This window comes from uncultured Bradyrhizobium sp. (assembly GCF_936943645.1).
Classification (GTDB): domain Bacteria; phylum Pseudomonadota; class Alphaproteobacteria; order Rhizobiales; family Xanthobacteraceae; genus Bradyrhizobium.
In genome coordinates this window covers 1-57671 of sequence record NZ_CAKZJO010000085.1, presented here as the reverse complement: position 1 = coordinate 57671, position 57671 = coordinate 1, and the positions used below count along the sequence as shown (strand labels likewise).

Here is a 57671-nt window from a genome sequence, read left to right as displayed (position 1 = left end):
CACCAGATCGCTGGTGCCGGCAATGACAATGGTGTCGCCGTCGCCGCTGATCGCCGCCGAGCTGCTGGTGCCCGTCACAGTGACCGATGCCGCGCTAGTCGTGCTGACGGAGGCATTGCTGCCGCTGATCACGAGCACATCGTCGGCACCACTGATGCTGACGACTTCGTTGTCGCCGGTTATCGTCACCTGATCGCTGGTGCCGGTGACGGCAACAGTATCGCCGTTGCCGCTGATGGCCGCCGAACTGCCGGTTCCCGCCACGGTGATTGCCGCTGCCGCGACCGTGCTGACCGAAGCACTGCCGCCGCCGATCACGAGCGTATCGCCGGTGCCGGTGATGCTGACGATCTCGTTGTCACCGGAGATCGTCACCTGATCGCTGTCGCCGGTGATGGCAACGGTGTCGCTGTCACCGCTGATCGTCGCCGAGCTGCCCGTGCCCGCCACGGTCACCGATGCCGCGCTGGTCGTGCTCAGCGTGGCGCCGATCCCCGTGATCGTCACGGTGTCGCCGATGCCGGTCAAGGTCACGGCATCGCTGGTCCCGTTGATCGTCACGGCATGACCATCGCCGCCGATCGTTGCCGAGCTTGCCGCGCCGGTAACGGTCACGGCAAGCGCGTTCGACGCATTCACCACGGCGCTACTGCCGCTCACGGTGACGCTGTCGCCTGCTCCGATCAGCGTTACGCTGTCGCCTGCTCCAACGATACCGACGGCGTTGCCGTCGCCGGTGACGACCGCCGAGCTCGCCGTGCCGGAAATCGTGATTTCCGTCGCGCTGCTCGTGATCACCGTGTCGTTGCTGCCGGCCAGCACCAGGCTATCGTTGCTGCCGGTGACCGTGACTATTGCGCCGTTACCGACGACGGTCACCTGCTCGCCGGCACCGGTCATTGCGACCAGATTGCCGTCCCCGCTGATCGTGGCCGAGCTGCCCGTGCCGGCGATGGTGATGGCTGCCGCGCTGGTGGTTGCGACCGACGCACTGCCGCTCAGCGCGAGCGTCGCGCTCGCGCCGGTAATACTGACGCTGCCACCGGTACCGCTCAGCGTCACCACGTCGCTGCTTCCGGCAATCGCCACACTGTTGCCGTTGCCGGTGACGGTTGCCGAGCTGCCGGTACCACTGATCGTGATCGCCGCCGCATGGGCCGTCGTGACGGACTCGTTGCCGCCGCTCACTGCCAGGGTGGCGCCGGTGCCCGTGATGCTCACCGACACATTGTTGCCGGAGAGTGTTGCCTGATCGCTGGTGCCTGCAATCGTCACCAGGTTGTCATCGCCGGTGATTGCAGCCGAACTCGCCGTACCGTTCACCGTGATCGTCGCCGCATGGGTCGCATTCACGGAGGCGTTGCTGCCGCTGATCGTGAGGGTGTCGCCGGTTCCGGAGATTCCCACAATCGCGTTGCTTCCAGTTACCGTCAACACGTCGTTGCTGCCGCCAATCGACACCGTATTGCCGTTACCGGCGACCGTCGCCGAGACGCCGTTCCCGCTGACGGCGATCGACGCCGCGCTGGTCGTCGTGACGGAGGCGCTGCCGCTGGTAATCGCCAGCGAGGCACCCGCCCCGCTGACGGTGACGCTGTCGCCAGTACCGCTCAACGTAACCTGGTCACTCGTTCCCGTGATCAACACCTTGTTGGCGTTACCGCTCACCGTCGCCGAGCTTCCAGTTCCGCTCACCGTGATTGTCGCGGCATTGGTCGTGGTCACGGACGCATTGCTGCCGCTGACCACGAGCGTGTCGCTCAGACCGCTGATGGTCACGACCGCATTGCTGCCCGACAGCGTTGCGCGTTCGCCGGTGCCGGTGATGGCGACCGTATTGGCGTTGCCATTGATCGTGGCGGAGCTACCTGTCCCGGTCAACGTCACGCTCGTGGCGCTGCTGGTGGTCACGGTCGCCGCCGCTCCACTGACCGTCACGCTGTCGCTCGTCCCCGTCAGAGTGACGACATCGCTGCTGCCGGTCATGGTCACCGTGTGACCACTGCCGCCGATGGTGGCCGAGCTCCTGGTGCCCGTCATCGTGACGGCCAGCGCAGCGGACGCACCGATCGAAGCGGCGCTGCCGCTGACCGTCACGCTGTCTCCGGTGCCGTTAAGGGTTACCGTGTCGCTGGTGCCTGCAACGGTGATCGCGTTGCCGTTACCGGTCACGGTTGCCGAGCTGCCTGTGCCGGAAATCGTCACCGCGGCAACGCTGCTCGTCGTGATCGTCTCGTTGCTGCCGCTGATGACGAGGCTGTTGCCGCTCCCGCCGATGTTGACGGTTTCGCCGTTGCCGGTGACCGTTGCCCGATCGCTCGTGCCCGTGATCGAGATGGTATTTCCGCCGCCATTGACGATCGCCGTGCTGCCGCTGCCGGTCAGCATGATCGCCGCTGCGCTCGTTGTGGTGATCGTCTCGTTACTGCCGCTGACAACAAGGCTATCGCTGACCCCGCTGATCGTGACCACGGCGCCATTGCCGGTGAGAGTCACCTGGTCGCTGGCGCCCGTGATGGACAGGGCATCGCTGTCGCCGGTCACCGTCGCGGAGCTTGCGGTGCCCGTGATCGTGATCGTGGACGCGCTGCTGGTCGTCACGGAGGCATTGCTGCCACTGACGGCGAGCGACGCGCCGGCGCCGGTGATCGTCACGACCGCATTGTTGCCGGTCAGCGTGACCTGATCGCTGCTCCCCGTCATCGACACAGCGTTGCCGTCACCGAGGATCGCTGCCGAGCTGGCCGCCCCCGCCACCGTGATCGACGCCGCATTGGCGGTACTGACGCTGGCGTTGCTGCCGCTGATGGTGAGGTTGTCGCTGGTGCCGCCGACTGTCACACTCGCGTTGTTGCCGGTCAGCGTGATCTGCTCGCCGCTGCCCGTGATCGACACGCTATTGCCGTTGCCGGTGATGCCGGCCGAACTGCCGTTCGCGGTTACTGCGATCGATGCGCCACCGGCGTTCAGGACAGCCGCAGCACCGCTGATCGTGACGCTCGCCCCCGTTCCGGACAGCGTGACGGCGTCGCTCGTCCCCGTAATCGCCACGATGTCGCCATTGCCGCCGATTGTGGCCGAACTTCCCGTCCCGGTCACGGTAGCCGTCACGGCGTTCGTGGTGTTGATGATGGCGTTGCTACCGCTGACCGTAACACTGTCGGACGTCCCGACCAGCGTCGCGGTGTCGTTCGTTCCCGTGACCGAGACGGCGTTGCCGCTGCCGCTGATGGTCACCGCGCTGCCGGTGCCCGTGACCGTCACAGCCGTCGCATTGGCAGTCACGGTATCATTGCTGCCATTGACGATCACGGTGTCGCTGGTACCCGTCACGACGATCGGATCGTTGTTGCCGTTGACAGTTACGGTCGCGTTGTTGGCCGGCATCTGGATCAGCACGTTGCTCGCGTTGATCGTGCTGACGCTGCCGTCGATGTTAACGTCGTAGCCCGCATGGGCGCCGAGATAACCCATGTTCCAGGCGGTGCCGTCGGCAAACAGCACCTGCCGCAGACCGTTGGCACTGTTGCCGAAGCCGCCGCTCACGGTGATCTCGTCACCGGTTGACGGAATCTGGATGATCAGATCACCGAACCCGACGCCGCCTCGGAAGATCCGCACGTCGCTGGTCAGCACAGTGGCGTCGAAGAACGACAGCGTTCCCAAGGAGTTGTTGTTGCTGGCGGAGTAGTTGTTGATGGTGAGCTGGCCATAGCCCTTGTGGAAGACATAGGCATCGTCGCCGCCGTTACCCTGCACACTGTCGATACCACCCTTGGCGTCGAGGATGTCATTGCCCGACGTCCCCGTCATGGTGTCGTTGCCGGTGGTGCCCGCGAGAGCAGCGGTCACCGAGGCGACGCCGACCAAGGTGATGGTTCCGGTCCCGTTGGCGATCGTCACCGTGTTGGTGTTATTGCCGAAGACGATGGTCTCGATGTCGTTGACGTTGACCGATCCCGTCGTCGCCGAGATCCGCAGCGTGGTCCCGGAGTTTGCCTGCACGATCCCGCTCGCGCCGCCGAGAGTGATCGACGAGGTGCCCGCTCCGCTGCCGCTGTTGACAGTGATGTCGTCGTAGGCGCCGGACGCTGTAATGGTGGCGGCCTTGCTGGAGATGATGTTCTCGTAGCTGCCGGTCAGGGTGACCGTGTCGGCGCTACCGCTTATGACAACGGTGTCGCTGTTGCCGTTCGCGGTCACCACTTCCTGGTCGCCAGTCATCGACACGAAGTGGTTGTTCCCCGCGTCGCTGATGATGGCAGAGCTGCCTGTCCCGCTGACCGTGAAGCTCGCCGCGCTTCGCGTCGTGATCGTGTTGCCGACCGAGTTCACCAGAACGACGTCGCCCGTTCCGTTCAGCCCGAGCGTCCCGTAGGCTCCGTTCAGCGTCACCAGATGGTTGTTGCCGGTCAATGACAACCGATCGCCCGTCCCGCTGAGCGTGGCGGTGTCGTTGTTGCCGGTCCCCGTGATGGTCGCATTGTCGCCGCTGATCGAGATCGTCTCGTTGTTGCCGTTCACGACACCGTAGCTCGGGAAGCCTATGGTCATCGACACCGTGTTGCCGTCGCCGACGACTATTCCGTTCCTTAACGCTACGCTCGCCCCGCTCACGTTGACCGTGCTTCCCGAACCATTCACGCTCACGGTCGCGCCGGTTCCTGTCAGGGTCGCAACGTCGCTCACACCGCCCACGTTCAAGGTGAGCCCGTTGCCGCCGAGCGTCACCGTGTTCCCGGTGCCGTTCAGTGTCATGTAGCCGACAGCCGACGTGCTCAGCGTCATGTAGCTGCCGTTCACGATCATCGCGTCGCTGGTGCCCGCCAGCGTGACCTGATCGCTCGTGCCGTTGACGTAGATCAGGTTACTATCGCCGACCACCGTCGCGACGCTTCCTGTTCCGGTCAGAACCACTGTCGTCCCGGACTGCCCTGACACGGTGCTACCCGTCCCGTTCAGCGTCACCTTGGTATTGGTCGTCCCGGCCGCGACCGTGACACTCTCATTGTTGCCGTTCAGCGTGACGGTGTCGCCCACTGCACTCAGCGTAACGACCGCCCCGCTACCGTTCACCACGGCCGAACTACCCACACTCGCAATCGACAGCGTGTCGTTCGTCCCGTTGACTGTGATGTTGCCGCCGGGCGCATTCAGCTGCACCCATCCCGAATTCACCAGCACCGTATCGTTGGTGCCGGTGACGATCAGACTGCTGCCGTCCGTGAGTGAAATCGTGGTGTTGCTGACGTTTGTCGAATTGGGCATTCTCGCCTCCCCGGAACCGGCATTGGATCGTCTAGATCACGCTGGACGCAACAGACACCACGATATGGAGGTCAGGGGGCGTTCGCTCTGTGGATATCGGTCCCTCGCATCGCGCGATGTGGTCATCCCCGACCGGCACTACGGACCATCGCCCAACAGATTTCTGAACGCATGCATCCCTCACCGTCGGCAAAGACCGTCCGGCCGGATTTCCCGCGATGCGCTTCTGTCGTTTGAGTGGATGTGCCGCTGCGCGAACTATGGCGAGTAATTGCTACTCAGCCTCGTTCGTGACGGGCGCGAGATGATAGAGGAACGTCATTCACATTCGCCAGCCAACATTCCCCTATTCCCCATGCACTACCCCTATGTGCATAGACAGAATGTCGCAACCTATGCAAAAGAGCAAGACACGATCGGAAATATTTTCGGGACAACGACGGTCTCGCGGATTCGACAAGCGAAAGCGACCGGGCATCGATGCGCGCCGACACGACGATCGACTGATTGATGGCGCTGCGTCTCCTTCACGGTACCTTCCATGCAGAGGCCGTAGGAGAAGACGTGGAAACCGGTGTCGCGCACCGCAAGGCCTGGTCGCGAACGCCAGCATCCGCGACCAGGCCGACGCGGCCCTTGGCGACTCAAGCCGTCGCCGGCGTCCGCCCCGAAGCCACCCTGCTCGGGATGATCGCCCCGAGCGAGGCAAGCAATGCGCCGATCGCGCGCGCCTGCGCAAATTTATGCCCATTTGACCCTCGTGGAGTCCTTGGATAGGTTTGGCGTCAACCTCCGATGTCACCCCAAGAGAGCCACGACCAAGGTGAGCGCATTTGTCTCTGCGAGCAGCAAGGCCGCCGATCCCGCATCACCAATCGGTTCCAGCTTTCGACGCTTCACCTTTGGATTCATTGCATTCTTAGCTGTCCCTCCGCTCGCCCTCTGTGCGCTCATCGTTTTGGTTGATCCCTATTATTTGTTCGGAACTCCGGACATTGCGGGGATCAATGTCGTGCGGCCGCGCTACGAAAATCACGACCCCGTCGTGAAGCCGTATCAGGTGCGCCGCATCAAGCCCGACGCAGTCGTCTTGGGCAGTTCCCGCGCTGAGGTCGCGCTCGATCCGCAGCATCCCGGATGGAACGGCGAGAATGTCTTCAACTTCGGCCTGCCTTCGGCCACCAGCTATGAGGTCATGCTGGCGTTTCTCCACGCACAATCAGTTGCACCGCTTAAGCAAGCGGTGGTCGGCCTCGATTTCTTTGGATTCAATATCTTCTTTCCGCGCGACCAGGCCTACCTGGAGGGTCGATTCTCCGGCGACGGGGTGCGGGCCTTCGCCGATTTTCTGACAGCCGAGCTTGCAAAGCGCCGGTCCGACGGCGCCACCGAACCGCCCGCCTCCGTCGCGACGCCTGGCCCCGGGGACGTGGCCCGCGCGGAAGCGGCCGCGGGTCCTGCCGGGATGTTGGAGGGCAGTCCGCCTGCCGACTGGAACGAAGCGCTCTATCTTCGACTCTATCCGGATGTCGCTGCCGAGGTCCGGCGAGGCACCTTCGTCAGCGGATATCATCACTATCTTGCTGCCGGACGCGCCGAGGGACGGCAGACCGGAGTGCCGCCGCCCGGCTGGAATGAGGCGCAGTATCTTCGAATCTACCCCGATGTCGCCGCCGAAGTTCGGCGGGGCACTTTTGTCAGCGGCTATCACCACTATCTCGTCGCCGGGCGCGCCGAAGGCCGACAGGATGGCACCCCGCCCCCCGACTGGAACGAAGAACTCTATCTGCGCGTCAACCCCGACGTGAGAGCGGAGGTCGCTCGCGGTACCTTCGTCAGCGGTTATCACCACTATCTCGCCGCCGGCAAAGTGGAGCGTCGCGAGGGCGGCTTCATACCGAAAGCGTGGAACGACAGGCGATATCTGCAGGTCAACCGCGATGTCGAGTATCAGATCTCGCAAGGTTCTTTTCTGAACGGCTATCACCACTATCTGGCGGCCGGGCGTGCGGAAAAGCGGATGGGCGGTTTCCTGCCCGACGGCTGGAACGAAGCCGGCTATCTGTCCAAAAATCCCGATGCACGCGTCCGATTGGCGCTTGGCGAATACGGCGACGGCTATTCGCACTACGCGGCCGTCGGTCAAAAGCAGGGACTGACGGGTGGACTTCCGGCGGCCGATTATTCGGACGCACTTCTGTCACGTTGGCAAGCACTCGGAAAAGCGGCGTTTCAGATCGGAGAGCTGCTTCGCCTGGTCTTTTCGACAACGGCTGTACACGACGCGATCGCAACGCTTCGCGGGCAATCGGAGCCCGTGTCGTTCAACAGCCGCGGCATGCGCGTTTGGGATTGGCAGGACGGCAACATTCGCAAGAACGGTGGAAACGGCCGGGTCTTCCGCAACAACCTCTTGAGCTGGCGGTGGTACATTTGGCTCATGCCGCCGCGATACATGTATTGCTTCAGCAATCCCGACACCGGAATGAGCAGTTTCAACGCATTCCGTTTCCTGGTTCGGCGGGCCCATGAACGCGATACCGACCTGCGTCTCTTCATGACGCCGCTACATAGCTCGGTCCGGCAACTCTTCGTCGCACTCGGCCTCTCCGACCGGTACGACTTCTGGCAGAGCGAACTGGTCCGCATCAATGAAGAAGAAGCGGCGCGCGCCGGACGCAAGCCGTTCCCCCTGTGGGACTTCAGCGACGCCAATTCGGTGACCGGCGAGATCGTCCCGGAGCGCACAGATCTGACGCCGATGCGATGGTTCTGGGAATTTTCGCATTACCGCCATGCGGCCGGCAATCTCGTACTCGATCGCATCCTGGACCATGGCCGTCCGGACTCCGTACCGCCGGATTTCGGCGTTCGCCTCACGGCTGAGAACATCAATGCGCATCTCGCTCATAGCCGGGCGAGCATTGCGGGCTGGGCGGCAGCCAATCCTGAACTAGCAACGCAGATCTCCGCTGCAACCCAAGCCCCAAGGGTTCAGAATCGTCAAAACAAAGCGAATTGTTGGTAATCCTTGCTGTTCAACTCGCCCATCTTCCTGTTCGTCTTCCTGCCGATCGCCCTCGGCGGCTTCTACCTGCTCGGCTGGCTACGGCGGCCGAATGCGGCGCTGTTGTTCCTGCTGGCGGCCTGCCTCGCATTCTATGCCTATTCGAGCCTGTTCAACTTCGCCCTCTTCCTCGTGTCAGTGGCGGTGAATTTCCTGTTCGGCTACGCGGTCGCGCATTTCCGTCGGAGCTCGCGGACATGGTTGATCGGCGGCATCGCGCTCAATCTCGCGCTGATCGGCTATTTCAAATACACCGGCCTGATCATCTCCAGCATCGATCAGCTGTTTTCGGCGTCGTTCGTCATCCCGACCATTGCGCTGCCGGTCGGGATCTCCTTCTACACCTTCGAGCAGATCAGCTATCTGATCGAGACCCGGCAACGGAAGCAGGCTGAACCGTCGCTGGCACGCTACTCGCTGTTCGTCAGCTTCTTCCCCCATCTGATCGCCGGGCCCATCATCCGCCCTCATCAGCTGTTGCCGCAGTTTTCAGCCCCGACTTTCGCGCTCTTTTCCTGGGAGAACTTCGCGCTCGGCATCAGCTTCCTGCTGTTCGGCCTGTTCAAGAAGACCATCATCGCGGACAGCATGGCCGCATACGCGACGCCGGTGTTCGCTTCGGCTGCGAGCGGCGGAACACCCGGCTTCTTCAACGCCTGGGGAGCCGCCCTCGCCTACACCTTCCAGATCTATTTCGACTTCTCCGGCTATTCGGACATGGCCATCGGGCTTGGCCTGATGTTCGGCGTCGTGCTCCCCTTCAATTTCAACTCGCCCTACAAGGCGACGAGTATCATCGACTTCTGGCGGCGCTGGCACATCACGCTGTCGCTGTTTTTGCGTGACTACGTTTACATCCCGCTGGGCGGCAATCGGTCCGGCCCGGCCCGACGCTATGTCAACGTCATGCTCACCATGCTGATCGGCGGTCTCTGGCATGGCGCAAATTGGACGTTTGTCGCCTGGGGCGGGCTGCACGGCCTGCTCCTGCTCGTCAATCACGCCTGGCGGAACCTTCGTGGCGAGCGCGAGATCAATGTCGTCGGGCAATGGACGGCGCGAATTGCCACGTTTCTCCTGGTCGTGATCGCATGGGTCTTCTTTCGGGCCGAGAGTTTCGATGCAGCAAGCCGCGTTCTCAATGGAATGAGGGGCATGCATGGCTGGCTCCACGGTCCCCTGCTCGACCCTGCGCCGGGGCTCTCGGAGATGCTGAAGGCGATCGGGGTCAGCGCGGAAGGCGATTGGCTCGCCGGCGGATTGCTGCTCGGCGGGTTCGTCGTAGCATTGACGATCGTGTGGGGGCTGCCGAACACCCAGCAATTCCTGCTTGGCGAAGGACGACCGAAGGAAGCCCGGCTGGCGTGGCGTCCGACGCTCGGCTGGGCGGCGGCGCTCGGCCTGCTGTTCGGCGTCGCCTTCACCTATAATGTGGTGGCGGTCAATCGCGTGAGCGAATTCATCTACTTCACGTTCTGAAGCTGGATGACATCGAACCGCCCCTCACGGCTCAACTCATCTGCTCATAGTAGGCGAAGCCTTCGTCGACGCCGCCAAAGAAGACGCTCTCGCCCTTGGACAGGACCAGCGCCTTTGTGCACATCAAACGGCACAGCTCCTTCGAATGTGACGCCAGCATCAGGATCCGCGCACGGCTGACGAACTGATTGACGCGCTCGCGCGCCTTCTCCTGGAAGTGCGCATCGCCCGCGCCGATGCCCTCGTCGATCAACAGGATGTCTGGGTTCTGGGCAGTCGCAAGCGCGAACGCGAGCCGCGCCTGCATTCCTGCAGAATAGATGCGTGTGGGCAGCGACAGATAGACACCGAGCTCGGTGAACTCCTCGATGTCGTGCACGAGGTCCTGATATTTGTCGCCGGGCCAGTTGTACAGGTTTGCAATCAGCCTGATGTTCTCGTAGCCGGTCGCATCGGAGTTCAACGCAATGCTGCCGCTGAGCAGCGTGAACGCGCTCCCCTTCACGTCCACCGAACCGGTCGACGTCGGGTAGATTCCCGCCACCAGCCGCAACAGGGTGGTCTTGCCCGCGCCGTTGTGGCCGATCAGGCAGACCCGGTCGCCCTCTTCCAGTTCGAGCGAGAGATTCTTCAGGGCATGAATGACGATGACGCCGTTGGACCGGCTTGCCGAGTCGGAACCGACCCGGACATTGCTGAATGACGGCAGGCGGATCAGGCGGAGCGCATGGCTATCGTAGATCGGTATGCTGACGTTGACGTTCTTCAGACGCACGTGAGTCATGGGTCAGCCGTTTCTCATGATCTTTTGCTGCTCGAGCATGATCTCATCGGCCTGCTGGACATGCTCTAGACGCAAAACGCGAGTTGACCGCGCATCCGTCGGTAAACGAAAAAAGCGAGCGCGTAGCCGGCCACTGTGAACCCGAGAACCGTCAGATAGTGCCCGAGCGGCGGCACCTGGCCGAGCAGCGGATCGCGGATGATCTCGATGAAGTAGAACAGAACGTTGTATTCGACGAGAAACTGCCGGTTGCTGGCGATTTGCCGGTAGTTCCAGAACACCGGCGTCACGAAGAAAGCAAGTTGCATCAGGTTTCGCACGATCAGCTCGACGTCCCGGTATCGCGCGCAAATGAAGCCGAGCACCATCACGACCCAGAAGCCGTTGACGAACAGCAGGACGATCCCGGGGATTGCGAGCAGGCTGGTCCACACGAGCGGCACGAGCGCAAACACGACCCCCATCAGATAGATGATCGCGTGATGCCCGAAGGTGATCATGATCTTGAAAACGGTTCGTCCGACATACAGACCGAGACCGAGGGTCGAATTGCTGAGATATCCGGCATTTCTGACGAAGACGCCGCCCCCTTCGATGACCAGCGCTGATATGGCCGACCAGACGATGATTCCGACGCCGACATAGGCGATAATGTCGGAGATACTACTGCCAAAGATCGCTGAGGAGACGACGCTCAGGCCCAGCAACATCACGAGAACGTTGAGCGTCTCCCACAGCGGGCCGATCCTCGAGCGCCGATATTGGCAGACCGTGTCGAGCCACGCCCAGCTCAGGGCGTTGGACAACATGTTCAAATTCCGGTGGATCGCTGATGCCACCGGATGCGGTTCAGATAAAGGCTTTACAACGGTTGAGGCCAAGACAACTCCCAACTTCGTGTACCACTCCGCGTCAGGCGTCGCGTTCTGGAATATCGCACCCGACAGGCAGACCGGACCAGAAGTCCGTGTGAAAGAAACTTGCGATGCCTCGCAAGATTGCGCCAGACGTCAGGCTCGCAACCGGGCTTCGTAACGGCGGTAAGCGCCTTCGATGCTCAGCATGACATCTCGCCCAAGCGGCCCCTGTTCGCAAGCCGCGACGCTGGCCAGAACTTCGTTACGCGTTAGCATGCCTGGAATCACCGTGGCAACTCCGTCCACTGAAAGGCAAAATCGCAGCGCCAACGCAGCCCGATTCCCGGGGGTATCGGCCAGATCGACGCTGTCGACAACCCCTTGGGCGGCTTCTATCCAGGTGACAATCCGATCGCGCGGCCATCTGCTGCGGTGGTCGTTGGCGGGAAATACGGTGTCCACGCCGACGCCTCCGGCCAGGAATCCCGAGGCGAGCGGGGTACGAACGATCATCCCTATGCCTCGCGATGCTGCCTGACCGGGCAATCCGGCATCGATCGCGCGCCAGTCCAGTATGTTGCAGTTGACCTGAAAACACCCGACGCCGGCCACGTCGATCAGCGCAAGCGCATCCTCCGGCGAGAGCGTCGAGATGCCCCAGCACCTGACCTTTCCCTCCGTCACAAGCCGCTGCATCAGCTCCACGATCTCAGAGCCGCCGGTGACGATGGCCGGAGTGCCGTTGTGAAGCTGGAGCACATCGACATAATCCGTCCGCAACCGGCGCAGGCTGCCTTCGAGCGACGCCCGCAACGCCGCCGGGCTGAAATCGTAGCCGCGATAGGATGCTGTGATGCCGGCCTTGGTCGCGATGACGACGTCGCTTCGGCGGCCCTCGAAGCACGCTCCAATCAGCTCTTCGCTGTGGCCGTCTCCATAGACGTTCGAGGTGTCGTAGAAGGTGATTCCGCAATCGAACGCGGCGCTCAGGGCGCGAAGCGATTCCTGATCGTCAGTCTCGCCATAGGACGTTGCGCCCGGCGTGCAGCCCCCGATCCCCCAGGCCCCGAAGCCGATGGCCGAAACCATAATTCCGGTGGAGCCGAGCGGCCGGTACTGCAAGGGCTTGGCTCGCTACGCGGTCAGTAATGGCCTGCGAGCTGCGGCTCGGCCATGATGCTGCGGTTGATATAGAGATAGGCGCCCTTCTTGTTGCCCCACCACACGACCTCACGGCACCAATCGAGGATGTTGGAATAGCTGGACTTGCTGCGCTCGATCAACACTTCCGATGGCATCTCGCGCAGTGCCGCAGGTGCGCCCTTGCGGACATTGTCGCAGAATTCGAGGATGTTGTAGCGCGTGGACATCCGGAGATCGTCCAGCACGAAGGGTTGCGAAATCAGGGCCGCGTTCAGCTTGATCGCCTCCTTCACCGCGGCTTCGAGCAGCGGCCAGGATTGATCGACCATGGACCTTGCGAGCAGACCGGGCAGCAGCCTCTCCGCCTCCGCGTAGAACGTCTGCAGCTGCCCCTCCGCGGTCAGCTTGATGAACATGTATTCGTCGGCCGGCCAATAGATCCCGAGCCACTCCTTCGAATAGACGTATTCGGGCCCGCCATGCTGCATCGACAGAGCTTCCCTGTCGAAGAGCTCGCGCACGCTGCTGATGACGGGATACTCTTCCTTCGAGGCCGTCAGGAATGCATCGATGATATCGCGATAGGCGAGCCCCCCGAGCTCGCAGGCCACCATCATCGGCAGCTGCAGCAGCTTGTCGAAATGCAGGAACGCCGCCATCCAGCCGAATACGCGCGTCTTGCGCCATTCCTCCGGCGGCAACGAATAGGTCGCGATCACGAGGTCCTGAACCTCGGGAACGTCGTCGGGCATCTCTTCGCGGGTGCCGTGGATGTTGATGATCTCGGACTGGACCGTCACCATCCCGAACTTCTTGAGATAGTCCGGGTTGCCCATTTCCGCGTTGGGCAGAATGGTCAGATTGTTGAACTGCACGCGGTTGTGCTGGCCGAGGCGAATCAGCTTGTCGACGCCGTTCCGGAACGTGTCATAAGTCTCGCCGGGCAGACCGAGGATGATATCGCTGTAGGTCTCGACCTTGTCGGCCGTGAATCGCCGCGCCAGCTCGAAATATGTTTCCAGCGAGATGTTGTCGCGCTTGATGTTCTTGAGCGTGGTCGCATCAAGACTCTGCATCGACAGCGCAACGCCCTTGTTCAGTTTTGCGTCCGACAGGATCTTCTGGGTCTGGTAGGCGCGCTCGGTGGCATTCTTGGTGTTCTGCACCGAGAAGCCGTGTGGAAATCCGGTGCGTTCACGGATCTCCGCCACCGCCTCCGCGATTTCGACGTCGCGCTTCTGAATGCCGAAATTGGCGTCGCAGACGAAGATATACTTGACCTCGCGCTTGGCGAACCAATCAAGCTCGCCGCGCAGGCGATCGAACTCGAACTTGGTCACCTTGCCCGCAGTCGCCGAGCCCCAATCGCAGAACGTGCACTGGAACGGGCAGCCGCGATTGGTTTCCCACAGACCGATCCACTGCTCTTCCGGGTTGCTGGCGATCAGATCGTCGAAGATGCCGTTCAGAAACGGCGACGGCAGCTCTTCCAGGTCGCGCATCCGCTCGACGGGCGCGCCGCGCACGAAATTGCCGGCGGCGTCGATGTAACTGATACCGCGGATTCCGCTCCAGTCGCGCTCCGGAAGCCTGTTCAGCAGCTCGACGAAAGTCTTCTCGCCCTCGTTGTGGACGACGAGATCGATGAACGGGTTGTCGCGCAGGAAGCTTTCGGCATGGTCGGGCACATGCGGTCCGCCAAAGATCACCAGCCGGTCAGGATGGAGCCGTTTGATGCGCCGCGCCGCCTCGAGCGATATCCTGGCGTTCCAGACATAGGTGCTGAAGCCGACGACGTCGGCGTCTTCCAGCCGATCGACGATCTCGGACACCGGAATCCGCTTGTAGATCATCGGGAGGAAGCGGAACCTGCCGGACGGAAGCCGCTGCTCGGCGTAGGACTGCAGGCAGGCAATCGAGTACGGCAGATAGTTCTGGCCGGAAAAGCTATTGTTGATTTGGACGAGCCCGATCCGAACCATTTTCAGTTCCCAGGTCCTCACCCGCCGAAGTAGCCAGCGCCGATTGGATACACGCCAGATCGGCGGTCAGTAAGTCAATACCAAATAACCTCTCGGCTATATAGAGCCCGCTCAGCGCCGCAGTCTGGTCGAAATGGTGCGATTTCACCAGATCCAGCAGCTCGGACCGTGGCAGGGACCGCACGGTTCCATGCTCCGTCCGCTGGTATCCTTCCGCCTCGTGGGCCCCCAGGCCTATGAAGAAATAGTCGATCGCATCTTCCCGCTGAAGGGCGAACCGGCAGGGTGTTATCGCGTGCCAGCTGTCGCAGACAAGCCCCGTCTCCTCCAAAACCTCTCGAACGACGGCGACCTCGGGGGTCTCGCCCTCATCCACCGAACCTGCGGGCATCTCAAGGGTCGCCCGCCCGAGCGGCGGGCGGTATTGCTCGACCAGGACGACCGCGCCTGCGCGATCGAGCACGAAGGCAAGGACCCCGTTGGGGCGAATCACACAGTAGTAGGGTTCCGTGGTTCCACTCGGCTCTCGACCGGGGTCAACGGTTCTGATTTCAAACCAAGGAGTCCGAAAGACCGTCCCGAACTCAGAGGTCATGAGGCAAAATCACGTTGTTCGTTTGGCGGACGGTGTGCACGCCTTCGCGTTCCCGGCGCCAGGAAAGCGCCGCCGACAGGCGTCCTTGGCGGCCATCGACGCGCCGCGCCGGGCTCGTCACGACGACGCACCGGATCGTCGCTGCCGTCGCCGAAGATGGTTCCCGGAATGGGCGGCCTACCGCCATCGACATCTCAGCTGATGCTCTCGAGCCGTATCGCCTCGCGCTGGTAGTCGAGGAGATCGCTCAGAGTCTGCCGCGCCGAAATCTGCGGCGTCCAGTTCGTCGCCTTGCGGAACTTTCCGGTATCGGGAATCTGCAACGTGACGTCCGACGGCCGCAACCGCTTCGGATCGACCTTGTGCTCGATCGGCACGCGCGCCAACGATTTCAGGGTCTCCAGGATATCCCCTACCGTCATCGTTTCGTTGCCGCCGATATTGTAGACTTCTCCGCTCGGACAATGGTCGAGCAGCAGCTTGTAAGCCCGCACCGCATCGCGCACATCCGCCAGCGTGCGCACACTGTCGAGATTTCCGACGAGCACCGGACCGTTCTTCTTGTTCGCCTCGATCTCCGCAATCTGGCGCGCAAACGAGCTTTCCGCAAAGACGTCGCCGCGACGCGGGCCGGTGTGGGTGAACATGCGGGTTCGCACCAGGTCGAGCTGATACGACAGCCCGTATTGAAAGGCGATGAGGTCCTCGCCGACCTTGGAGACCGCATAGGGGCTTGCGGGGCGAAGCGGCGCCTGTTCCGTGATCGGGACTTCCTCGGGCCTGACCTGCCCATAGACCTCGGACGACGAGCAGATATGGACCCGCGGATTGATTCCAGCGATCCGGATCGCATCCAGCAGATTGCACGTGCCGACGATGTTGCTGTTCAGGGTGTCCGCTGGCGCGACGAAGCTCATGTCGACGTAGGACTGCGCCGCCAGGTGATGGATGCGATCAGGCTTCACATTGCGCATCAGCACGACCAGGGAGTTCAGGTCACGCAAATCGCCCTGATGCAGCCTAATCTGCGACAAAATGCCCTTGATGTTGCGCAGCGGGCTCCGCCACCTCACCAGCCCGTGGACCTCGATCTCGGGAAACGTCGACAGGAAAAATTCGGCCAGATGGCTCCCCACCATCCCCGTAATGCCCGTGATCAATACCTTCATGATTTCATGCGGACGTTCCGCCGTCTCTTTGCGAAATAATGGGATTTGGGATGGGCCACCAGATCTTCAGCTCGGGATCGTTCCACAACAACGTGAATTGCGAGGATCGATCATAAGTTGTGGTCTGCTTGTAGTGGAACATCGCGGATTCAGTCAACACGACGTGCCCATTGCCGAAGCCCGGCGGAACCAGAACCTGCTCGCGGTTTCGGTCCGAAAGTGTAATGGCGGTCCACTGTCGATATTGTGGGGAGTCCGGAATGTTGTTGATAACCACCAGATAGAACGCGCCGTGGAGACACGACACCAGTTTCGCCGTCTTCCGGTCGCCGTGAATGCCCCTCAGGACATGCTGCCGCGAAACCGAAATATCATCCTGGATGAAATCATAGGAAATGCCGGCGGCCTTGTAGGCCGGCTCGTTGTAGAGCTCGACATATTGACCGCGAAAGTCCTCGAATACGGTGAGCGGCTCCACGACAAGCACGCCGTCCAGCGGAGTTTTTCGCGTCATCGGCGGCAGGTCGGCCGTCATAGCAAACACCATTATTGCGCGTGCGCGTGATTATAGCTACGTTTCGCAGCTGCGCAAACTCGAAGTTGCTTTGCAACCAAAGGTGAAATCAAAATTCGTGAAGCGCTCATCATCGCCGGCGATCTCGATTGCCGGCTCCGCACATTCATCGGCGACCAACCGAAGCCCCAGGCTGAAGTCGCCGGCCGGCCATTCATCACATTGCCGATCGAGCAACTGTTGCCCTTGGGCTTCCGGCACGTCGCTCAAGTCGGACAATCCGGACCAGATCCCTCCCCCGGCGGCTGGTGAAAGACAATATGACCGACGTCGTCGCTGCAAATCTCTCCGCAAGCGCCACCCGGCCGGCGCGCAACGTGCTGATCACCGGCGCGCGCAGCGGCCTCGGACACTCCGCGCACTGCGCGCTTGGTGGAATCGCCTTTGTGCGCGGGATGTCGATCGACGACCCCTCGATCCGCGCCGCGGCGCCGTTCGACGCCATCATCCATTGCGCCGTCAACGCCGCAAAGGATATCTCGATGAAGACGGCCTATGGATATATGGCCGACAATTTCCTGCTGACGCAGCAATTGGTCAACATCCCGCATCGCAAGTTCATTTTCGTGTCGACGCTGGCGGTCTATCCACCGACCGGCCGCGCCATCCGCGAGGATGAAGACATCGACCTGATTCCGCTCTCGGGCCCGTACGCCTTTACGAAACTTTTCTCCGATCTCTATGTGCAGGAACACGCAACCGCCCCCCTGATCCTGCGCACGACGACCCTGCTCGGCCCTTCAATCCGGCCCAGCACGGTTCATCGGGCATTGACCCAAAGGGACTGCCAGCTGTTCCTGGCACCAACCGCGCGCTACAATTTCGTGATGCACGACGACATCATCGCATTCATGGTCCAGGCCATGGATTGCGGCCATACCGGTGCGTTCAACCTGGGATCGGAAGGACTGGTCCACCTGTCAAGCATCGTCGATCAACTTGGTCTCTCCGTGCGCTATGGCGAATATCCGTACGACATCGGCCCTGTCGACAGCCGCAAGGCGGGAGCGCTGCATCCCGCCTTCGCCCGGCCCTCCTGGCAAACGCTGAACAGGTATATCGACTGGCTCGGTCCGGCCTATGTCGGCACCGGCCGGCTGCGGGGTCCATGATGCTCGCAGACATGCCGTGACGCGAGATACCGCATGCACCTCAGGCAACTTCCCGTAGATGTCCGCGGTCTGCGGCACTCACTAGACGCGCCCCTGATCCGCAGTGTAGATAAAACCAGCTGCGAGATCCGGCTGACCTTTCATCCGCGACACCCCAGGTGAGCATGATGGCGGACATCAAGACACAGAAGCACGACGCGATCGTGCTTTCGAGCCAAAGCGAGAAGGACCTGCAACTCAAATTCGTTGAGATGCTCAAGCAGGCGCCGCTGCCGGAAGACGAGCTCCTCGCAAATCTCGGTCTGTTTCTATCCTCGAAATCGCTTTCGCGGATTCTGTTCTTCTACGAGATCTACCGCAAGATCATCAATACCCATGGCGTGGTGATGGAGTTCGGCGTCCGCTGGGGCCAGACGCTCTCCTTGCTGTCGGCGCTGCGCGGGATTTTCGAGCCGTTCAACCGGCACCGCAAGATCATCGGTTTCGACACCTTCGCCGGCTTCAAGGGCATGAGCGACAAGGACGGCAAGCTGTGCAAGACGACGGACGGGTCGTTCTCGGTCAGTGAAAACTATCAGCAATATCTCGGCGAAATACTGGCGCTGCAGGAAGCGCTCAATCCGATCTCGCATCTGAAGAAATTCGAGCTGGTGCAAGGCGACGCGACGGAAACGATCCCGGCGTATCTGAAGCGGCAGCCGGAAACGCTGGTGTCGCTCGCGATCTTCGATTTCGACATCTACCAGCCGACCAAGGTGGCGCTTGAAGCCATCAAGCCGCATTTGTTCAAGGGCAGCGTGCTGGTCTTCGACGAGCTCGCTGACGATATCTTCCCGGGCGAGACGATTGCGCTCCGCGAGGTGTTCGACGTCACCAACCTCAGGGTGGAACGAATGCCGATGACGGCGCGTGTTTCCTACGTGGTGCTTTGATGGACGATATCTGCAGGAAGATCCGGTCGGAAATTCTCAACATCTCGAACAAGAGTGGGCACGGCCACATACCGACGTCGTTCTCGATCGTGGAGATGCTGACCGCCGTCTACCAGACCATGCGGCACGATCCCAGCCGGCCCGACATGCCGGAGCGCGATCTGTTCGTCCTGAGCAAGGGGCATGCCTCGCTCGGTTTCTATTGCACCCTTGCCGCACACGGCTACTTCAGCTTCGAGGACGTCTATGCGTTCGGCGCGTTCGACTCCCGTTTCGGCTGCCACCCCGACCGCACCAAGGTTCCCGGTGTCGAAGCCTCGACCGGTTCGCTCGGCCATGGCATCGGCATAGCGGTCGGCATGGCCCTCGCCGCAAAGATCGCCGGCACGAAGCGCAAGGTCTACACCCTGATCGGTGACGGCGAGTCCAACGAGGGCAGCGTCTGGGAAGCGGTCATGGTCGCGGTCAACACCAAGCTCGATAATCTGACGGTGCTGTACGACAACAACCAATCGCAGGGCCGTTGCCTGCCGATCGGCAATCCGGCCGAGCGCTTTGCCGCCTTCGGCTGCGACGTATCGGAGCTGCACGGCCACGATCTGCCGGCCATCAAGCAGGCACTTGCAAAGCCGACCGACCGGGTTCGCGTCCTCGTCTGCAACACCGTGAAGGGGTATGGCTGCGAAACCCTCTCCGAAAACGTCTACGAATGGCATCGCCGTGCGCCGAAGCCGGACGAGCTGAACAAGCTTCAAGAGGAGCTCCATGCGGGCGCAATTTAAGAACACCGTCTCGGAGCTGGCCGCGCAGGACGACAGCATCGTCATCGTGCTCGGCGACATCAGCGTCTACATGTTCAAGGACTTTTGGGAGAAGCACCCGAACCGGTTCTACAACATGGGCATCTGCGAGAACACGCTGGTCAGCGTCACCGCGGGCCTGAGCTCGCAAGGTTTCAACCCGTTCGTGCACACGATCTGCCCGTTTCTGACCGATCGCAGCCTCGAGCAGATCAAGCTCGACATGTGCTACAACAATTTCGCCGGCAACATCGTGACCTGCGGCGCCACCTTCGATTACGCCTGGGACGGCGCGACCCATCATGCCTATACCGATCTTGCCTCGTTGCGCATGCTGCCGAACATGGAAGTGCTCCACCTCGGCTCCAAGCGGGAGGTCGATGCGCTGATCCGGTCGCAATACAGGAGCCCGCGGCCGACCTATTACCGGCTATCGGATCATCCGCATACGATCGAGACCAATACCGAGTTCGGCAAAGGCACGGTACTGAAGAACGAAGGCGCGCCGCTGACCGTGATGACCGCTGGCCCGATCCTCACCAGCGTGATGGAGGCGTGCCGCGACCTGCCGGTCAACCTCGTCTATTTCCATACCCTCAAGCCGATCGACAAGGCGCTGATCGAACAGTTCCGGGATACCGAGATCCTCGTTGTCCATGACGCCTATGGGCTCTATGAGGCGATTTCCGAGGTCCCTGCCCTGCGCATGCGCTATCACGGCCTGCCGGACGCGTTCTGCGGCTGGTACGGGACCGTGCACGACATCCGCAAGCGCATCGGCCTGGATCCGGCCTCGATACGGAGTGCCGTTCAGACATTGCTCGCGGACCGCTCCCAGGCAGCGCGGCCGCGCTGAACGCCGACGGAGCTCTCCTCGCGCCGGGTTGCGCTGACACGTTTTCTGGGCCGCTGATGTTCTTTCAACGCCGCCTTTCTCTGGTGACCGGGGGAGCCGGTTTTATCGGCACCCATCTCGGCCAGGCGCTCCTGAACGCAGGCGGCCGCGTGCGTCTTGCCATTCACGAGCGCGCGCCGATCATTGCCGATTCCCGCGTGGAGACGGTCCATGGCGACCTCACCGACCCGCAGGATTGCCTGAGGGCAATGGAGGGCGTGCAACTCGTCTTCCACGCGGCAGGCGCGGTGTCCGGCGCGGGCGGATCTCCGGAAGACGCCATGGCCGGGATCGTCAAGAACCTGAATTTGACGGCGCAGGTCCTGCACGCCGCCTGGGCGGCCAAGGTCGAGCGCATCCTGATCTTCAGCAGCAGCACGGTCTATCCCGCAACCGATCACCCAATCCGGGAAGACGAGCTGCACGAGGAGCCGCCGCACCCGTCCTATCTCGGCTATGGCCGGATGCGTCGCTATTTCGAACATCTTGCCGAATTCGTCGCCAGCCGATCGACCGTCAAGGTCGCGCTGGTGCGGCCGACGGCGGTCTACGGCCCTCATGATGATTTCGACCCGAGCCGCAGCCATGTCATTCCCGCGCTGGTGCGCCGGGCCGTCGAAAAGGCTGACCCTTTCGAGGTGTGGGGAAGCGGCAATGAAATGCGCGATTTCCTCCACGTCGAGGATTTCGCGCGCGGCTGCCTGCTCGCGATCGAAAAGCATGCCGTCTGCGATCCCGTCAACATCGGCTATGGATCTGCTGTTTCGATTCGTCAGGTGGTCGAGACCATCCTGAAAGCGGCAGGACACGACGTACGCCCGCACTTCGACGCATCAAGGCCGACGACGATCCCGGTTCGAACGGTCGACACATCGAAGGCCCGGCGCGTCCTCGGATTTGAGCCGCAAATCCCGATCGAGGCCGGATTGAGCGACCTCGTTCGCTGGTACGCCGCGCAGGCCGCAAGCTAGCCCGGCGCAACGACCGCTCAGACCGGTCGCCAGATCGTCTGCGAGTAGCCTTCGTGCAACAGGCTGCCGAATTCCACGCGGTGTTCCTTGAGGATTTCGATGCGCCCTTCCTCTTGCAAGGCATGGAGCGCGCGCGGCATTCCATGCAGGAAGTTGCGGATCGCGTGACCGCGCATGGCCAGATGATCTATGAAATTGGCGGGGTCATACCACTCGTAGATCGGCTCGACGAAGACACACAGTCTGGGGCGCTTCGCGAGCAGGAAGTCGACAAAGGCGCCGAACGAATCCGACACCTGTTCGAGCGCGGCAAACGTGTAGACGACGCTGTTACGCGGAATGTCAATATCGTAGTCGGGCTTGTAGAAGTCGAACAATCGCCCCTCGGTGTTCCAGCCGCGCAGTTTCCTCATATTATTGATGATCTCGCAGGACGGCTCAGCCCAGTCGAGCCCCGTGATCTTCTTGTCCGGAAACATCTGCGCGAGCACGCTGACGTGGCCGCCGGAGCCGCATCCAAATTCAAAGATCTGCTCGCTGTCCGCCATGTAGGTACGGAACAGCCATTCCTGGTACACCTTGCGCCAGTTCTGCTCGAAGTTCGGTTCGACCGGCTGGGCATACCGCCGGTACAACCGGACCGGCATGTTCGGCCGAACGTATTTCGGCGCCAGCGCGTCGACATCGCCCTTGCTGGTGACGAAGTCCGCAAGGTTTTCGCCCCATCCCTTGACCCAGCGCGACTTGTCGCCGGGGACGACGATCGAGAACTCCTTGCGGCGGATGCGCTCGAGCAAGCCGGTCACGACCTCGTCGAGTTGCTCGCCCTCGATCCAGTCATATCGCCAGTCGCATCGCGCGATCTCGGCGAGGCAGCCTGGCGGCAGCTGATCCTCGGGATGTCCCAGAAGCCGCGCGAAGTCTTTCATCTCAAGCGAACGGCTCGTCATGGGCCTGATACTGTCCATCTAGAAAAGCGCATAAATGAAGGGCGCGACCGCAGAGCCCTTCGACAAGACCAGCAGCGAGCCGAATAGCAGCATCATGATGAAGATCGGCAATAGCCAGAACTTCTTCCGTACCCGCAGGAACATCCAGAATTCGCTCAGAAACGAGAGCATGTCCAACCCCAGAAGCGATGATGCATCGAGTCCGGGCAGGACGCCGACAGCCTTCGCGGTGATCAACTGTGAAACTATTGCATGTCTCAGGTCGATCCGGAACAGATTTCAGCGGCCGCCATTTGCCACCTCCGATAGTCCGGAGGGCATGCAGGCCCAGGCGCTAGTGGAAGGATGGAAGCCCCAGCGAAATATTCCGCTTCTCGGCCGCGCCGGCCGCCAGGTAATGCTCGATTCCGGACCGGAACATCTTGCTCACGATTGCGTTTCGCACGTCGCCATAGGGGATGTTGTAGCCTTCCTCGTCCCAGCCGGAGAAACCGCCTCGCCGGTTCTCGAGCGCACCGACCTTCATATAGTGCTCCTCGCCGCTGCGATACTTGCCGGCCTTCACAGCCGCGGCGACGTCGGGGTTCGCCGCCAGATAGGTTTCCTCGATCCATCGCATGGGCAATCCCTTGCGGCGCCCTTCCGCCCGCCCCTGCTTGATGTAGTGCTCATATCCGCTGGCGAAGGCCCCCGAGCGGATCAAGGCGACGACATCCGGATTGTCTTCAAGATACGCTTTCTCGTTCCAGCTGGGAAACCCGCTGTGCCGGAACTGGAGAAAGCCCGCGGCCCGATAATGCTCGAACCCGTTCTTGAACTTGCCCTCCGAGATCAAGGCCGCCACGTCCGGATTGGCCGACAAATAGGCCGCCTCCTTCCAATCGTGCGGCGTTCCCGGGATATGGCTTTGTCGCCAGTCCGGCAGCACCTTTCCGGTATAGAGAACGCGCACGATCTCGTCCGCCATCCGGCCGGCCATCATCTCGCCACCGGTGCTCAGCTCGAGGGACTCATACTTCATGTGCGCGAGATCCTCGAAAACCTGCTCGCGGGTAAACATCAAGCTCAAATCGACGTAGTGGTATGACGGGTTGTGCTCGGCCGCGGCCTGCAGTTTCGAGCGCACGACCGGATAGACATCGTCCATCCATTTCAGCAACGCCGGCTCCGTCTTCTTGATGACCTCCTTGTCCACCTCACCCACGACTTTGTGCTTGAGCGAGAAATAAGGCTGGAGGAACCCCACGAACCTGGCGCCCCCTCCCTCCGCCAGATAGGACATTGCCAGCTGGTTGCTGACGTAGTGGTCGAGACGTTCGGGATTCGCAGTAGAATATCCCTCGCTCGTGGGCCGGCCAGTCTCACCCTGGAATGGATGTACAGCCTGAGGCGGGCCTAGTAGTGGCGAGGCCAGCCGAACCAGCGCAGACCTGGTTGCGAGCTGCTGCAGGACACCTTGCTGCTGGATCTTTCCGGTTCGCGGATCGAAGGCCTTGGCCATATCGACCTGCGTCCTGTAATAGAGCGAATGCTTGAAAAGACCCTCGCCTAACCGCAAGACGGTTCGATCGTCCAGTACGAGCATATCGTTGATGCCGTTCAGCGAGGTCACGACGTCGGGCCGGAATTGCATGGCGTCGTGCGCCAGAGTGCCGAGAGACACGCTCGAGAAGCCGGCACCCACCGACGTGTTGATGACCTCCCACTCCTCGTCCGTCCGAAGCTCGAGCGCCCGCTTGAGCTCGCCTCCAAGAGAAGCCTCCTCGCGACATCCCCAGCAGGAAAACCCCACGCTGTCGCCCAGCAGAATCGCGCGTCTGACCGATTTGCTACGTTCGATCTTCGGCTCCGGACCGCGCCAGCCCCAGCTGTTGATGACGACCGGCACCCAATTGCCCAGCTCGTAGCGGAATCCGGGAGTGTTGCGAAATCCGGCCCACGGATGGTAGGCGCCGTATTGATTTTGGACCGTGATCTTCGTTGCCTCGGGAACCGGGGGCACGACTGAACGCGCCCACCATTCACCGATCACCAGACATACGACAGATAGCAGAAGGGTATTCCCGACGATCAACGACGTCGTTCGCAAAAAGCTTCCCAGCGTGGCCAAATACCGCACTGCCAAAACCACCTTCCGCCAGAAAAACCGATAGGGATGGAATAAGGCTTGCAGCTGTTGCGCATGTCAATCCCCGGCTGCCGGCAGGCGGTGGACGTCGCCCCCGCGAGACGATACAGGTTGCATCATTGCTGTGACAACCGGGATAGTCGTTATGACGATCGAGCCGACGTCGGGCCAGAGCCGCGTCAGGATCTTCGTATCCGGCGCGTTGACCGTCATCCTGACACTTCTGATATGCACCGCCGCGGCCGAAGGCGTGCTCCGGCTGAAGAACGCCTCGATGCGCAACTATGATGTCGAGATGTGGCGTTATAGTCGCGAGCTCAAATTTGCCAGCGAGCTTGCCGTCCTCGGCCACGAGCACCAGCCCAACGCAAAGGCGACGCTGCAATCGGTCGAAATACGCACCAATGCCTGGGGCCTTCGTGGCGGCGCCGTGAGCGAGGCCCCTGCCCCGGGCCGTCGACGCGTCCTGATGCTCGGCAGCTCGATCGCCTTGGGCTGGGGCGTACCGGAAGAAAGCGTCGTATCCAGCCTGCTGCAGGCAAAATTCGCGGTCGCCGGACAAGATGTCGAGATCCTCAACGCCGGCATCGGCAACTACAATGCCGAGCGCTACGTCGAACGGTTTCTCCACCGGCTGACGCCGCTCAAGCCGACCGACCTGCTGGTCCTGGCCTTCGTCAGGGATGGCGAGCCGCTCGAGCAAGGCGGTGGAAATTTTCTGCTGCGCAACAGCCAGCTCGCTTTGACCGTCTGGACTGTCGTCAATCGCGTATTTGGCGAGAGCGGCGAGAACAGTCTCGTCGCGCATTATCAGCGGATCTATGCGCCGGGTTCACCTGCGGTGACCAGAATGAATGCGGAATTCGCCAAACTCGCCGCCTACGCGCGCGAGCACCGTATTCGCGTCACGCTCGCGATGGTTCCGGACATCCATAATCTGGACCGCTATCCGCTTCAGTTCGTTCATGACATTTTCGGCAAGACGGCCCGCGACAATGGCTTCGCCTATGTGGACCTGCTTCCCGCGCTGCAGGGAATAGCCTCCAGCGACATCTGGGCGATGCCCGGCGACCCTCACCCGAATGCTCGGGGGCACGCGCTCATGGCAGACGCCATTTATCCGGTCCTGGCTTCGGAAGCCACGCCCTCCAGGGAACAATGACAGGTGCTGTTCAGCTCGCCGGTCTTCATCCTTTTCTTCGCCTGCTATCTGCTCCTGCACTGGCTCACCCCCGGGCATCTGCGCATCTACACGATGATCGCGGGCAGTGCCGTGTTCTATGGGTACTGGAATTGGATCTATGCGGGGCTGCCGTTCGTTCTCACCCTCGCAACGTTCATCGCAACTGGATGGACGGCATCGGCCGCGCCGGAGTACCGCCGATGGCGGCTCGGCATCAGCGTCCTGGTGCTGCTCACGCCGCTGCTGTTCTTCAAATACACCAACTTCATCTGGAATGGCGTGATCGGTGCCGTGAGCCGGCTGGCCGGCGTCGCGAACGATGACAGACTATTGAGCCTCGGCCTGCCCCTCGGCATCTCGTTCGTCACCTTCACGCTGATCGCCTACCTGGTCGATGTTTCAACGGGCAAGTATCCCCACCGCGCATCGCTTCGCTGGTTGCTCGGATATGTGCTGTTCTTTCCTCATTTGATTGCCGGGCCGATTCTGCGTCCGCACGAACTGATCCCGCAACTGCATCGGCAAATGCCGATCCTGCGGCGGAATATATTGCCGGGCCTCGCGCTGTTCACGGTCGGCCTCATCAAGAAGCTGGTGTTCGCCGACCCGATCGGATCGGTCGTCACCGAAATCTACGCCCGGCCGGCCGGGCTCGGCACGGCCGAATATCTGTTCGCGCTCTATGGCTATTCGGTGCAGATCTACTGCGATTTCAGCGGATATACCGATATGGCCATCGGCCTCGCTTGCCTGCTCGGCGTACGCTTGCCGGGCAACTTTCGCCGGCCCTATGTGGCGACCTCAATCGGCGATTTCTGGCGGCGCTGGCACATCACGCTGTCCCATTGGTTGCGCGACTACGTCTATATTCCCCTCGGCGGAAGCCGGGACGGCGACGCCAGGACCTTGCGCAATGTCATGCTCACAATGGCTTTGGGCGGCCTGTGGCACGGCGCCAACTGGACGTTCCTCGTTTGGGGCCTTCTGCATGGGGTCGGCGTCGCAGCGAGCCGCCTTTCGGCCCCGCCACCGTTACGCGGCTTGAACCCGCCTCGATGGGTCCTCACCCTGCTGACCTTTCACATCGTGGCCCTGCTCTGGATCTTCTTCCGGGCCCAGGATTTTGGCTCGGCCCTCACCATACTCTCGGGGTGTCTTTTCTCCTGGTCGTTCGCCAGCGCATCGACGTTCCTCACGGCGCACGCGTTCGAGCTCACGCTGGTCGTCAGCTTCTTTCTGCTTCACCCATGGGATGACGCGCGCCGTATCCGCATTGCCGCCCGGAAAGCCCCCGCCCTCGTGGCCTACACCGTGCTGGCCGTGGCGTGTGTCCTGGCCTATTCGATCGGCTCGCAGAGTTCGGGCCAATTCATCTATTTCGAGTTCTAGTGCCGGACCAGGTCCATGGGACCGGAGGCCCGATCAATCCAACAGGCGACGCTGCCGCAGAAATTGCACGATCCGGTCGGCGAGCTGCTCGGCGCTCTCGGTCGCCGTGTCGAGAGTCAATTCCGGATTCTCGGGCCGTTCATAGGGCGAATCGATGCCGGTGAAATTGCGAAATTCGCCGCGCCTTGCCTTTCGATAGAGTCCCTTGGGATCGCGCTGCTCGCAGGTTTCGACCGGCGTACTCACGAATATTTCGACGAATTCGCCTTCCGCCACGATCGCACGCGCCATCCGTCGTTCGGCGCGGAACGGCGAGATCAAAGCAACCAGCGTGATCAAGCCGGCGTCGACGAAAAGCTTGGCCGTCTCGGCGACGCGGCGGACGTTTTCCACGCGGTCGACTTCGGTGAAGCCGAGGTCGCGGTTCAGTCCCTGACGAACATTGTCGCCATCGAGCAGGTAGGTTCGCTTGCCCAACGCATAGAGCTTCCGTTCGAGCAAGTTCGCGATGGTTGATTTTCCCGCGCCCGACAATCCCGTGAACCAGAGAATGACGGGACGTTGACCGTTCAACTGCGCACGCGCAGCCTTGTTGACGTCGAAATCGGCGTGGTGAATGTTGGCGGCGCGATTGAGGCCAAAGCGGATCATGCCGGCCCCGACCGTCTCGTTGGTCAACCGGTCGATCAGGATGAAGCCGCCGGTCGTGCGGTTCTCCTGGTACGGATCGACCGCAATCGGCTCGACTGTCGCAATATTGACGTAGGCGATTTCGTTGAGCTCGAGCTGCCTCGCCGCCAAATGCGAGAAGTTCGTCACATCGACGCGGTATTTCAGAGTTGTAACCGTGGCCCCGACGATCCGGCTGCCGCACTTCAGCAAATAGCTGCGCCCCGGCAACAGGGGCGCCTCCGACATCCAGACGAGGTCGCAGGCGAACGCGTCGGCGACCTGCGGCGGCTTGTCCGGGCTGGCGAGGAGATCCCCGCGCGAGACGTCCATATCGTCTGCGAGCAGCACCGTGATGGCATCGCCTGCACCGGCCAGCGCCAGATCACCGTCCATCGACACGATCTGCTCAATTCGCGTCCGAACGTTGGTCCGCGCGATCAGCACTTCGTCGCCGGGGCGCAGCTCGCCCGATGCCACCGTCCCGGCATAACCGCGAAAGGATGCATCCGGCCGATTGACCAATTGCACCGGCATCCGGAACGGCCTCTGCGGCGCACCAGGATTGATCTCGACGGCCTCGAGCTGCTCCAGTAGCGTCGGCCCGTCATACCAGGCCATGCGGTCGCTGCGCCGTGTGACATTGTCGCCCAGTACAGCGGAGGTCGGTATCGCGACGATGCTCCTAAAATGAAGGGAAGCGGAGAACCGCGCAAAGGCATCCCGGATGCAATTGAAAACGCTCTCCTCGAAATTGACGAGGTCCATCTTGTTGACGGCGAGGATGATATCCCGGACGCCGAGCAATGCGCAGATGAAGCTGTGGCGCCGGGTCTGTTCCAGCATCTCCTTGCCGGCATCCACGAGCAGAACTGCCAGATCCGCGTTCGATGCCCCCGTCACCATGTTGCGGGTGTAGTGCACATGCCCCGGCGTATCTGCGACGATGAAGCGCCGGTGCGGCGTTGCGAAGTGATGATAGCCGACATCGATCGTGATGCCCTGCTCACGCTCTGCCTGCAGCCCGTCGAGCAGCAGCGCAGCATCAGGTGTGTCTCCGGTCGTCCCCGAGATCTTCGAATCCCGCTCCAGCGCCTGTCGGCGATCCTCGAACACAGCGCCGCAATCGAGCAGGAGCCGCCCGATCAATGTCGACTTGCCGTCGTCGACCGACCCGCAGGTGATGAGGCGCAGCAAATCGCGCTGGATCGGGTCCGCACCCACGTCTGACGGCGGCTTGGAACTCGGATCAGAAATAGCCTTCACGCTTCTTTCTTTCCATCGATCCAGCCTGGTCGAAATCGATCAGCCGGCCCTGGCGCTCCGACATCGAAGCCGTCTCCAGCTCACGCACGATATCGCTGACCGTTGCCGCACTGGATTCCATCGCGCCGGTCAGCGGATAGCAGCCCAGCGTACGAAAACGGACGGCAAGATCTTGCACCACCTCGTCGGCCCCGATCGGAAGCCGCGCATCGTCGACCATGATGAGATTTCCATCGCGCCTCACCACCGGCCGTCGTGCAGCGAAGTACAGCGGGACGACCGGAATATCCTCATGCTCGATGTAGCGCCAGACATCGAGTTCGGTCCAATTTGAGAGCGGAAAGACGCGAATGGATTCGCCTGGTGCAACGCGGCAATTGAAGATATTCCACAATTCCGGACGCTGGTTTCTCGGTTCCCAGACATGGTTTTTCGAGCGAAACGAGAATACGCGCTCCTTCGACCGGCTCAATTCCTCGTCACGGCGTGCCCCACCGAACGCAGCATCGAACCCATGCGCAGTCAGCGCCTGCTTCAATGCGTCCGTCTTCATCACGCCCGTATAGGCAGCTGAGCCGTGCTGAATCGGGTTGACGCCCTGCTCGACGCCTGCGCGATTGACGTGGACGATCAGCTCGAGCCCAAGACGTTCCGCGGTTTCATCGCGAAACCGGATCATGTCGCGGAATTTCCAGGTGGTGTCGACATGCAGCAGAGGGAATGGCAGCTTCGCCGGGTAGAACGCCTTGCGCGCCAGATGCAGCATGACCGAGGAGTCCTTGCCGATCGAATAGAGCATGACCGGCTTGCGGAACTCGGCGACGACTTCCCGGAAGATGAAGATCGCTTCCGCTTCCAGGCGGCGCAGGTCGGCGGACAAACCTGCCATCACCGACATCCGGCCTTGGCAGGATCGGCATAGTCAGGAGACACAGTTCGTGCAGGGCATGTCAGGGACATATCAAAACCTCGCCACACGATCGCAGAACAGACCAGCATGCTTTAGTAGTGAATTTCCGGTCGTCTCGCCATGGGTTTGCCGCCCGAATCCGACCTGCGCCGACTATTCGTCCCCTTGCAGAATTGTTATAGTCGGAGCATGCAACTGATCGGGACGTCAGCTTGACGCTCATTTGGCAGCCGGGCGACGTCCCGTTCAGGACCGACGCCACGAGACCGCAGACCGGCTATCGCCGATTCGCATTTGCCGTACTGGTGTTCCTGCTGATTCCACCGGCGGCCTTTGCCAGCTTCACGATCGCGGTGGACCCCTATTTCGTTTGGGGATCGCCGAGTTGGCCTGGCATCAATGTGGTGCGCCCCGCCTACGAATCGAAAGTGATCATCGCCAAGCCGTACCAAGTCGCCCGCCTGCACCCCGTTGCCGTATCATTGGGAAGTTCGCGCGTCGAGGTTGCTCTCGATCCCAGGCACAAGGGCTGGACACCGGGAACGGTCTTCAACTTCGCTCTTCCCGCCTCCAATTCCTACGCCGTGATGCTCGCATTCCTGCATGCACAGAAGTACGGCGCCCCGTTGAAGCAGGCCGTCGTCGGCCTCGATTTCTTCGCCTTCAACATCAACTTTCCACTAGCTTCCACGCTGCAGGAGCCGCGCTTTGATGACGGCGCCGTCCGGGAATTTGCCCAACATCTCGACGGGGCGATTCATGACCGCCCCAAAACTCCAGTGACGCCGGTTACTCCAGGCGACTGGAATGAAGCACTCTATCTTGCCGTCAATGCCGATGTGCAAGCGGCCATCCTGCGCAAGGAATTCAAGTCCGGCCGCGAACACTACGAGCTCGCCGGCCGGGCCGAAGGCCGCAAGGGGGCCACGGTGCCCGCAGAATGGGATGAGGTCGGCTATCTCCAAGTCAATCCCGACGTCGCCGCCGCTGTCAAGGACGGCACTTTCGTAAACGGCTACCATCATTGGCTGGCAGCCGGACAGACGGAAGGACGACTGGGCGGGTTCAGGCCCGCGGATTGGGACGAGGCGCGATATCTCGCCGCCAATCCCTTCGTGCGAATTCGAATAGCGCGCGGCGAATATCGCGACGGCTACCTGCACTACGCCGCAGTAGGCCGCAAGCAGGGCCTCCGAGGAGCCACCCCTCCCACAAACGTGCTCGACAGCCTGATGCTGCGATACCCCTCGTTGAGCCATGCGGACTATCTCGCCAGGGAACGCCTCAGTCTGCTGTTCTCGACGACAACTCTTCGCGACGCCGTCGCGACGCTCCGGGGGCAGTCCGAGCCGGCCGTTTTCGATTCGCTGGGCATGCGGGTCTGGCACCGTCAGGAAGCCGTCCTGGATCGCGTCGGCGGCGCGACCGCGGTCATTCACAGGCTCCTGAAGGCATGGAATCCCATGCTGGTCCCACCAAAAATGCAATATTGCTTCACCGATACCGAAACGGGCATGACGACGTTCGATCCCTATCGTTTCATGGTTCGAAAGGCCTACGCCGAGGGGACCGATCTGCGTCTGTTCGTGACACCACTCCATGCCGTGGTACGCGCCACGATCGAGGCCCTGGGGCTCGGAGAGCACTACAGGTCCTGGATCAAGGAGCTGATACGGATCAACGAAGAAGAGGCATCAAGAGCCGGACGCGCCCCCTTTCCGCTTTGGGACTTCAGTGCGCCCAGCTCCATCACCACCGAGCCAATACCTGCTCTCGGCGACCGTTCGCCGATGCGCTGGTTTTGGGAAAGGTCGCACTATCGAAAGGAGACAGGCGACCTCATCCTCGATCGGGTGCTTGATTACGGCGATTCCAACCATGCAGGTCATGACGATTTTGGGGTCCGCTTGACGTCGGCGAACGTCGATGCCCATTTGGCCGAGGGAACGAAGAGTATCGCAAAATGGGCTGCGCAATCCGAGCTGGCTTCGAATATAGCACGTGAGGCAAGCAAACCGAGTAAGTCCAACCAACAGGCCAGCGCAACGTGCTGGTAGCCAACCGCGAATGACCAGACCCGGGCAGCCTGCATGAGCGTCTACAGTTTCGACGATCTGCTGAATCGGCGCGAGCCGTTGGCTCCGCCGCTTGTTCACGTCCATGTCCAGAAATCTGCCGGCTCGACGCTGAACGGGCTTCTGATGAAGAATTACAAGATGCGCGTTTCTTCGCGCGGCGCCGATTTCATTCCTCGCTACACCAGGGAAGAACTCATTACCCTCGCCGGTCCACCTCGATCAGAGGATGATCGCGTCCGGCCAACCTTCTTCACCGGTCATATCGATCTGGACAATGAAATATTCGGCCTGATTCCCGGCCGCTTCGTGACCGTCGCGGTCCTGCGCGATCCGGTCGAGCGCGTGATTTCACACTATCGCTTCAACTCGACGCAACCGGGCGTATTCCAGAGAACCATCAATGAAGAGGGCATGTCCGTCCTCGATTATCACCACAAGTTCGCGGGAGCGATCGGGACCCAGTTCGGCGTCTTCGCGCCGAATGGTTCCGTCAGCGATGCCGTCCGGCGACTGGAGCATGAGGTGTCGCTCTTCGGCCTTTCGTCGACGTTCGACGAATTTACCACGGCACTTTCGTCACTGCTCGGCTTTCAAACCTGGGTCTACAAATCCTTGAACAGAACGTCGCTCGACGCAGCCAAGGTGAACAGTGAAGACGTCTCGGAACTGAGAGCTATTTTGGCCGAAGACGTCGCGTTCTATGAGGAAGCTGTCGCGCTCTACGAGCGCAGGAAGGCCCACTTCCCCCCATTCATCGCCCAGCACGCGTGGACCAAATTCTACACATAGCCGGATAAGTCCAGCGCGCCAAGCGAAGGCCGACAGATCGCGCGCTCGGCCAGAAGACCACGCTAACTGCTGGCAGGAGAGTCGCGCTCGACGCGCACGCCGACACCACCGGCCGGCTCCATGTCAATCGGTGGCGCTTCAAATCGCCAAAACGCCTCAAGATGCAGCGTCGTTCGAGGGACCTCGAAAAATGACCGCCCGAGATAGAACAACACGCCGAACCATCGCTTTTGGTTCGAGCAGCATGCCGCACGTTCAATGTCCATATACGCCCTGAAGCGACGTGCCAGCTTTCCGGAGAGATGATCCCGGCCCTGCTCCGTCAGATACTTCCGGCTCAAATGCGCGACCGCCCGCGTCAGAAGAACCTCGGCAAAATGGGACTCGAAGCCGATCACCGCGGCCGGCTTCTCCCAGACCTTCAAAGCCCCGCCTCCAAGTGCCAGTCGCAGAAACCAGTCCAGATCCTCGAGGCGGCGCAATCCGACATCATAGGGACCGACCGAATCGAACGCCTCCCTGCGCACCAGGAGCGTCGATCCAGGGGCGAACCAACAACCGCTCGCGAAGTCCAGGGGATCTGCACTTTCGCGGGGGATGCGCGTTTCCAGCCGCTTCGTGATCGAGCTTTCCAGGATGAAGCCGGCGGCATGGACCACCAGCGGATTCCGATCGATGGCGAAACCAGCCTCGGCGATCTCCAGCCGCGGCGCCAGGGTCGCCGGGAGCCAATAATCGTCCGAGTCGAGAAACGCGATCCAGTCCGCGCCGGCCGAGGCAACGCCGGTATTTCTCGCCGAGCTCGCTCCTCGATTATCGGGATGGCGAACCAGCTTTATCGATTCATTCGTGCGAAGGTCCGCCGGAATCTGGAAGGGTGGCTCCGAGGCATCATCGACAATGATGATCTCGCTTTGCGGAACCGCCTCGGCCGCGGCGCTCCTCAGCGCCCGTTCTCCAAGCACCTGCCGATTCCTGATCGGAATAACGATGGTTAGTCTTGGCTTGGGCACGCCCGCGTATCCACATTCAACGCCGTCAAGGTTCGAATGATCATCTTACCCGTTGAAATGCGCGACGGCTGGAATCTGCCGGATCCCGCAGCACCAAAATCTTTCCCATTGCCTCGCGGCTCGATTTGATCAGGGGCAACACGTCGGAGAACACGGCCTGCAATCGCGGGTCGGCCACGCGCCTGTCGTATTCCTTGACCGCCTCCTGATAGAACCAGATATCGTCCTTCATCAGGGTTCCCAAACCGTCCCGTTCCTCCTCCGTCAGCGCCGTCTTCAGCGGAAGCCCGGTCAAATCCTCGATCTCACTCGTGACGTTGGCCGGAGCGACCGCCAATATCTTTGCACGGCCGAGCAGGTAGCCGGTCAGCGCAGCAAACTCGTCGAAGCGTTCGCTCAATCCATAGAAGCTGACCTTCGTCAGCAGATTGGCCAGGCATTCCTCCACAGGCGCATTGCCGGTACGAGCGAATACGCCTTTGCCCGTTTCATCGAAGAAGCTGTATTGCGGTCCGATCGCGTCGAGCATTCTGGACGAATACTCCACGAACGACATGCCCTTGTTGACCACCTCGTCGTGCCAGGGATTGGCGGGCCTGCGCAGCGTGAAATTGTAGTTGGACAGCATGCGTTCGACGGGATCGCGCAACACCGATACGATCATATGCGGCATCCAAAGCCGGCGGAACATCGGTTGATCGAGGCGCATATGCCCCGTCATCAAGTAAGCGTCGCGCGGCGGCGGCGCGGCATATCCTTCGAACCAGCGATCCTCCCGCACGGTGGAAAAGAACTCGTTGGTATTCATATCGAGCGGCACGGGAATAAAGCCCAATTGCCGGAACAGGGCGTTGACGGTATTGCCTGCAGCCTTCGGAATATGAATGTTGAAGGCCAGATCCAATCCGAGGCTCTCCACCTCCCGATTCAACAATTGCTCGAACGTGTAGGGTTTGACAGCGGGGCGCGGCGGCTGTTCGCTCCGACTTGGCTCCGCGGCATTGACAACGGCAGACGGCGGGCTCGCCCGCACCGCCGTCATCTGGCGGACGATGTCGTTGAGCGCCGCAAGCTGCATCTGCTGCGCTGTGATCGTGGAATTCAACGCTCCGAGCTGAAGCTGCTGTCCGTGGAGAGTTGCCTCCAGGTTCATGCGGTGCGCGGGAGGCAAATGCTGCGAGACCTCGGCCAACCCGGCGCTGTGCCTTTCGCTATCGGCGATCAACCGGTTGATCTGCGCGATCAGCCCGTCGATCTGAGCTTGTATGGATAGAGCCGCCTCACGCACGGCCGGCTGAGCCTGCTGCGCCATCAGCTCGTTGATTTCCGCCTGCTGGTTCTGGAGCAACCATTCGATCTGTTGTCGTTGGATCTGAACTGCGTCACTCAGCTGCGCGAGCCGCTCCTCCTGCTGATTGGGCTGCTCGGCGATGAATTGCCCTTGACGAGCTTCGAGTGCACTGACCTCCGCCTGGTGCGCATCGAGCTTCGACTCGTGCGCATTGAGTGCAGTCTGCAGCTTCGCAACCGCCTCTTCGACATTCCACAGCCTCACCATCACGCGCCGTACGGCCGGAACCTTCATCAGGAGTCGAACGCCACGCCCCATCTAGCCACTCCTCACATCGTCACAGCCTTGATCCTGAGCGACGACCGCCCCCAGAGCAATCCCCGTACCTTCCGAAATCACCTGAAAATCGGCGCGAGCCGATCACTCACGCCGCACAGGTCCCCTGCCCAGCCGCATCAGCCACATCCGCAACGAGGAGATCCTGCTCCCGCGGGGCCGCGGAAGCGCGTTCAAGCCTTCGCCCTTGGACCATTTGCTGACTGCCGACCATCTCTGGGTACGGACCAGCGCCTGCTTGACGTCGCCGCGCAACCCGAGGCGCACGGCCTTCTTGAGGTAGATCCATCGCACGTCGGCCGGAGCATTCAGCCAGATCTTCATCGCGCGCACGATGCTGGACCATAGCACGCGCTCCTGCCCGTAACCGCTCTCGGCCAGCAGGCGGGCGATCTGGTCGTCTGCCTGGGCCTTCGCAGACCGGAGGGACCACCATTTTCGCCTTCTTTCGGGGGATTCGTTGATCCGCGCAACTTCGAGCATCCGCCGTTCGAGCTGCGTCAGATCCTGCACGGATTCCCTGTCCCAGAGCGCCTCATCGATCCGATCCAGTAGCGACCTGGGCAACAGGGAGTGATGGTTCCAGAGCAACCCGTACAAAGCCAGTTGATGCGCCTCGTCGTCGACCCGGAGCTTATGGACGATGTTGGAGAGCTGGTGCCAGCCCGCCAGCACCTCCCTCGCCGCCTGGCGCTCGCCGTTCTCGGCAAGCATCGGAACGATGGTGTAGACATGCGTCAGCAGGATCGACGGATTGACGTTCGCGACCGCGATGAAGGCCTCGGCCAGATCCGACGCAAGCATTGGCGGAAGCTTCGAAGCCTTCGCAGCCAGCCGAAGCAGGGCATCGAAATAGAGACGCAACGTCGGCAGCCCCTGCGGATAGAGCTCCGTGCCGCGCCGCAGCCATGAGACGCCGCCTTCATGGTCGTTGCGCTTGAGCCTCGCCCAGCCGACATAGCCATGACACGCGGCGAGGATCATATCGCGCGTGCTGTAACGCAGCTGCTTTCGATCACGAAGCTCCGGTGTATTCTCCAGCACCAGTTCGCTGGTCGCAACGTCGGCATATTCGTAGCAGGGAAACACTTCGTCGTTGCCGTGCAGCGTATAGGCAAACGCAACGTCCGCGCCGCGCGGATCGAAGACGAGTTCCTCGTCCCGGTCGATGATATCGAAGAACTTCTTTTCCGCCGCCCGAAAATCCGCGCCGGGCTTGAAAAAGCTCCAATGCGCTTCGTTAAACAGCAGCAGCAGCGAATTTGGAAAGCGCGCCAACCCTTCCCTGAAATATTGATCGGCCCGTGCGGCCCATTTCCCGGCGCTTCTGTTTTCGTGGAACGTGAAGACCGCCTGGGCATGCAAATGCGCCGCGTTATTGTAGTCCACCTCGTCGGACAGATCGTCCGGCCCTATCTTGTCACAGAAATTGGCGATCTGCTCGCGGACGTTGTCGGTACCGAAGCATCCGCAATCGACCGCCGGCGTCAGCCATACCAGCCGCCGCTGGCGCTGCCGTTTGGGCACCGGCGTCGCGTGGGGCCAAACCAGACCCATGAACAGCGCATATTTCAGCAGCCGCTGGTAGCTTTCCTCGCGCGGCTCGCGATGGATCGCGAAGCGCTCGTTCACCACGGGTACGACGGTTGCAAATTCGTAGTCGGGGTGGCCGGCCGCGCAGCGATCGAGATGCGCCGCGATGTCCGCCGTCATGGTCTCCGCGCGGAACGAATAGCAGCCGGGTGCGATCTCGTCGTAGAAAGACCCTTCCGGAAACAACAGAAACGCACCGTTGGACAGCGCATCTCGCCATCGCGGCGACGGCGAACCGGCGTAGCGATTGACGATGGGGAGGAATTTGGCGTGCGAGACGACCTCGAAATAGTCCTTCTCCGGCATATGCCCTTCGATCACCTTGACCTTGTAGCGCGGAGCCAGGCCGGAAAGGTTGAACAGGAATCGCGGCTTCTCGGAATGGAATGGCGCCAGCGCCGAGCCGGTGAAGATGATGTCGACGAGCTTTTCGCGATGGGGCGACGCCTCGGGAAACGGCGTTGCGATCGGGTGCAACAACATGTTGGCCGCACAATAGAGACCTGGTGTCCCCTGGCTGAGCTCAAAATGTTCCTGCGAACAGTTGCAGATCGCGACGTCGTAGAGCGCATAGTTGTCCGCGTTGCGGTACTGGAAGGCGTCGGAGTCGTGACACCAGATCACCTTGGGAACGGTGACCTTGTGGAAGTCCTTTGCCACCAGCCATTGCGGGCTCAATGAAAAGATCAGATCCGGCCGCTCGCCGTCCGGCAGGCTGTCGATGAATTCGCTGAACGAGTCCGTCGGCGAATAATCATAGGCGTTGCTGGCAAGCTGACTTCCGACATACTTGACCGTGATCGAGCCGTATTTGTAGACCGGCGCAATGAAGCTCTCGGAGTAATGCTCCGGAAATACGGACAGGATCGCGCCGGGCACGAAGATGGTCACATCGTCGCGCTTGATCAGGGACCGGAAGGCGGTGGCTGCCGGCATGAACTCCTCGCTGCCGACCTTCGCCAACTCCGCATCCGCTTCCGCATCCCGCTTCAGCGACCAGAACGCGAGTGCCCTGCACAGCCGCGCCCGGTCGCCGACGGTCGTCAGGCCATCGAGCAGCGCAAGGCCCTGCTCGAGCAGGCCGCCGAGGATCAGCGCACACCCGCGCAGCTCCGGATTCCCGTGCGCAATCTGCGCGACGTTCAGGAAGTCGCCGCGCGCGAACGCGTTGTCCGCCGAACCGTAGCTATGGCGAATGTCTTCAGCGGTGAAGCGGAAGGAGAATTCCGGGGCGATCTTTCGGGAGCTCATGCCTCACTTCGTTTCGGTCAGGCGGAGGCGGTCGACTGCCTTCGCGTTGTAGAGCCTGTGCCGGAGCCGGCGCGCCTCCACGATGCTCAAGGCGCGAATAATCCACAAGGGGTCGGCCGATTCCTCGCGAAAAAATGCCCGTATTGCGTCTCTCCAATGCCGGCCGCGGCACTGATAGACGATGAACCTCACCATCTCGCGCGCCCGCCAGTTTCGCAGGAAGCGCCGGACCTGGTCGGAGCTGTCCTTGCGGGCCAGCCATTGGTCGGCGATGCGCACATGCTCTTCCAGGTAGGGGGGCGTCGAGTCCTTGCGAAAGTGCATGGTGCGCGATTCATCGTGCACTCTCATTTCAGACACGACAACGTCGAGCGATCCTTCCGGCACCCCGGCAATGACCGCCCGCAGCAAGAACTCGCGATCACTGCTTTCCGAAAACAACGGATCGAAATTGCCGATCTGGGTGAATACCGAGCGATGGCAGAACCGCGCCGACAGCAGAGGCATATCATCGCAGATGTTCTCGAGCGAGAGCCGGGTCATGTCCTCGCCGACCATCCGGCGCACGACGAGTTCCTCGCCGTCCGGGAGCGTGCAGAACATCTGCGCGCCACCGGTCCAGATCTTCACGTCAGGCCGAGCGGCGGCCTGGCTGGCCAGCCGGGCAAGCACGCCCGGACGAATTCGGTCGTCACTATGAACAAGCAGGATGAAATCGCCGGTCGACGCCTCGACCCCGAGCGCCACCGCCGCCGTGGCACCGGCCCCGCTTCCTCTGACGAATCTGATGTGCGGATATTTCTGCGCGAGACGCCGGGTAAAGCCCTCGGTACCGTCGTGGACCACGATATGCTCGAGTTCGCAAGACCCCTCATGCTCGACGCTGCCAATAGCTTCATCGACATAGTCCGACGAATCAATGGTCAACGTAATGATCGAAACTCTCATTCAACTTCCGCGACCAGATCCCACCCTTGCAAGTTGCCGAACCAGGGCACCTGTTCTCATTAAACGAACTGCGAACGGTTTCAAAGCCGCGAATGGCCGGGCGCGTCGGCGCAAGCTGCCCGTGGATCGTCAGCAGACGAGCCCTGAAGTCCGCCGCTGCCTCGCTGCGCGCGAAGCTTCATGCCCCCCGCAACTCCCACACCCAGCACATACATCCAACCCTCGACAAAATCGAACAGATGAGCGTTGAAAAGCGAGCTCACCAGATTTTGGACGACGACCAATAGTCCGATCCAGTTGGCCAGGCCTTGGCCGCGGAATAGCAGCAGATGCGCCGCCCACATCGCATACAGCGCCGCTATTCCAACGATCCCCCATTGGACCGCGACGCTGAGCGTCTGATTGTGCGGGTTTTTGGTGACTTCCGCGGCGAGCCCGGCTTGTCCGACCGCAGCCTGCTCGAACAAATGTCGGGTCGAGCCGGTTCCGTGACCGATGAGCGGCGCATCCGCAAAGAAGCCGAGCGACTTTTGCCAATATTCGAGCCTCCTGCCGGTCGATGCGGCAATATTTTGCTGGTAATCGCGATATTCGACCGCAAACGCTGCGACCCGGCCCTGCAGATAGGGCGACGTGAACCACACCGCGGCGGCCAGCACGACAAGCCCGGCGAACAGCTGTGCCGTCGCCCGACGATCAAGATGCGTGAAGGCCAACACCCCCAGCAGCACGGGGACATAGATCAGAGCCGCGCGGGCCGACACCACGAACGCCATATTGGCAAAGAAGCCGCCCACCAGGGCCGCGCAGGCCAGCGCCGGGACATATCTGCGTTGCTCATAGAAAGCGAAAGCAAGCGGCGTCAGCGCCACCATGCACAGCGCGAATTCCTGGCTCTGGTCGATATAATTCTTCACGGGCACGCCGGGGCTTCTGCCCGATGCCAGCGCCAGCTCCGGCACGAACCACACCATCCAGGATAGCCCCATCAGGATCGTACAGGAGGCGAGAAACCCGATGAAGACCCAGGCGCTCCGCTGCCAGAGCGAAAAATGGTAGAGCAGGAGCGGAAGGGCCAGCAGCTTGGCGACGGGACTGAAGCCCTGAAGCCGTTCCTGCCATGGAATGTCCGCCCACAGCATTCCAACCAGCGCCACGAAGACCAAAGCGAGCGGCCACAGGCATATCGGATCTGCGAGCAAGCGCAGGAACGCACGGTAATCGAAGGTCGGAAGCAGGCGGACCAGCGACAGCAGCCAGAATCCGAACAATATCGCGACGGCGCTCGTGGACCAGGGCAAGGCCACTGCCGCGAGAACCACGAGGAGATTGGCCTCGAGAGGCCGTACGGCCCGGCCGAACTTCGAGACAAGGGCGCCCCAGTTCGAAACCATCGATATGCGACGCCCGGCATCAGCCACGTTCGACCGTCGCGCAGGATTTCGGGGACTGATGTACCGGTTCCATAGGGCTGACAGACAGCGCTTTCGGCGCCCGATTGAACTTCTTCCTCATGACAACCGTGCGCTGGACGCTATCAAGAACACGTTTCCAGCCCTTTGACGAGGTCGGACGCGTCATTTTTTCAGTGAACGCCGATATTTGGGTAGCGGTTTGTCGAGGAACCGTCCACCCTTCGGGAGGAAGGCCCCGAAAGGCAACATGATCCAGAGTGGACAAATGACCGGGCGGAATTCTGAGCGTCAGGGAAACCTGCCCTCAAAGGTCGAGAGCCGCCAATATCACGGGTCCGGATATCGGGTCCTCGTCATCTGCAACGACAGCGCCTACTTTCTGCGCCATCGGCTGTCGGTCGTCAGCCATCTTGCGTCCATCGGCGTCGATGTGACGGTGATCGCCGGCGGCTATCCTATTCCCGCGGACAGCATTCAGGGCTGGAAATACATCCATGTGCCGATCGAGCGCTTCAAGTTCGATCCCATCGGCGATACGAGGCTGATGATCCGGACGGCACGGACGATCCACGCGTTCAAGCCGCACGCCGCGCATCTCCTCACGCTCAAGCCTGCCATTTTCTCCGGACTTGTGTCGATCGTCTCGCACTTTCTGCGTGCGTACCCCAAACGAGTTCTGATCACGCTGCCCGGTTTGGGCCGGATGATGTCGCCAAAGGTCCCGGGCCAGCGGCGCTACCCGATCGCACGGACGCTTACGCTTCTGGCATTTCGAATATTGTCACGGCGGGACTACGTGCATTTCACTTTCGAGACGAGATACGATTGCGAATTTTGGGCGGACAGGGGCATCGCCAATGAGGGGAATTCATCACTCATCGAAGGCGCTGGCGTGAACCCCGACCTCTTCTACCCGCTGGAGGCCCCACGTCCTCATCGCGTGGTGAAGGTCCTGTTTGCGTCTCGGCTCCTGAAGTCGAAAGGCTTGAGCACTTTTCTGAAGGTGGCCCATGATCTGGCCCATCGGGGCGACGTAGAGTTCGTTGTCGCCGGCGTTCCCGAGGATAGCGATCCCGACGCGATACCGCACCGAGATCTCGAACACATGACGGAAATCCGTTTCCTCGGCTATGTCAGCGACATGCCGAACCTGCTCCGGCAATGCGATATCGTTTGCCTGCCGACACGCTATGGCGAGGGAATCCCCCGCATCCTGATCGAGGCTGCGGCAACCGGCCTCCCGTCGATCGCCTCTAACCACCCCGGGTGCTGCGAAGCGGTGGAAGATGGCGTTACCGGGCGAATCCTGACAGCGACGTCGGACGACGACATGGAACGGGAGCTGTCAGCCGCCCTCGTCGGATATCTCGAAAGTCCCGACCTGCTGGCGGAGCACAAACGGGCGGCCTATCAGCACTTCCGCTCACGACACTTCGATCAGGCTGCGGTTGCCGAGCGCTTCACGGAACTCCTGGGCGTACCTGCGTCACCGTCGTCGGGTTGATCGGGCGATGCAGGCGGCCTCGACGTATCCATTGGGGGAGCCATCAGCCCCCCGGCCACTCCATTTTCTGCAAAACAACCCCATGCACAGTAGACCACCATAGTAATATCAACGACTTAGAGCCTCCCAAAACAGCCGACGTTGGCTGGCCGCGCAGCATCTGGCCGACGGTCTGACAAAGCACTTGGTAGCCGCCGGCGTGAACAGGATTTGCCTTCGGCCGAATTGACTCGCCGCACGTTGCGATGGCATTCACATCGTGCACAATCAGAAACGTCTGAAGCGAAGCCGAGCCGAACGAGATGACTGCCGCAACGCACCATCATTTTCTGGCTTCCGACCTGGGCTTGGAGTGAGAGTGGAGCAAAACACTCACGAGCTTTTCACCCGAGAGGAGCAAGTGGTTGTTGGCTCCGACCGGACCTTTGGATGGGTGATGGCTGCTGCGCTCGCGCTCCTCACCTGCTTCAACGCCTGGCATTCTGGCCGCCTGTGGCCATGGACGTTCGCTCTTGCAGCGATGTTCGCGATCGTTGCCGCTATCCGTCCCGCTGCGCTCAATCCACTCAACCGCGCCTGGACGAAGCTCGGGCTGCTGCTGCACAAGATTGCCAACCCCGTTCTGATGGGTCTGATCTTCTTCGGCACGATCCTGCCGACCGGGCTCGTCATGCGCTGGATCGGCAAGGATGCGTTGCGGCTGAAGCGCGACGAAAGCAGCGAGAGCTATTGGATTCGCCGCCCACCCGGCCCTGCGCCCGAAACCATGCGGAATCAGTTCTGATGATCGGCTTGATCCGCGCCATCTCGCGATACCCCACCCCGTGGAGAAGGATCGGGCTGTTGCCGCCCTCTGCCCTCATCGTCCCGTTCGCCAGCCCGACCATCCTTGCAGAGGGATTTGCGGCCGCGCCACTCGCCAACGCGCTGCCTTAAGACATGCGGGTTCTCGGCATCTCGGCCTTCTATCACGACAGTGCCGCCGCTCTGATCGAAGACGGTCGCGTGATTGCGGCGGCGCAAGAGGAACGCTTCACCCGCAAGAAGCACGACGCATCGTTTCCGCACCATGCCATCGCGTACTGTCTGGAGGCCGTCGGAGCGAAGCTCTCCGACATCGATCACGTCGCCTTCTACGATAAGCCTTTCCTCAAGTTTGAACGGCTGCTCGAAACCTATGTCGCTTTCGCGCCGCGCGGTTTCCGATCCTTCCAGATGGCCCTGCCGCTCTGGCTCAAGGAGAAACTGTTTCAGAAGAGCCTGCTGCGGAAACATCTCGCCGAGTTCGACGCTGATTTTGCCCTCGACCGGCTCCTGTTCACCGAACATCATCTGAGCCACGCGGCGAGTGCGTTTTTCCCGTCCCCGTTCGAGAAGGCGGCCGTGCTCACGATGGACGGTGTGGGCGAATGGGCAACGACCTCAGCGGCATTGGGGGACGGCAACCGCCTCGAGATCTTCCAGGAGATCCATTTTCCGCACTCGCTGGGCCTGCTGTACTCGGCCTTCACATACTACACCGGATTCAAGGTCAATTCCGGCGAATACAAGCTGATGGGCCTTGCCCCCTATGGCGAACCAAAATACGCGCAGCTCATCCTGGACTCGCTGATCGATCTCAAGACGGACGGTTCGTTTCGTCTCGACATGTCGTATTTCGATTATTGCACCGGGCTGACGATGACCAATGACCGCTTCGCGAAGTTGTTTGGCCAGCCGGTTCGCAGCCCGGACCAACTGCTCACGCCTTTCCACATGGATATCGCAGCCTCCATCCAGGCCGTCCTCGAGGAGGCGGTCCTTCGCTTGACCCGCAGCCTTGCGGCTCAGACAGGGGCGCGCAATCTATGTCTTGCGGGTGGCGTCGCGCTCAATTGCGTCGCCAACGGCAAGGTGTTGCAGGACGGCAAATTCGATTCGATCTGGATTCAGCCGGCCGCTGGCGACGCCGGCGGTGCGGTTGGGGCCGCACTCGCGGCCTACCATCAGTTCAGACAGCAACCGCGCCAAGCCGTGGCTGGCGACGGCATGTCCGGCGCCTTTCTGGGACCTGAATTCTCGCAAGAGGCGATCGAGCGGCGACTGGGCGCCGCCGGAGCTCGCTTCGATGTCCTCGACGAAGATGCAATGATCGAGACGACGGCGGCGGCCCTGGCCGACCAGCTCGCGATTGGCTGGTTTCAGGGCAGGATGGAATTCGGCCCGCGTTCACTCGGCGCACGTTCGATCCTGGGTGATCCCCGCTCGCCCGCCATGCAGAAGAACCTCAATCTCAAGGTGAAGTTTCGCGAGAGCTTCCGCCCCTTCGCTCCGGCGGTGACGCGGGAGGACGTTGCGGACTGGTTCGAGCTCGATGGCGACAGTCCGTACATGCTCCTGGTTGCCGGCCTCAGGAGCGACCGGCGTCACATGATGAGCGCGGGCGAGCAGGCCATGTTCGGCATCGACAAGCTCAACGTGGTGCGCTCGACCATCCCCGCCGTGACGCATATCGACTATTCCGCCCGTGTCCAGACGGTGAGCGCCGACACCAATCCGCGCTTCCATCGTCTGCTGTCGCGTTTCAAGGCGCTCACGGGTTGCCCGGTGCTGGTCAACACCAGCTTCAACGTTCGCGGCGAACCGATCGTCTGCACGCCGGAGGATGCCTTCCGCTGCTTCATGGGCAACGAGCTCGACATGCTGGTGGTCGGCAACTGCATCCTGAGAAAAGAACAGCAGGACCCCGCACTCAAGCGCGACTACAGTTCGGCCTTCACGCTCGACTGAGCCGCCCCCATGCGGCGCTGCGCCAGCGATGCAGCAAGCCGCACGGAGGTCTTGGCGTCCGGCGGTTGCCTACGGCAGATTGTCGCGCAGAAAAATGTCGATGCGGATACGCTCCTGGTCCGGGCTGATGGGCTCGCCCGAACAATGCGCCAGCAGGACACGCGCCGCTGAACGCGCTTCGTGGCCGGCATCCTGGTTGATGATCGCATCGAGCGTGCCGCGGACCAGGAAGCGTCGCGTGTGCTGGGTCAGCTCATGGGTGATCCAGACCACCTCGCGTGCGCGACCCGAGGCTTCGAGCGCATCGGCGATGCCGCGGTTTCCGGCACCGCAACAATAGATGCCGCGGAGATCGGCGTGGCGTGCCAGCAGCGCGGCTGTCAGCTCGCGCGTGCGGTCACTGTCATCCCGGCCCTCGAGCACCGGAAGCGCGCGCAGCTTCGGATACTCGCTGGAGAGGATCTGGTGGAAGCCATACTGCCGCTCGGTGTGGTCGCGCAGCGACAGCGATCCCGCGATCACCGCGACCGTGCCCTCGTGGCCTCCGAGGAAACGTCCCATCAGCGTCGCCGCAGTCCGGCCCGCGGCCGGATTGTCTATGCCGACGTAATGGAGACGGCGCGCGCTCGGCGCGTCCGAGACCAGGGTGACCACCGCGACCCCACGCGAGGCGAGCTCGTCGATCGCGGCGCGCACCCTGGGATGATCGAGCGCGATGACGGCGACGCCCTGATAGGCCGGCGACAGAGTCTCCAGCGCTCCGGCGAGCACGTCCGGATCGAACACGTCGACATGAAGGATGTCGATGAAGCCGCGCTGACCCGCCAGCCACTCCGCGGTGCGCTGGACCTGCTCGGTCAAGTTGGTCATGAAGCTGTTGCTGCCGCTCGGCAGCACGAAAGCAAAGCGAAAACTCTGTCCCCGCGCGAGCCGCGCCGCCGCCACATCGGCGCGATAGCCGAGTTTCGCCACCGCAGCCTCGACACGGGCGACCGTCTTGGCGCGCACACCGTCGCGCCGGTTGACGACCCGGTCCACGGTCGCGAGCGAAACGCCCGCCGCCCGTGCGACATCCTCGAGCGTGGCACGAACGACCGGCTGGGCCGCGCCGGCTGTCATTCGCGCGCCGCCCACAGCATGCCGCGGATCATCAGCGTCCGGATCTCGGGCACATCGAGCTCGTAGGCGCGGTGGCCGAGCGAGGAATAGAATACCCTGCCCTCGCCATAACGCTTCTTCCACACCACGGGCATGACCACGCCCTCGATCCAGGGCGCATGCTCGCCGGTGAAGGTCGTCGTTGCCAACACCTCGTTGGCGGGGTCGACATGCATATAGTATTGCTCGGAACGATGCTCGAAACTCTTGAGACCCTTCATGATGGGGTCATCGGGCTTCGTCAAGTCAACCTTGTAGTCGATGATGTTGCCGGGATGGGCAACCCATTGCCCGCCGCACAGGAACTGATAGTCGACCGAATCGCGGAACGCATCGCACATTCCGCCGTGGTGGCCGGCGAGCCCGACCCCGCTGCGGACCGCCGCACAGAGATTGAGCGCCTCTGGCTTCTCGATCTTCGACATGGTGTAGATCGGGATGATCAGCGACAGATCGTGGATCGCCGGATCGGCGAACGCGGCCGTCGTGGTCTCGATCCGGACGTCGAAGCCCTCGGCCTTCAACCAGCCGCGGATCATCGACGCACAGAGATCAGGATCGTGACCCGGCCAGCCGCCCCAAACAATCATTGCCTTGCGCATGGTCATGTCCTCAGTCGATCTGTCCGGTTTCGCACCCCGTGGGCAGCATTGCCGGCCGCTCGGCGCGGCTCTCGATTCTGACGCGCCGCCCTTCGTCGGCGGAGGTCTGGAACGCCTCCATCACCTCCAGCACATGGAACGCCAGCGCGCCGCTGGCGCGATGCGGCCGGTTAGCGAGGATCGCAGATGCCATGTCGGCAACGCCGATAGAACGGAACTCACCCTCGACGTGACCGTGCGTGAGCGGCACCGTCTCCCACTCGCCGCCGGTCCTGGCGACCTGCACCTCGCCGCCGAAGCGGTTCGGGTCCGGCACCAACATGCTGCCCTTGTCGCCATAGATCTCGATCGGCGCGTGCCGGTGCTTCGGCACGTCAAAGCTCATCGTGATCGAGACCACCGCCCCGCTTTCGAATTCGAGGGTGCCCGCGACATGGGTCGAGACTTCGACGGGGATCAGTGAGCCGTTCATCGGCTGGCTGGTGACCAGGCGCTCGGATCGCGGCCGCGCGGTCGAACCCATCACGCTCGCGACCGGGCCGAGCAGTTGCACCAGATCGGTGATGTAGTACGGCCCCATGTCGAGCATCGGCCCGCCGCCACGCAGGTAGTAGAAGCCGGGTGCCGGATGCCAGCGCTCGTGGCCGGGGCAGCCGAAGAACGCACTGCCGGCGACAGGCATGCCGATCGCACCATCGTCGATCAGCTTGCGTGCGGTCTGATGGCCGCCGCCGAGGAACGTGTCGGGCGCGCAGCCGACGCGCAAATTCTTCTGGGCGGCGAGCTCCATGACCTTGCGCGCCTCGCCAACGTTGATGCCGAGCGGCTTCTCGGAATGGACGTGTTTTCCGGCATTCAGCACCGCTAGGCTGACATCGGTGTGAGCCAGCGGCACCGTGAGGTTGACGACGATCTCCACATCATCGCGCTTGAGCAGCTGATCCACCCGCATCGCCGGCAGCCCGAAGGCGGCGCCCTGGCGCTCGGCGACGTCGCTGCGCATGTCGGCGAGCGCCCGGACCTCCATGACCGGGAAGCGTTGCGCCGCCTTCAGATAGGCGGTGCTGATGACACCGCAGCCGATGATTCCGATACCCACTTTTCTCATTGTGATCTCCGTAAGGGTCCGCTCATCCCTTGACCGCGCCTGCGGTAAGACCGGCGACGATATGCTTCTGGGCCAGAAGGAAGAGGATGATCGTTGGCAGGATGGTCAGCGTGATGAAAGCCAGGATCAGGTGCCATTCGGACGAGTATTCGCCCTGATACACCATGATGCCGAGCGGCCAGGGATAGAGCGCATCGGTGTTGAGCATCACCAGCGGCAACAGATAGGCGTTCCAGCTGTTGACGAAGGTGATGGTCCCGACGGTCGCCAGGATCGGCCGCGACAGCGGCAGCGTCACGTAGCGGAAGAACTTGATGTAGCTGCAGCCGTCCACCAGGGCCGCCTCAAGCAGTTCATACGGAATGTCCTTGAAGAACCGCCGCAGCAGCAGCAAGCTCATCGCGAGGCTGAAGGCCACCTGCGGCAGCGCCACGCCAAAATAGGTATCAAGCAGCCCGAGATCGCGCACCTTGATGAAGAGCGGCAGCACCGCGGTCGCGGCGGGAAACAGCAGGCCGAGCGTCAAATAGCTCAGCAGCATCGATGAGCCGTAGAACCTGACATGGGCGAAGGCGAACGCCGCCATCGAGGCCACGATCAGGGTCAACGTCACCGCCAGGGTCGAGATGACCAGCGAGTTGCGCAGCAGCTGCCAGTAGCGCGCGGAGAACAGGATGTCCGCGTAATTCTGCCACTCCCAGTGCTGCGGCAGGCCGAACGGGTTGACGCGCAACTCCCCGAGCGTTTTGAAGCCGCCGAGCACGGTCGCCAGCAGCGGCACAAGCACGAAGACGGCGACGGCCGCGAGGAACAGCGCCTTGAACACGGCCGCCGGATCGAACGGAGCGCGAGAGGTCCCGGTGCTACTCATCGCGCATGAACCATTGCTTGTAGGTGAAGGCAAAGGTTACGCAGATCATGAACAGAATGACGCCGATGGCGCTGCCATAGCCGACCCTCATCCGGGAGATGCCGTTGTTGTAGAGGAAGCTCACCATCGTGTTGGAGGAATCCGCAGGTCCTCCGCGCGTCAACGGCATCACCAGGTCGAATAGCTGCAGCGAGCCGATGATGGCGAAGAACACCGAGAGACGGATGGTCGGATAGAGCAAGGGGACGACGACGTGACGCAGGGTCTGCGTCCGCGTCGCACCGTCGATGCGGGCGGCTTCGACCAGGCTCTTGTCGAGGCTCTGCAGAGCCGCGATGAACAGCATCATGTGAAAGCCGAAATATTTCCAGACGATGACGATCAGCACCGCCAGCATCGCGGTGTCGGTCGAGGCCAGCAGATGCGGCGGCTCGGCGCCGAAGGTGCGCCAGATCGAAGCGACCAGGCCATAATCGCCGTCATAGACGAACGAGAAGATCAGCCCGGTCGCGATCTCGGCCAGGATATAGGGCATGAAGAACAGCATGCGCAGCGCCACCGCGCCACGAAAGCGCTCCGCGAGCGTCAGCGCCAAAGCGAGCGCAAGCGGCAGCTGGATCGCGAGCGAAACTGCGATGATCAGGCCGTTGTTGCGCAAGGCGAGCCAGAATGCGCGCGTCTCCAGCACGAAACGGTAATTGTCCAGGCCGATCCAGTTGGTCGGCTTGCCGAAGCCGTTCCAGTTGAAGGCCGAATACCAGGCGGCTTCGCCGATCGGCACCACCACGAACAGCGTGAACAACAGCAGTGCCGGCGGCAGGAACAGGATCAGGACCGTGAAGCGCCCGTCCCACCGCGGGCCTCGGACCGCGGCCTGCGAGGGCGTCTCGCCGGCAACGTCGATCGCCGACACCATCGCGATCCGCCGTCCCACCGTCAGTTACCCTGCTTCCACGCCGCTTCGATCGCCTTCGCCGCATCCTGCGGGTTCATGCTGCCGCCGGCGATCTCGGCGGTGACGTCGTTGACGACGCGGCCGACCGATGGACCAAGGCTCTGGTCATAGAAATTCTGGTGATAGTTCGACTTCGCCAGATTGGCCGCGATCAGCTTCATGAAGGAATTGTTCAGGCCGGCATCCGCCCCCTGCACCACCGGGATGATGAAATTGCCGGCGGCAAGACGCGTCTGCACATCCTTGGAGACGAAGTATTTCAGGAAATCGACGGCCTCCTTCGGCGAGCCCTTGGTGATCAGCCAGCCGGTGATGCCGCCGAGCGTATCCGTCGGCGCACCCTTGCCGCCCGGCACGACCGGGAAGTCGAACCAGCAGATCTTGTCTTCGCTCAATCCGACCTTGTCGGCAGCAAGCGCGCGCTGCAGATGATAGACCGTGCTGATCGCAAGCGTCATCGCCGCCTTGCCGTCACCGAAATAGCCGACAGCCTGCGGATTCTTGAAACCGAGGAAGCCGTTCTGGAACGGCTGGAGATCGACGAGCTGCTTGAACAGCTCGCCCGATTTCTGGAAGGTCTCGCCGGCGAAGCCGCCGTTCTCGCCGCGCAGCGCGGCGTCGAACGCACCCTTGCCACCAATGCGCACGGCAAGATGCGTCCAGTAAAAATGCAGCGGCCATTTGTCGGCGCCGCCGACCACGATCGGCGTCACGCCGGCCCCCTTCAGCGTCTTCACTGCGGCGAGCAGATCGTCCCAGGTCTTGATCGCGGCCGGATCGACCTTCGCTTTGGCCATCAGCTCCCTGTTGCAGAGGAAGCCGACCTGCGACAGCGCGGTCGGCAGGCCGTAAACCTTGCCATTGCTGGTGAAGGCCGCGAGTGCCGCCGGCGTCAGGCTGTCGCTATAGCCCTTCACCTGATCGGTGATGTCGTCGAGCACGCCGGCCTCGATCTGCGTCTTCAGGACGCCGCCGGCCCAGCTGTAGATGATGTTCGGCCGGTCCTTGGATTGCAGGATGGTCGGCAGCTTGGCCTTGTAGGCCTCGTTCTCGAGGAACTGCATCTCGACCTTCACGCCGGGATGCGACGCCTCATAGCTGCGCGCAACCTCCTCCCAGATCTTCACCTGGGCCGGATTGGCCTCGATGTGGAGCCATTTCACAGTGGTGTCGGCAGCGGCCCAATTGGCCCCGAGCAGGCATGCGGCAACGGCGAGTCCCAGCTTCCCGAGCAGCCTCATCACATTCCTCCCGACCGGCTTCTATTCTTTGGCTGCAATCCTGCCTTCAATTTTTGAGGTACGCAACTAAAATTCTGATCTATGACCCTCACGCCGGAAATGACTAAGCTTTGCGAAGAACACGGACGGCGCTTCGCACCGCCCGCAAGCAAGTCGAGAGGTGTCCATGGCTGCCCTTTATTCTGACCTCGCCGGCAAGGTCGTTCTCGTCACCGGTGGCGCATCGGGCATTGGTGCTGCGATCGTGCGACGCTTCGCGCAGCAGAAGAGCAAGGTCGTGTTCTTCGACATCAAGGCCGACGACGGCCAGCGCCTTGCGCGCGAATTGTCCGATCAGGGGCTCGGCGCGCATTTCCAGCGCGTCGACCTCACCGACATCGCAGCCCTGCGCGCCGGCATCGCACAGGCGCGCAAGGCGCACGGCGCAATCAACATCCTCGTCAACAATGCCGCGCATGATGAACGGCACGCGACCGAGGAGATGACGCCGGAATATTGGGACGACCGCATTGCGGTGAACCTGAAGCACCAGTTCTTCGCCGCGCAAGCCGTCTTGCCCGACATGAAGGCCGCGAATGCCGGCGCAATCGTCAATTTCGGCTCCGTGTCGTGGATCGCCGGGCAAGGCGGCATGGCCGCCTACACCGCCAGCAAATCAGGCGTGATCGGCCTCACGCGTTCCCTGGCGCGCGACTACGGCCCCTACAACATCCGCGTGAACGCAATCGCGCCGGGCTGGATCATGACCGAGCGGCAGCTCGAGAAATGGATGACGCCGCAGGGCGAGATCGAGTTGATGCAGAGGCAATGCCTGAAGCGCAAGCTCGTCCCCGACGAGGTCGCGAAATTCACCGTCTTTCTCGCCTCCGACGAAGCGTCCGCCTGCACGGCCCAACACTACATCGTCGATGGCGGCTGGGTGTGACATGTGATCCTTCGCCTGCTGCACCGCGAAACCACTTGCGCCGCAACATTCAAAAATGAGACTGCCCGTCAAGCCGGACGAGGCGTCCACGCGTGCACCGCATCCGAGTTCGGCTAGCTTCCCTGCAAAGCCGCGGCCCGTTCGAGAGCCAGCGGCGTCGCGCCGGTTTTGGCGCGGCAACAATCGACGACACAGGGAGGAGCACAATGTCGAAATGCAGCATCGGACTGCTCGCGCTGAGCAGCCTGTTTCTTTCAAGCGCCGCGATCGCCCAGGAAAAGATCAAGGTGGGCGTGACCGCGACGCTCGAAGGCACCTACACCGTTCTCGGCGAGGACGGCATGCGCGGCCACCAGACGGCGCTCAACGTGCTCGGCAAGAAGATCGGCGACAAGGAGCTCGAATTCATCGTCGCCTCGACCGACGCGACGCCGGATTCGGCGGTGCGCGCGGTGCGCAAGCTGATCGAGCAGGACAAGGTGCAGATCCTGCTCTCGCCGCTCTCCGGCGACGAGGGCATTGCGGTGAAGAACTTCGCCAAGACCCATCCCGAGCTGACCTTCATCAATGCAGCCTCGGGCGCGCAGGAAACCACCTATGTCGATCCCGCCCCGAACTTCTTCCGCTACAACATGGACGGCGCGCAGTGGCAGGTCGGCCTCGGCAAATACGCCTATGAGGAGAAGAAGTATCGCAAGATCGCGACCGTCGGTGAGGACTATTCGTTCATCTACACGCAGGTGTTCGGCCTCGTGCTCGAATTCTGCGGCGCCGGCGGACAGGTCACCAACCGGCAATGGGTGCCGCTCGGCACCAAGGATTTCGCCTCGGTCATCGCCGCGCTGCCCGACGACGTCGATGCGATCTATCTCGGCCTCGGCGGCGCGGATGCCGTCAACTTCCTCAACCAGTATCAGCAGGCGGGTGGCAAGGCGCATCTGATGGGCGGTTCCATCATGATCGACCAGACCATCCTGTCGTCCAAGGGCAACGCCAAGAACGCCCTCATCGGCACCATCGCGGCGAGCGGCCAGGCTGACACCTGGGAGGATCCGGGCTGGCAGAAATTCGTGAAGGCCTATCAGGACGCCTTCCCGCCCAACAAGCGCTTCCCGAGCCCGTCGCTGCTCGCAACCAACTACTATGATTCAACCATGGCCCTGATCCTCGCCCTGCGTCAGGTCAACGGCGATCTCTCCAACAACCAGGCGAAGTTCAAGGAAGCACTGGCCAAGATCGAGATCGACGCGCCGAACGGCAAGATCAAGCTCGACTCCAACCGCCAGGCAATTGGAACCAACTTCGTCACCGAAGTCGTCGATGACGGCAAGGGTGCGCTGTTCAGCAAGGTCGTGAAGGTGATCCCGAACGTGAACCAGACGCTCGGCTACGATCCGGCCGTGTTCTCGAAGATCGGGCTGCCAAGCCGCACCGTACCGGAATGTAAGAAGTACTGACGCATCGCGGCTGCCAACACGCAACCTGGGGAGCGACTCGCTGACGCGGTCGCTCTCCGCTCTTGCAATCTCGGCGGCATTGTTGAACGCTGAGCGAAAAGACAAGAACATTCGGGAGGGGAAGGCATGAGCCGTGCGCTCGCCGTCTTCCACGGCCGTTTCGGTCGGGCGACGGTTTATCAGTTGAACCGCCCTTTCAATATCCACGCCCATCGTGAAGGTCATCTGATCTTCCATGTCGGCGGCATGCCCGCATGCATCGACGTCTCCGAGGGGCACTACGATCTCACCGAGACGTCCGTCGTCGCGGTCAATCCCTGGGAGCCGCACAATTTCCTGCCTGCCGATCTGGACGGCGGCGCGATCTTCTTCGTGCTCTACGTCAATGCCGAATGGTTCGCACCCGATGCATCGGGCACCCACCGGCTGCGCTTCGGCCGCACCCAGTTCAAGCGCACGCCGGCACTCGACAAGCACATCAGGCGGACCGCCGCGCTGGTGTGCGGCGCACCCTCGCTCTCCAGCCTCGATTCCGAGCTGCGGAGACTGATCGATATCTGTTACGACGAAAGCTGGCAGCAGGCCGAGATCGCGCGCGATCCACGCGCAAACGGCTCCGTCACCGATTTTCGCGTGCGCAAATGCATCAAGATGATGTCGGAAAGTCCCGGCGCCGAGATCGAGCTCGATACCATCGCACGAGAATCCGGCCTGTCGCGGCCGCATTTCTACCGGCTGTTCCGCGTCCAGACCGGCGTTACGCCGAATCTCTATCTCAACACGCTGATCATGGAGCAGGCGCTCGAAGCCCTGGTGGCAAGCGAGACCCCGATCGCCGATATCGGATTCGATCTCGGCTTCTCCTCGCAGAGCGGTTTCACCCGCTTCTTCGCCGCCAATGTCGGGATGGCCCCGACCGATTATCGTCGCGCGGCCAAGATTTTGCGCGCCTGAGCGCCGGCCACGAAAAGATACTCACGATCAAACGTCGCCCTCGCAGCCCGGCTAGGATGCGGGCAAAGCGATCCCGATAGAGGGTCGCAGCCGACGGGAGCGTGCGTTCATGGTGAGGCTAGCAGCCGGTGACGGTCTGCCTGCCACCTCCTCCCGTTTGCGGGCAGAGGTGAAGAGCAGGCCGCGCATATGAGCCGCTTTGTCGAACGCCATCCGGCCTGGGCGCTGATCGCCATCATCGCCATTGCCGTCGCGCTCTGGCTGATCTTCGCGGTCTGGCCGCCGGGCCTCGAAGAAGCCATCGGCCGCAAGCGCGTCTTCCTCAACGCCGTCTTCAACGGCATCACACTGGGGGGACTCTACTTCCTCGTCGCCAGCGGCTTCACGCTGATCTTCGGCCTGATGCGCAACGTCAATCTCGCGCACGGCTCGCTCTATCTGTTCGGCGGCTATGTCGGCTATGCCATCAGCACGGCGACCGGCTCCTGGCTGCTCAGCTTCATCGTCGCCTTCGTCCTCACCGCCCTGGTGGGCGTCCTGCTCCAGGTGATCGTGTTCCGCCGGATGGAGGGACAGGATCTCAGGCAGACCATGGTGACGATCGGGCTTTCGATCGTGTTCGCCGACCTCATGCTGTGGGCCTGCGGCGGCGATTTCTACCAGGTCCAGACCCCGAACTGGCTGATCGGCCCCGTGGAGCTGCCGCTGATCACGGCGGTGAAATCCTCGGGCGAGCCGGTCTATCTCAGATATCCCATGGTGCGGCTGGTGATCTTCGCCGCGTCCGTGGTTATCGGCGTCGCGATGTGGCTCGCGCTCAACCGCACCCGCATCGGCATGATCATTCGTGCCGGCGTCGACGATCGCGATATCCTCGCCGCGACCGGCGTGCGCATCCAGCTCGTCTTCGTCGCCGTGTTCGCATTCGGCGCCGGGCTTGCGGGCATCGCCGGCGTCGTCGGCGGCACCTTCCAGTCGCTGTCGCCCGGCGAGGACATCCGCTTCCTGCTCGCCTCCCTCGTCGTCGTGATCGTGGGCGGCATGGGCTCGATCCCCGGCGCCGCGCTCGGCGCGCTGATCATCGGCCTCGCCGAGCAACTCGGCTCGGTCTACATCCCGACCTATGCCATCGTCGTGACCTTCCTGATCATGGTGCTGGTGCTGGCGATCCGGCCGCAAGGCCTGCTGGCGAGGCGCTGACATGTCGCTCACGCACGATGCCCGCCTTGCCGCTCGTCCCGCCGCCGCTGCACAGCGCCCGGCGCGGACATGGCCGGAGCTCAACAACCCCGCTGCCTGGATCGTCGCGGCCATCCTCGTGGTGATGCCGCTGATCGCCAATGGATTCTTCCTGATCGAGATCTTCGCGACCACGCTGATCCTCGGCATCATGGCGCTCAGCCTGATGTTCCTCGCCGGCTATGGCGGCATGGTCAGCCTGATGCAGCTCACCATCGCCGGCTTCTCGGCTTACATGGTCGCCGTGTTCGGCGTCAGCGGCAACGCCAATATCAGCCTGGGCTGGCCATGGTGGCTCGCGGTCCCCATGGCGCTGGCGCTGGCGACCGCCTTCGGCACGCTCGGCGGCGCGCTCGCGGTGCGCACCGAGGGCATCTACACCATCATGATCACGCTCGCGATCGGTGCTGCCTTCTATTATTTCACCAATCAGAACTGGGCGATCTTCAACGGCCATACCGGCATCAATACCGTGGCGACGCCGCACTTCTGGGGCGTGAACTGGCGCGCCGACATTCCCTTCTATTACGTCGTGCTCGCGGTCGCCGCGCTCTGCTACTTCGCCGTCGAATATCTCTCACGCGCGCCGTTCGGTCTTGCCCTCCAGGGCGTGCGCGACAATCCCCGCCGCATGGCCGCGCTCGGCTTCAACGTCAATGCGCATCGCGTCGCCGCCTATGCCTTCGCCTCTTTCATCGCCGCGCTCGCCGGCGTGCTCCAGGTCTGGAACTACCGCCAGATCTCGCCGGGCTCGGTCAGCGTCGGCGCCTGCATCGACGTGCTGATCATCGCCGTCGTCGGCGGCATCACGCGCCCGATCGGTCCCTTCATCGGCGCGCTGATCTTCGTGTTGCTGCGCACCTTTGCGCTCGACTTCCTGGTCAGGCTCGGCCTCGACGGCAACCGCTTCCGCCTGCTGATCGGGCTCGGCTTCCTCGCCATCGTGTTCTGGTCCTCGGACGGCGTCATCGGCCTGTGGCAGCGCTGGCGTCAGAGCCAGCGTTCCCGCGACGGTCGCCAGGGCGGAGGACGCATCCATGGATAGCGTCGCGCAACGCCTCTCGGCCGTCGGCGCCGGCGCCGCGCTGGAACTGCGCGGCGTGACGCGGCTGTTCGGCGCGCTCGCGGCGCTGACCGACGTCACCATCACCGTGCGCCCCGGCGAGCGCCGCGCCGTGCTCGGCTCCAACGGCGCCGGCAAGACCACGCTGTTCAACTGCATCACCGGAGATTTCGCGCCCTCCTCCGGCACCATCCGCTTCTTCGGCGAGGACGTCACGCATTTCCCGCCCTATGAGCGCATCCGCCGGGGCTTGCGCCGGACCTACCAGATCTCGGCGCTGTTCCCCGGCCTCACCGTGCAGGACAATGTCTATCTCGCCTGCCGCGGCGTCTCGCGCGGGCGCTTCTCGTTCCTGCGCCCGGGGCAGAACGATGCCTTGATGCATGCGGCCGACAACCTCGTCCAGGCCGTGCATCTGTCCGCCGTGAAGGACCAGCGCGTGGCCGAGCTCGCGCACGGCCAGCAGCGCCAGCTCGAGATCGCGCTGGCGCTCGCCGGCGCCCCGCGCTTCGTGCTGTTCGACGAGCCGGCCGCGGGCCTGTCGCCGACCGAGCGCGCCGAGCTGATCGAGATCCTGACCTCCCTGCCGGCGCATATCGGCTACATCATCATCGAGCACGACATGGACGTGGCGCTGCGGGTCGTCGAGAGCGTCACGATGATGCACAACGGCCGCATCTTCAAGGAAGGCCTGCCCGAAGAGATCCAATCCGACCCCGAGGTGCAGGAGCTTTATCTCGGAGGCGGCCATGAATGAGGTTCGCCGCGCCGGCGCAGCACTCGAGGTCCGCGGGCTCGACGTCTACTACGGTCACTCCCACGCCCTGCAGGGCGTCGACCTCACGCTGGAGAGCGGCGTGTTCTCCGTCGTCGGCCGCAACGGCATGGGCAAGACCACGCTGTGCAAGGCGATCATGGGCCTCGTGGCCGTCAGCGGCGGCTCGATCCGCGTCCGCGGCCAGGACGTCACGCGGCGGCCGCCGGCCCA

At 62.1% G+C, this 57671-nt stretch carries 46 protein-coding genes (1 of these 46 running past the window's edge); 21 read left to right on the top strand and 25 right to left on the bottom strand.

Going from position 1 to position 57671, the window contains the following annotated elements; translation table 11 throughout:
* On the bottom strand, window positions 1-5268 hold the 5' portion of the coding sequence (locus Q0743_RS24960; RefSeq protein WP_298244141.1) for a calcium-binding protein. Its footprint begins 645 nt before the window's first position; the window shows 5268 of its 5913 coding nt (coding positions 1-5268); the start codon lies at window positions 5266-5268; its stop codon lies off the left edge, out of view.
* An 823-nt stretch (window positions 5269-6091) separates the two neighbouring features.
* Between Q0743_RS24960 and Q0743_RS24955 the strand changes: the two genes are divergently transcribed.
* Window positions 6092-8296: a hypothetical protein gene (locus Q0743_RS24955; protein ID WP_298244140.1), complete on the top strand. Its 2205-nt coding sequence runs from the start codon at window positions 6092-6094 to the stop codon at window positions 8294-8296.
* Window positions 8297-8299: 3 nt separating this feature from the next.
* The gene (locus Q0743_RS24950; RefSeq protein ID WP_298244139.1) at window positions 8300-9814 is read left to right on the top strand and encodes an MBOAT family O-acyltransferase; all 1515 of its coding nucleotides are present in this window, start codon (window positions 8300-8302) and stop codon (window positions 9812-9814) included.
* A 31-nt stretch (window positions 9815-9845) separates the two neighbouring features.
* On the opposite strand, the gene Q0743_RS24945 is transcribed toward Q0743_RS24950, so the two are convergent.
* The 8 genes from Q0743_RS24945 to Q0743_RS24910 form a co-directional block, all read right to left on the bottom strand.
* Window positions 9846-10598, bottom strand: coding sequence for an ABC transporter ATP-binding protein (locus Q0743_RS24945; RefSeq protein WP_298244138.1), 753 nt, complete (start codon window positions 10596-10598; stop codon window positions 9846-9848).
* A gap of 65 nt (window positions 10599-10663) precedes the next feature.
* Window positions 10664-11479, bottom strand: a complete 816-nt coding sequence (locus Q0743_RS24940) for an ABC transporter permease (RefSeq protein WP_298244137.1) — start codon at window positions 11477-11479, stop codon at window positions 10664-10666.
* Between the two features lie 129 nt (window positions 11480-11608).
* On the bottom strand, window positions 11609-12577 hold the full coding sequence (locus Q0743_RS24935; protein ID WP_298244136.1) for an aldo/keto reductase: 969 nt from the start codon (window positions 12575-12577) through the stop codon (window positions 11609-11611).
* 20 nt (window positions 12578-12597) lie between these two features.
* On the bottom strand, window positions 12598-14580 hold the full coding sequence (locus tag Q0743_RS24930) for a radical SAM protein (protein WP_298244135.1): 1983 nt from the start codon (window positions 14578-14580) through the stop codon (window positions 12598-12600).
* Window positions 14546-15175, bottom strand: coding sequence for an NUDIX hydrolase (locus Q0743_RS24925; protein WP_298244134.1), 630 nt, complete (start codon window positions 15173-15175; stop codon window positions 14546-14548). The genes Q0743_RS24930 and Q0743_RS24925 overlap by 35 nt, the downstream gene beginning before the upstream one ends.
* A 194-nt stretch (window positions 15176-15369) precedes the next feature.
* Entirely contained in the window at window positions 15370-16344 is a 975-nt protein-coding gene (locus tag Q0743_RS24920; RefSeq protein ID WP_298244133.1) for a GDP-mannose 4,6-dehydratase, read from the bottom strand.
* Between the two features lie 4 nt (window positions 16345-16348).
* Window positions 16349-16879, bottom strand: coding sequence for a dTDP-4-dehydrorhamnose 3,5-epimerase family protein (locus Q0743_RS24915; RefSeq protein WP_298244132.1), 531 nt, complete (start codon window positions 16877-16879; stop codon window positions 16349-16351).
* Window positions 16880-16915: 36 nt separating this feature from the next.
* On the bottom strand, window positions 16916-17128 hold the full coding sequence (locus Q0743_RS24910) for a hypothetical protein (protein WP_298244131.1): 213 nt from the start codon (window positions 17126-17128) through the stop codon (window positions 16916-16918).
* Window positions 17129-17235: 107 nt separating this feature from the next.
* On the opposite strand from Q0743_RS24910, the gene Q0743_RS24905 reads away from it, so the two are divergent.
* From Q0743_RS24905 to Q0743_RS24885, 5 genes are all read left to right on the top strand, one after another.
* A complete protein-coding gene (locus Q0743_RS24905) occupies window positions 17236-18030 on the top strand; it encodes an NAD(P)-dependent oxidoreductase (protein ID WP_298244130.1) in 795 nt (264 codons plus the stop codon).
* Between the two features lie 167 nt (window positions 18031-18197).
* A complete protein-coding gene (locus Q0743_RS24900; RefSeq protein ID WP_298244129.1) occupies window positions 18198-18962 on the top strand; it encodes a hypothetical protein in 765 nt (254 codons plus the stop codon).
* Window positions 18962-19744, top strand: coding sequence for a transketolase (locus Q0743_RS24895; protein WP_298244128.1), 783 nt, complete (start codon window positions 18962-18964; stop codon window positions 19742-19744). The genes Q0743_RS24900 and Q0743_RS24895 overlap by 1 nt, the downstream gene beginning before the upstream one ends.
* On the top strand, window positions 19728-20618 hold the full coding sequence (locus Q0743_RS24890; protein WP_298244127.1) for a hypothetical protein: 891 nt from the start codon (window positions 19728-19730) through the stop codon (window positions 20616-20618). Before Q0743_RS24895 ends, Q0743_RS24890 begins: the two co-directional genes overlap by 17 nt.
* A 56-nt stretch (window positions 20619-20674) precedes the next feature.
* Window positions 20675-21628: an NAD(P)-dependent oxidoreductase gene (locus Q0743_RS24885; protein ID WP_298244126.1), complete on the top strand. Its 954-nt coding sequence runs from the start codon at window positions 20675-20677 to the stop codon at window positions 21626-21628.
* 17 nt (window positions 21629-21645) lie between these two features.
* Here Q0743_RS24885 and Q0743_RS24880 read toward each other — a convergent pair whose 3' ends face one another.
* The 3 genes from Q0743_RS24880 to Q0743_RS24870 all read right to left on the bottom strand — a co-directional run bounded on the left by Q0743_RS24880 (window position 21646) and on the right by Q0743_RS24870 (window position 24688).
* Window positions 21646-22578, bottom strand: coding sequence for a class I SAM-dependent methyltransferase (locus Q0743_RS24880; protein ID WP_298244125.1), 933 nt, complete (start codon window positions 22576-22578; stop codon window positions 21646-21648).
* An 18-nt stretch (window positions 22579-22596) separates the two neighbouring features.
* A complete protein-coding gene (locus Q0743_RS24875) occupies window positions 22597-22749 on the bottom strand; it encodes a DUF5989 family protein (protein WP_298244124.1) in 153 nt (50 codons plus the stop codon).
* Between the two features lie 163 nt (window positions 22750-22912).
* Window positions 22913-24688: a hypothetical protein gene (locus tag Q0743_RS24870; RefSeq protein ID WP_298244123.1), complete on the bottom strand. Its 1776-nt coding sequence runs from the start codon at window positions 24686-24688 to the stop codon at window positions 22913-22915.
* A 163-nt stretch (window positions 24689-24851) separates the two neighbouring features.
* On the opposite strand from Q0743_RS24870, the gene Q0743_RS24865 reads away from it, so the two are divergent.
* Both Q0743_RS24865 and Q0743_RS24860 read left to right on the top strand, forming a co-directional pair.
* Window positions 24852-25868 (top strand): GDSL-type esterase/lipase family protein, encoded by a 1017-nt coding sequence (locus tag Q0743_RS24865; RefSeq protein WP_298244122.1) that lies wholly within the window; start codon window positions 24852-24854, stop codon window positions 25866-25868.
* Window positions 25869-25871: 3 nt separating this feature from the next.
* Entirely contained in the window at window positions 25872-27278 is a 1407-nt protein-coding gene (locus tag Q0743_RS24860; RefSeq protein ID WP_298244121.1) for an MBOAT family O-acyltransferase, read from the top strand.
* Between the two features lie 33 nt (window positions 27279-27311).
* Here the strand turns inward: Q0743_RS24860 and cysC are convergent, their stop codons facing one another.
* Together cysC and cysD are read right to left on the bottom strand one after the other, a co-directional pair.
* The gene (gene cysC, locus Q0743_RS24855; protein WP_298244120.1) at window positions 27312-29213 is read right to left on the bottom strand and encodes an adenylyl-sulfate kinase; all 1902 of its coding nucleotides are present in this window, start codon (window positions 29211-29213) and stop codon (window positions 27312-27314) included.
* Window positions 29197-30111 (bottom strand): sulfate adenylyltransferase subunit CysD, encoded by a 915-nt coding sequence (gene cysD, locus Q0743_RS24850; RefSeq protein WP_298244119.1) that lies wholly within the window; start codon window positions 30109-30111, stop codon window positions 29197-29199. The genes cysC and cysD overlap by 17 nt, the downstream gene beginning before the upstream one ends.
* A gap of 224 nt (window positions 30112-30335) precedes the next feature.
* On the opposite strand from cysD, the gene Q0743_RS24845 reads away from it, so the two are divergent.
* Both Q0743_RS24845 and Q0743_RS24840 read left to right on the top strand, forming a co-directional pair.
* Window positions 30336-32180, top strand: coding sequence for a hypothetical protein (locus Q0743_RS24845; protein ID WP_298244118.1), 1845 nt, complete (start codon window positions 30336-30338; stop codon window positions 32178-32180).
* Between the two features lie 33 nt (window positions 32181-32213).
* Window positions 32214-32990, top strand: coding sequence for a sulfotransferase family 2 domain-containing protein (locus Q0743_RS24840; protein WP_298244117.1), 777 nt, complete (start codon window positions 32214-32216; stop codon window positions 32988-32990).
* A gap of 62 nt (window positions 32991-33052) precedes the next feature.
* Here Q0743_RS24840 and Q0743_RS24835 read toward each other — a convergent pair whose 3' ends face one another.
* From Q0743_RS24835 to Q0743_RS24815, 5 genes are all read right to left on the bottom strand, one after another.
* Complete coding sequence (locus Q0743_RS24835) at window positions 33053-34003, bottom strand: glycosyltransferase family A protein (RefSeq protein WP_298244116.1); 951 nt, start codon at window positions 34001-34003, stop codon at window positions 33053-33055.
* A gap of 40 nt (window positions 34004-34043) precedes the next feature.
* Window positions 34044-35612 (bottom strand): hypothetical protein, encoded by a 1569-nt coding sequence (locus Q0743_RS24830; RefSeq protein WP_298244115.1) that lies wholly within the window; start codon window positions 35610-35612, stop codon window positions 34044-34046.
* Window positions 35613-35714: 102 nt separating this feature from the next.
* Window positions 35715-38474: a hypothetical protein gene (locus Q0743_RS24825; protein WP_298244114.1), complete on the bottom strand. Its 2760-nt coding sequence runs from the start codon at window positions 38472-38474 to the stop codon at window positions 35715-35717.
* A gap of 3 nt (window positions 38475-38477) precedes the next feature.
* Entirely contained in the window at window positions 38478-39422 is a 945-nt protein-coding gene (locus Q0743_RS24820) for a glycosyltransferase (RefSeq protein WP_298244113.1), read from the bottom strand.
* Window positions 39423-39502: 80 nt separating this feature from the next.
* On the bottom strand, window positions 39503-40816 hold the full coding sequence (locus tag Q0743_RS24815) for an O-antigen ligase (protein ID WP_298244112.1): 1314 nt from the start codon (window positions 40814-40816) through the stop codon (window positions 39503-39505).
* A 286-nt stretch (window positions 40817-41102) separates the two neighbouring features.
* Between Q0743_RS24815 and Q0743_RS24810 the strand changes: the two genes are divergently transcribed.
* From Q0743_RS24810 to Q0743_RS24800, 3 genes are all read left to right on the top strand, one after another.
* Complete coding sequence (locus Q0743_RS24810; protein ID WP_298244111.1) at window positions 41103-42341, top strand: glycosyltransferase; 1239 nt, start codon at window positions 41103-41105, stop codon at window positions 42339-42341.
* A 358-nt stretch (window positions 42342-42699) separates the two neighbouring features.
* On the top strand, window positions 42700-43125 hold the full coding sequence (locus Q0743_RS24805; protein WP_298244110.1) for a hypothetical protein: 426 nt from the start codon (window positions 42700-42702) through the stop codon (window positions 43123-43125).
* A 155-nt stretch (window positions 43126-43280) separates the two neighbouring features.
* Window positions 43281-45110 (top strand): carbamoyltransferase, encoded by a 1830-nt coding sequence (locus tag Q0743_RS24800; RefSeq protein ID WP_298244109.1) that lies wholly within the window; start codon window positions 43281-43283, stop codon window positions 45108-45110.
* 69 nt (window positions 45111-45179) lie between these two features.
* Here the strand turns inward: Q0743_RS24800 and Q0743_RS24795 are convergent, their stop codons facing one another.
* From Q0743_RS24795 to Q0743_RS24770, 6 genes are read right to left on the bottom strand one after another with little or no spacing between them, the layout of a single operon-like run.
* Complete coding sequence (locus tag Q0743_RS24795) at window positions 45180-46229, bottom strand: LacI family DNA-binding transcriptional regulator (RefSeq protein ID WP_298244108.1); 1050 nt, start codon at window positions 46227-46229, stop codon at window positions 45180-45182.
* Entirely contained in the window at window positions 46226-46870 is a 645-nt protein-coding gene (locus Q0743_RS24790; protein WP_298244107.1) for a ThuA domain-containing protein, read from the bottom strand. The genes Q0743_RS24795 and Q0743_RS24790 overlap by 4 nt, the downstream gene beginning before the upstream one ends.
* Before the next feature lie 10 nt (window positions 46871-46880).
* Window positions 46881-47978 (bottom strand): Gfo/Idh/MocA family oxidoreductase, encoded by a 1098-nt coding sequence (locus Q0743_RS24785; protein WP_298244106.1) that lies wholly within the window; start codon window positions 47976-47978, stop codon window positions 46881-46883.
* 22 nt (window positions 47979-48000) lie between these two features.
* A complete protein-coding gene (locus Q0743_RS24780; protein WP_298244105.1) occupies window positions 48001-48849 on the bottom strand; it encodes a carbohydrate ABC transporter permease in 849 nt (282 codons plus the stop codon).
* Window positions 48842-49783: a carbohydrate ABC transporter permease gene (locus tag Q0743_RS24775; protein WP_298244104.1), complete on the bottom strand. Its 942-nt coding sequence runs from the start codon at window positions 49781-49783 to the stop codon at window positions 48842-48844. Before Q0743_RS24775 ends, Q0743_RS24780 begins: the two co-directional genes overlap by 8 nt.
* A 2-nt stretch (window positions 49784-49785) precedes the next feature.
* Window positions 49786-51045: an extracellular solute-binding protein gene (locus Q0743_RS24770; RefSeq protein WP_298244103.1), complete on the bottom strand. Its 1260-nt coding sequence runs from the start codon at window positions 51043-51045 to the stop codon at window positions 49786-49788.
* A gap of 166 nt (window positions 51046-51211) precedes the next feature.
* On the opposite strand from Q0743_RS24770, the gene Q0743_RS24765 reads away from it, so the two are divergent.
* From Q0743_RS24765 to Q0743_RS24735, 7 genes are all read left to right on the top strand, one after another.
* The gene (locus Q0743_RS24765) at window positions 51212-51970 is read left to right on the top strand and encodes an SDR family NAD(P)-dependent oxidoreductase (protein WP_298244102.1); all 759 of its coding nucleotides are present in this window, start codon (window positions 51212-51214) and stop codon (window positions 51968-51970) included.
* Between the two features lie 206 nt (window positions 51971-52176).
* Window positions 52177-53427 (top strand): ABC transporter substrate-binding protein, encoded by a 1251-nt coding sequence (locus tag Q0743_RS24760; RefSeq protein ID WP_298244101.1) that lies wholly within the window; start codon window positions 52177-52179, stop codon window positions 53425-53427.
* Window positions 53428-53553: 126 nt separating this feature from the next.
* The gene (locus Q0743_RS24755; protein WP_097659050.1) at window positions 53554-54381 is read left to right on the top strand and encodes an AraC family transcriptional regulator; all 828 of its coding nucleotides are present in this window, start codon (window positions 53554-53556) and stop codon (window positions 54379-54381) included.
* Window positions 54382-54570: 189 nt separating this feature from the next.
* Window positions 54571-55581, top strand: a complete 1011-nt coding sequence (locus tag Q0743_RS24750) for a branched-chain amino acid ABC transporter permease (RefSeq protein ID WP_298244100.1) — start codon at window positions 54571-54573, stop codon at window positions 55579-55581.
* Between the two features lies 1 nt (window position 55582).
* Entirely contained in the window at window positions 55583-56665 is a 1083-nt protein-coding gene (locus tag Q0743_RS24745; protein ID WP_298244099.1) for a branched-chain amino acid ABC transporter permease, read from the top strand.
* On the top strand, window positions 56658-57440 hold the full coding sequence (locus tag Q0743_RS24740) for an ABC transporter ATP-binding protein (protein ID WP_298244098.1): 783 nt from the start codon (window positions 56658-56660) through the stop codon (window positions 57438-57440). The genes Q0743_RS24745 and Q0743_RS24740 overlap by 8 nt, the downstream gene beginning before the upstream one ends.
* On the top strand, window positions 57433-57671 hold a 239-nt coding region (locus tag Q0743_RS24735), incomplete at its 3' end, for an ATP-binding cassette domain-containing protein (protein ID WP_298244097.1). The genes Q0743_RS24740 and Q0743_RS24735, both read left to right, overlap by 8 nt.

Bases quoted from the DNA above. Each gene is read 5' to 3' on its own strand.
- Q0743_RS24760 (WP_298244101.1), top strand. From the start codon at position 52,177: ATGTCGAAATGCAGCATCGGACTGCTCGCGCTGAGCAGCCTGTTTCTT.
- Q0743_RS24930 (WP_298244135.1), bottom strand. From the start codon at position 14,580: ATGGTTCGGATCGGGCTCGTCCAAATCAACAATAGCTTTTCCGGCCAG.
- Q0743_RS24915 (WP_298244132.1), bottom strand. From the start codon at position 16,879: ATGACGGCCGACCTGCCGCCGATGACGCGAAAAACTCCGCTGGACGGC.
- Q0743_RS24750 (WP_298244100.1), top strand. From the start codon at position 54,571: ATGAGCCGCTTTGTCGAACGCCATCCGGCCTGGGCGCTGATCGCCATC.
- Q0743_RS24890 (WP_298244127.1), top strand. From the start codon at position 19,728: ATGCGGGCGCAATTTAAGAACACCGTCTCGGAGCTGGCCGCGCAGGAC.
- Q0743_RS24885 (WP_298244126.1), top strand. From the start codon at position 20,675: ATGTTCTTTCAACGCCGCCTTTCTCTGGTGACCGGGGGAGCCGGTTTT.
- Q0743_RS24790 (WP_298244107.1), bottom strand. From the start codon at position 46,870: ATGCGCAAGGCAATGATTGTTTGGGGCGGCTGGCCGGGTCACGATCCT.
- Q0743_RS24755 (WP_097659050.1), top strand. From the start codon at position 53,554: ATGAGCCGTGCGCTCGCCGTCTTCCACGGCCGTTTCGGTCGGGCGACG.
- Q0743_RS24920 (WP_298244133.1), bottom strand. From the start codon at position 16,344: ATGAAGGTATTGATCACGGGCATTACGGGGATGGTGGGGAGCCATCTG.
- cysD (WP_298244119.1), bottom strand. From the start codon at position 30,111: ATGTCGGTGATGGCAGGTTTGTCCGCCGACCTGCGCCGCCTGGAAGCG.
- Q0743_RS24780 (WP_298244105.1), bottom strand. From the start codon at position 48,849: ATGAGTAGCACCGGGACCTCTCGCGCTCCGTTCGATCCGGCGGCCGTG.
- Q0743_RS24820 (WP_298244113.1), bottom strand. From the start codon at position 39,422: ATGAGAGTTTCGATCATTACGTTGACCATTGATTCGTCGGACTATGTC.
- Q0743_RS24745 (WP_298244099.1), top strand. From the start codon at position 55,583: ATGTCGCTCACGCACGATGCCCGCCTTGCCGCTCGTCCCGCCGCCGCT.
- Q0743_RS24875 (WP_298244124.1), bottom strand. From the start codon at position 22,749: ATGCTCTCGTTTCTGAGCGAATTCTGGATGTTCCTGCGGGTACGGAAG.
- Q0743_RS24810 (WP_298244111.1), top strand. From the start codon at position 41,103: ATGACCGGGCGGAATTCTGAGCGTCAGGGAAACCTGCCCTCAAAGGTC.
- Q0743_RS24795 (WP_298244108.1), bottom strand. From the start codon at position 46,229: ATGACAGCCGGCGCGGCCCAGCCGGTCGTTCGTGCCACGCTCGAGGAT.
- Q0743_RS24925 (WP_298244134.1), bottom strand. From the start codon at position 15,175: ATGACCTCTGAGTTCGGGACGGTCTTTCGGACTCCTTGGTTTGAAATC.
- Q0743_RS24830 (WP_298244115.1), bottom strand. From the start codon at position 35,612: ATGGGGCGTGGCGTTCGACTCCTGATGAAGGTTCCGGCCGTACGGCGC.
- Q0743_RS24945 (WP_298244138.1), bottom strand. From the start codon at position 10,598: ATGACTCACGTGCGTCTGAAGAACGTCAACGTCAGCATACCGATCTAC.
- Q0743_RS24770 (WP_298244103.1), bottom strand. From the start codon at position 51,045: ATGAGGCTGCTCGGGAAGCTGGGACTCGCCGTTGCCGCATGCCTGCTC.
- Q0743_RS24740 (WP_298244098.1), top strand. From the start codon at position 56,658: ATGGATAGCGTCGCGCAACGCCTCTCGGCCGTCGGCGCCGGCGCCGCG.
- Q0743_RS24840 (WP_298244117.1), top strand. From the start codon at position 32,214: ATGAGCGTCTACAGTTTCGACGATCTGCTGAATCGGCGCGAGCCGTTG.
- Q0743_RS24800 (WP_298244109.1), top strand. From the start codon at position 43,281: ATGCGGGTTCTCGGCATCTCGGCCTTCTATCACGACAGTGCCGCCGCT.
- Q0743_RS24900 (WP_298244129.1), top strand. From the start codon at position 18,198: ATGGCGGACATCAAGACACAGAAGCACGACGCGATCGTGCTTTCGAGC.
- Q0743_RS24865 (WP_298244122.1), top strand. From the start codon at position 24,852: ATGACGATCGAGCCGACGTCGGGCCAGAGCCGCGTCAGGATCTTCGTA.
- Q0743_RS24825 (WP_298244114.1), bottom strand. From the start codon at position 38,474: ATGAGCTCCCGAAAGATCGCCCCGGAATTCTCCTTCCGCTTCACCGCT.
- Q0743_RS24895 (WP_298244128.1), top strand. From the start codon at position 18,962: ATGGACGATATCTGCAGGAAGATCCGGTCGGAAATTCTCAACATCTCG.
- Q0743_RS24785 (WP_298244106.1), bottom strand. From the start codon at position 47,978: ATGAGAAAAGTGGGTATCGGAATCATCGGCTGCGGTGTCATCAGCACC.
- Q0743_RS24880 (WP_298244125.1), bottom strand. From the start codon at position 22,578: ATGACGAGCCGTTCGCTTGAGATGAAAGACTTCGCGCGGCTTCTGGGA.
- Q0743_RS24765 (WP_298244102.1), top strand. From the start codon at position 51,212: ATGGCTGCCCTTTATTCTGACCTCGCCGGCAAGGTCGTTCTCGTCACC.
- Q0743_RS24815 (WP_298244112.1), bottom strand. From the start codon at position 40,816: ATGGTTTCGAACTGGGGCGCCCTTGTCTCGAAGTTCGGCCGGGCCGTA.